Here is a 54468-nt window from a genome sequence, read left to right as displayed (position 1 = left end):
CCTCAGCACCCCAACCCCCCGGAGCCTTGGCCCAGTGAGCTGAAGAGGGTGGCCATGACATGCTCGCGGAGGCGTCCGGGTGGGCCCGGGCGGGGATGCGGCGGAGTGGTCGGCGGCGCACTGCTCTGCCTGGATCTGGTACGTGGCGGCGTAGCGGCCGACGCCCCTTCGGCGTCCGGGGCCCTCGTGTGCCGTCGGGCCGGTCGGCGTGGGAGGCGGTCAGACCTCCCGCAGAGTCTTCTCCGCCTGCTGGAGGGTGCGGCGCGCCATGGCGAGGTTGGCCTTCTGGCGGTCCAGGGCGAGGTAGAAGTAGAGCCCGTCGGCCCCGGGCGCGGTCGTCGGGCGGATCAGGTGGTACTGGCCGGTCAGCGTGATCAGGATGTCGTCGATCTCCCCGTCGAGGCGCAGCATCTCCATCGTGCGCATCTTCGCTCTCACGACGTCGGTGTTGCCCGCGGCGGCGGCCTGCAGATCGAAGTGCGGGCCGCCTCCGGCGACGCCGAGGGCGAGTCCGCTGTGATAGTCGACGAGCGCGGCGCCGATGGCCCCTTCGATGCGGAGGAGGCGGGCAAGGCACTGGTCGGTGGTGGTGGTAGCCATGGACGATGACCCTATGCATCTCGATAATCACAGAGTCGGATTTGGTGATAGACGGATTCGAATCGGCCGCCCGCATGTAAGGTGCCCCGACCGTCAGCCGAGCCAGTCCAGTCGAATATCGCGGATCATCGCACTGAAGTCCTGATTCCGGCCACGGCAGAAGCTGCGCAGGCCGTCCAGCGCATAGGCGTCGCGTTTGCTCGTCCACGCCCATTCCGCGGAAGTCTGCGCCTCCCTCGGCCCCTCCCGCTGCCACTCCACCAGGCCCTGCTCGCTGAGGGCGGACAGATGCCCTTTCAGGTCGAAAGGAGCGACGCCCGTCGCGTCGCACAGTTCGGCGCCGGTCATGCCGTAGGTGGGTGAGCCGAGCCCCAGGCGAAGCGTTTTTCCATGCTGCACCAGCGCCGCGAGCACCGCGCGGTCCGTCTCGGCGACCGCCTGCAGGCCGGAGACCAGGATCGCCAGGAACTCCCTGAAGTCGGCCAGCAGCTCACCGTCCGCAGGCCAGCCGAAGTCCTCCGCGAGGAGCCGCAGGGTGACGATGTCGGCGGGAGCCCGGCCCTCCCCCTGCTCCGGCACGTCCCGGCGCCCGCCCGCGACCAGCCCCGCCAGCCGGTAGGCGAAGACCACGAACTGCAGCGCCGCGTCCACGCCCGCACCGCCCGCGCGGTGCTGCTCGTGCAGCCGCTCCATCCGGGAGACGGTCTCGCCCACGCCTGGCGGAAGCCGGTTCTCCCCCTCGGCCCGGCGGAACGCGTCCACCACGGCGGACGCGGAGACGGGCGGCAACGCTCCCGCCTCGTACGAGAGCTGGGCCGCGCTCAGGCGCACGACCGCCCAGCCGTCCGCCAGGGCGGCGTCCGGATCTCCCGCGGCCAGCGCGGCCGACTTCGCCAGCCCGACGCCGGGGATCAGCGCGGGGACCGCCAGCACCGGGTCGGTCAGCCACTCCGGGAAGACCGGTGTGCCACCGCCGCTTGCCTCGGCCCACCGCTGCCGTGCCTCGGCGACGTCCCCGCCGAGGGCCCGCACCAGTGGCTCGGTCACGTCCCAGGAGGGCAGGCGTCGGCCCTGGAAGGCGTCGGACACCGTGGTCCTGCCGTATCCGATCTGAAGGCCCAGTCTCCGATAGGACGGCTTACCGGATCCCTGCAGCAGGTTCTTCAGGTAGTCGGCGAAGGACGCGGCGTCCAACAGCTCCTCCACTTAAAGTGCGTGGCTGACCTCAAGTCTAGGTAGCCGAGACGCCGCCCGTCCGAACAAATGCAGGATTCGGTGCGGAATTCCTGCGGAACCGTCCGGGGGCCGGCAGCAGCCTCGCGCCGCTGCGCCCGTCGGAAACTGACTGGTTCTGACGCAACGATTTCGAATTCCCTGCCACAGTGTCGAACTTCCGCCCGCAACCGCACGGTGCGCCCCCCACCGGCCGCCGGCCCCGGCCACTAGCCTGTCGCCATGCGCATCCTCGGACTGACCTTCGTGGGCACCTCGACCGCCGCCCGCGCTCCGATGAGCGACTTCCTGCGGACGGCCTTCGGCCTGCACACGGTGGACGTGGACGGCGTCGACGCCGACGTGTTCGACCTCCCCGACGGCACGTCGTTCGCCGTTGCGGACGCCGGTGGCATGGGCACCGAACGCACCGTCGGCTTCCTGGTCGAGGGGCTCGACGAGGCGGTCGAGCGGCTGCGGGCGCTCGGGCTCGACGTCGACCCGGAGATCTCCGCGAACGAGCGGTGGCGCTACACGCACTTCCGCGCGCCGGACGGCCACCTCTACGAGCTCGTGGAGACGAGGTCCGATGCGACGGCACGGCCGTGACGGCGACGCTGGTCTCCGTCAACGTCGGACTTCCCGCCGACGTCGAGTGGCAGGGACGCACCGTCCGCACCGGCGCCTGGAAGGCCCCGGTTGCGGGCCCCAGGCTGGTCCGGCGGCTGAACGTCGACGGCGACGGGCAGGGGGATCTCGCCGGCCACGGGGGCGAGATCAGGGCGGTACTGGTCTACCAGCTCCAGTCCTACGCCTACTGGCGAGAGGAACTGCGCCGCGACGACCTGACGTTCGGAATGTTCGGCGAGAACTTCACCGTCGACGGCCTGCCCGACGACGAGGTGTGCATCGGGGACCGCTACCGCATCGGCGACGCCGAGTTCGAGGTCACCCAGCCCCGCGTCACCTGCTACCGGGTCGGGCTGCGCCTGGGCGAGCCGCGAATGGCCTCGCTGCTGGTCGCGCATCACCGCCCGGGCTTCTACCTGCGCGTCCTCACCGAAGGGCAGGTGCAGGCGGGCGACCCGATCTCCCTGATCAGCAGGGGTCCCGAGGAGTTGAGCGTCGCCGAGACCGACGCCCTGCTCTACCTCCCGGGGCGTGACCCGGCCATGCTGCGCAGGGCGCTGAACATCCCCGCGCTCAGCCCCGGTTGGCGGCGGTCGTTCCTGGACCTGGCCAACCCGCCGCGCCCGTCCGGCGCGGCCGACGACACCCGCACGGGCGACGACACCGGCGCGGCCGAACGGCGCGGCTGGCCGGGCTTCCGGCCGTTGCGGGTCACCGGGATCGACCAGGAGACCCCGGTGATCGCCTCCGTCCGTCTCGCGAGCACCGACGGCAGTACTCTGCCGGCCGCCCTGCCGGGGCAGTTCCTCTCGGTCCGGGTCGCCGCCGACGGCGAGCCCACGGTGCGCAGTTACTCGCTGTCCTCGGCCCCAGGCGCCGACGAGTACCGCATCAGCGTCAAGCGGGAGCCGCACGGCACCGTCAGCGGCTACCTGCACGCGCGCCTGCGGGTCGGCGACGTCCTTGACGTCGCGAGCCCGCGCGGCGCCTTCGTCCTCGAAGCCGGGGTCCGGCCGGTCCTGCTGGTCTCCGCCGGCATCGGCGCCACCCCGGTCCTGGCGATGCTCCATCAGCTGGCCGAGGTGCGCGACCCGCGACCGGTCTGGTGGATCCACACGGCGCGCAACCGGGCCCTGCACGCCTTCGCCGCCGAGGCGCACGTGCTGCTGGCCCGGCTCCCGGACGCCCACGAGCACGTCTTCTACACCGCCGCCGACGACGACCAGGCCACCGACGGCGGGGCCACCGACGCGACCGCCGGCGCCGACGCCCCAGCGGAACCGCAGGTCACCCACGGCCGGCTCACCGCACGCTCCCTGACCGTCCTGGGCCTCCCCGCCGACGCCGACGCCTACCTGTGCGGCCCCGTCTCGTTCATGGACGACGTGAGCGACCACCTGAGGACCATCGGCCTCGCGCCCGAACGCATCCGCACAGAGCAGTTCGGCTCCCTCGCCGCGGTCAACCCCGGCATCACCACCGCGGCGGCGGCCCGGCCGCACCGCCCCCCGGGGCCGCCCGGCACCGGTCCGCTGGTCACCTTCGCCCGCAGCGGGATCACCACCCGCTGGCAGCCGGAGCAGGCGTCCCTGCTCACCCTGGCCGAGGCGTGCGACATCCCCACCCGCTGGTCCTGCCGCACCGGTGTGTGCCACACCTGCGTCACTCCCGTCCTCTCGGGCACCGTCGTCTACACCACCGAGCCGCTGGAGCCCGCCGCCCCCGGGGAGGCCCTGGTGTGCTGCAGCCGTCCCGGTGAGGACGTCGTCCTGGACCTGTGAGGTCCGCGCCCCCGCCGCCCGAAGCACCACGGCCCCGCCGGACGCGCTCGCCGTCGCCGCCGACCTCATCGCGCGGGGAAGGATCAACATTCCGGTCGAGCAGTCGCACACGTGCGCCGCGACCGCTGCGGCGCACATCGACAGCCAGGCGGGCCCCCCGCGCGGAGGCCGGGTCATCGTCGTCCGGGAACCCGGGGCCGAGGAGCGGGGCGGACATCCCCGCGTTCCTCGCCCGTCCTCAACTGCGGTACGCAGCGGTGGCGATCTCGACGAACGACCGGATCAACAGGTTGGCGTCGCCTGCGTTCCACGCCGCCACCACGCGGCTCGGCGGCATGTCGGTCAGCGGTACGACGGCCGTCGGTCTCGCCGTCCTGGCCGCCGTGACCGTCTGGCTCGCCACGATGCTGTGAACGCTCCCGACCCGCTGGGAGGCCGACCGCTGCCGACGGCTCTTCCCGTCATGCGTCGCTGCGGCCGACCACCCGGTAGTCGGCCAGCAGATAGCCGGTCGGCGACATCCGGCTGCGGAGCGGTTCGAGCCGGATCGACGGCAAGCCGTCGAGCAGTCGCCGTCCCGCGCCCACGATGCTCGGCGCGATCACGAGCCTGAGCTCGTCGACGAGGTCGGCGGCGAGCAGGGCCTGCGCGACCGAGATGCTCGCGTGGACGCCGATGTCGCCACCGGGCTGCTGCTTGAGGTCGCGGGCGAAGGCGACCAGGTCGCCGTCGATCGCGCGCGCACCGGCCCAGTCCTGGTCGAGCGGCGTGGAGGTCGCGACATGCTTCGCGACCCCGTTGACGAACGTCGCGAACGGCTCGATCCGGCTCTCCGGCCAGTACCCCGCCCACTCGGCGTAGCTGCGCCGACCGAGGACGACCGCGTCCTGCGTCCCGATCACGTCGGCGAGGTTGGCGTCCATCGCCCCGTCCCAGTCGGGGAAGAAGCGGTGCGGCTGTTCGGCCACCCCGTCGAGGGACAGCAACTCGTACACGACGATCTTTCGCACGCCCGTACCTCCGATCGGTTCCGATGCTAGCGGGAGGCGGCCACGGCTAGGATGCATACATGTCGAAGGTATTGAATAAGCTTCCAGTCGGCGAGCGCGTCGGCATCGCCTTTTCGGGTGGTTTGGACACTTCTGTCGCGGTTGCCTGGATGCGTGAGGGCGGTGCGATCCCTTATGCCTATACAGCGGATGTCGGGCAGTACGACGAGCCCGACCTGGCCGATGTGCCGAAGCGCGGGCTCGACTACGGGGCCGAGCAGGCCCGGCTGATCGACTGCCGGGAAGCCCTCGTCGAGGAGGGCCTGGCCGCGTTGGCCTGCGGCGCCTTCCATATCCGCTCCGGCGCCCAGACGTACTTCAACACCACCCCGCTCGGGCGCGCGGTGGTCGGGACGCTGCTGGTGCGGGCGATGCGCGAGGACGACGTGCTCATCTGGGGCGACGGCTCGACCTACAAGGGCAACGACATCGAGCGGTTCTACCGCTACGGGCTGCTCGCCAACCCCGCTCTCCGGATCTACAAGCCCTGGCTCGACCAGGCCTTCGTCTCCGAGCTCGGCGGCCGGCAGGAGATGTCCACGTGGCTGTCGGAGCACAAGCTGCCGTACCGCGACTCGGCCGAGAAGGCCTACTCCACGGATGCGAACATCTGGGGCGCGACGCACGAGGCCAAGAGCCTGGAGTACCTGAACACCTCCATGGAGACCGTCTCCCCGATCATGGGCGTCCGCTTCTGGGAGCCCGACGTCCAGATCCCCGCCGAGGACGTGACGGTCGAGTTCGAGCAGGGCCGACCGGTGCGAATCAACGGTCAGGCGTTCGCCGGCCCGGTCGATCTGGTCCGCGAGGCGAACCTCATCGGGGGCAGGCACGGCCTGGGAATGTCGGACCAGATCGAGAACCGGATCATCGAGGCCAAGAGCCGCGGGATCTACGAGGCGCCGGGGATGGCGCTGCTCCACATCACCTACGAGCGGCTTCTCAACGCGGTCCACAACGAGGACACCGTCGCCACGTACCACACGGAGGGCCGCCGCCTCGGCCGGCTGCTCTACGAAGGCCGCTGGTTCGACCCGCAGGCGCTGATGCTCCGTGAGGGCCTGCAGCGCTGGGTGGGCTTCCCGGTCACGGGCTCGGTCACGGTGCGGCTCCGGCGTGGACAGGACTACTCCGTCCTCGACACCCAGGGGCCCCACCTCAGCTACCACCCCGAGAAGCTCTCCATGGAGCGGAGCGAGAACGCCGCGTTCGTCCCGGAGGACCGCATCGGCCAGTTGACGATGCGCAACCTGGACATCGCGGACTCGCGCACCAAGCTGGAGCAGTACGCGGCCCAGGGCCACCTGGCGGCCTGGGACGCCCTCATCGGCGAACTGCCGCCCGGCGGCGGCGAGGCCATCGCGGAGAGCAACGACGCGGAGGCCGCCGCACCCGGCTCCGAGGCCCTGGACCAGGCCGCCATCGAAACCGGCACGGACTGACCCCCGCCACGCCACCGCAGACGGCTCCAGCGAGCCGGGAGAACGACGATGGGCGCGACCTTCGACGACGCATCACGCGACGCCCGCGATCAAGAAGGTCGTGCCCACCTCCCCGCCCAGCGGCGGCGATCCAGAGCTCGGCTGATCGTCCCTACCTGATGAGATACCGGGCCGACTCAGTAGCCAGCTCCATGTTCGTGTCTCCGCGATCTGCGTGACCGGTCAGCGCGACTCGATGGTGAGCCTCAGCTCCGAGTCCATCGCCTCCGCAAGACGCGCCACCATGTCCATGGTCGGGTTCAGTCGCCCGGATTCGATCCTGGATACGACGGACTGCGCCGTTGCTGCTGCCTCGGCGAGCTGCGACTGGGACCAGTTCAGCTCCTCGCGACGCCTCCGGATCAAGCGGCCGACGTTCACGACCGGCCCGCGTCGTCGTACAGCGGAAGATCCGTGGTGTCGATGCGGAGCTCCCGCCCGGGCCGGGGATCTTCTTGCTGTTCGTAATGGCGCTCTTTGAAAGTGCGACTCGTACTGCTCGGCTTCCCCATAGCTTGAAGCGGCAGCGGTGTGGGGAGCCTGAGCCATGACCTCGTCGGGTCCTGCTGACCGGTCGCCGCTGACTCACGTGAACGCAGCCAAACAGGGATACTGGACGCTGTGACTGACGTGCGCGAGACGCTGGACTACCAGACATTCGGCCAGGCGGTGCGCGAACTCGCGCAGACGATCGCCGATGACGGGTACGAGCCCGACCTGATCCTGAGCATCGCCCGCGGCGGCGTGTTCGTGGCCGGCGGTCTGGCGTACGCACTGGACTGCAAGAACATCCACCTCGTGAACGTCGAGTTCTACACCGGCGTGGGCACCACGCTCGAAATGCCCGTCATGCTGGCGCCCGTCCCCGATGCGATCGACTTCTCCGGCAAGAAAGTCCTGATCACCGACGACGTCGCCGACACCGGCAAGACGCTCAAGCTGGTCCACGACTTCTGCCTCAATCACGTCGCCGAGGTGCGGTCCGCCGTCATCTACGAGAAGTCGCACTCCCTGGTGAAATGCGAGTATGTATGGAAGAAGACCGACGACTGGATCAACTTCCCATGGTCGACGGAACCGCCGGTCGTCGGGCACGACGGCCAAGTACTCGACGCCTGACAGCGGGCCTCATACGCCCGGCAGCGCGACCCCCTCCCGCGACCTTCGCTCGGCCACTCATTCGGGCACGTACACCCCCGGCCCATGACCCAATCGGGGTCTTCGAAGTCAGCAGACCACTTCGGCAACGGCGGCTGGCGCAGGCTCATCGCGCTGTACTGAGGCTACGTCACGATGATCGACGACCAGATCGGCCGCATCCCGGCCGTGCTGGACGAGTCCGGCCACGCCGACCGACGGCGATCGTGTTCACCGCCGACCACGGGAAGTTCACCGGTGCGCACCAGCTGAACGACAAGGGCCCGGCGATGTACGACATCTACCGCATCCCCGCGCTGGTGAGCGTTTCCGGCGCCGAGCCCCAGGGTCTCGGACCGGTTCAGTACCCTTCTCGACTTCACCGCGACCGTCCGCGATCTCGCCTGGCTGGAGCCGGTGGAGCCGTGCGACGGCCGGAGCTGAGCGTCAGCGAGCTCTACGACCTCGTCGCAGACCCCCACGCGTTGCACAACGTGTACGAGGAGCCCGAATATCGCGCGGCGCGTCGGGGAACTCACCACGCGCCTCTACGAGGAGCTGCGATTACGCGGAGACGCCTTCTACAAGTGGATCCCACCCAGGGCCTTGTCCCAAGCCGTCGCCCCACAGAGAACACAGCGGCCGAGCGGCGGAATCCGACACCGAACACCACCTGATCACAGGAGCGCCGTCACGACCGCCCCTTGGGCTTGCGCTAGCGCCAGCCGTCGCGCGAGGGCAGGGATGGTGTTCGTGCCCAGCACATGCGAATCCCCCGACACCCGAGGCGTGGCAGGCCATCCCCAGATGGGAGTGGCCCCGCGTCGGCGTCGACCACCACCGCTCCCGCACCTTCATCCAGGCAGCCCGCCACGCCACAAGACTGGACCGGGCCACCCAGGATCCCGGCCGACGGCCACATCACGATCGACGCGACCCGGCGACCCGGCGACCATCCGGAACTTCTTCGAGCACTTCGAGAATCCGTCGGCGAGCCGGTCACGATGGTGGTTCGCTGACGTAGTGCCGGCGCCGCAGGTGCTTGGTCCTGACGCCCACGCCGGGCATCGGCGCCAGGACGACAGCCAGGATCCTCCTGGCAGGACAGTCGTCCGCGACGCCGCGGAGGACTCCGCGAGCATTCCTATGCCTGATAAGATATGGCCATGGAGACGGCGCAGACCTACCGGCACCTGCGTGAGCTGGCGGAGCATTTCGAGCCGCCGGCAGGCTTCTCCGGGCGCTTCGAGATCGCCGACGGTCAGGTGATCATGATGATGAGCCCGGCCAAGCGACACGACCTGGCCGCGTTCCGCATCGCCCGGCAACTCAACCGGCAGATCCCCGCGCCTCTCATCGCGTCCAACATCGGGGACGCTGAAAGCGAGGCCCTGGGCTCACTGCGCCGCCCGGACGTCCTCGTGCTGCCCGAGTCCTCCCTCGACTCCGAGGGTGACCGCGTCGACCCCCGCGAGATCCTGCTCGCCGTCGAGGTCGTCTCCCGCTCCAATCCCGAGAACGACTACGAGGCCAAGACCCGCGACTATCCGGCCATGGGCATCGAGCACTACCTGATCGTCGACCCCCGCAACGGCACCTGCGTCCACCTGTGGGACCCGGTCGGCGAGGAGTACGCGAACCGCCTGCACTACAAGTTCGGCGACAAGATCCCCATCGGCGCATGGACCATCGACACCTCCGAGCTGCCCCTGTACGCACCGGAGGAGCAATGACCCCGGGCGAGCTCGTGCGCGAGCGACGCATGGAACTGGGCTGGTCCCAGGCCCGGCTCGCGACAGCCGCAGCAACCACACAGGCCGTCGTGTCCCGCATCGAACGCGGCGAGGCGAGCCCCACGGTGGACATGTTGCTGCGACTCGCACAGGCCATGGGCACCGAGCTGTCGCTGACCCTGGTCCCCCACTGAGCAGGCGGCGGTACGATCGCCGGCCGCGCCCCCTGGATCGCGTCCCAGACCTGCCATCCGGCGATCAACCCGAGCGGCCGTCGGCATGGGCCCGCACGCACGTCGTGCGTCCTCCCTCTACTGCGTCGGAGCAGATCCGGACCCAGTCGGATCTCACTCTCCGTGCATGCTGCGGCTCTCAGTTCGAGGTTGGCGAACGCGGCGTCAGCGACATTTGACGGGAGATGGATAAGGCCCCGCGCTCCTCTGACGCAACATATGCGCAACAGCCGTACTCGCAAGACCCACACAGCAAGGGAGCAGGGCCGGAAAGCCGGATCACGGCAAGCCGCTGACCTGCTACAAGTGTCAGGATCATGCAGAAGCAGTCAGGAGTTGCTCTACCGGGCCCTCGTAGATGTCGTACATCTACGCAGGAAGGCGCCCCTCCGGGCTCGGAAGGACGCCTGCTCTGGTAGCACGATCAGGTCTCCGACCTGCGCTTTAATCCCTACGGCAGGTTGCGCGCCATGACGATGCGCTGGACCTGGTTGGTGCCCTCGTAGATCTGGGTGGCCTTGGAGGTACAGCCGGGCCACCTGGGGCTTTGCCCTGTGCAGCCTAGCTGACCTGCGCGAACTCCCTTCATGAGTTCGCACTGCCTGCCATGGCTTTCGGCCCTCCCACGCAACACTGACGCAACGTCAGGAGGTGGGAGTACGCACAGCCTGCCATCGTTCGCCGCTCCTCGACCGGCTCGCATGTCGCAGTCAGTAACCGGCTCGAACTTGCCCAGCGCGCCCGGCGCCCAACCGGGCCAAGGCTGGCTGACGTCCCGTCCGACCACAGGGTTCCGGCTCGGACGGCCGCGGGTCGACAAGCGGCCCGAGACTGAATCCGAGGATTCGCTCGGCGTTGTCCAGGGCGCGGGTGTCTTCGGGGGTGTGCTCGGTCATAGTGGAACGTGCGGGAGAAAGGGGGTCGGGTCACATCCGGCCTCCCGCCTGCGCCGGCGCAAGGTCCGCCGGTCGTGTTCGAGTTGTGGCTTCCTTGCACATTGATAGCTTCAGGACATGGACAAGGCCGAGGAGTTCCCCAAAGTCGCCATTGTGACGGGTGCCTCGCAGGGCATCGGCGCAGGTCTGGTCGAGGCCTATCGCCGACTCGGGTACGCCGTCGTCGCCGCCTCACGCACCATCGCCTCCTCCGACGAGGCCGATCTGCTGACGGTCCAGGGCGATGTCGCCGATCGGAAGGCCGCCGAACGCGTCGTCGCGGCCGCACTCGACCGCTACGGCCGGATCGACACCCTGGTCAACAACGCCGGCCGCTTCATCGGGAAGCCCTTCAGCAACTACACCGAGGACGACTACGAGGTGGTCACCGCCGTCAACATCGGCGGTTTCTTCCACATCACCCAGCTCTCGGTCCCGCACATGATCGCCCAGGGCGGCGGCCACATCGTCCAGGTCACAACAAGCCTCGTCGACCACGCGCAGTCCGCAGCCCCGGCATTGCTGGCCTCGCTCACCAAGGGCGGTCTGCAAGCCGCCACCAAGGGCCTGGCCATTGAGTACGCGGCGCAAGGCATCCGCGCCAACGCCGTCTCGCTCGGGGTGATCGACACGTTCCCGAACGTCGATGCCGACCGCGAGGCTCTGGCGCGGCTCCATCCGCTCGGCCGCATGGGCGAGATCCGTGATGTGGTCGACGCGGTGATGTTCCTGGAGAACGCGCCGTTCGTCACCGGCGAGATCCTGCACGTGGACGGTGGCCAGAGCGCGGGCCACTGACAGCTCACCACCGCGCGGCGCCCGGCATCCCGGTTGTCTCGGTCTGCTACCGGTTCGGGCAATCTCGCTGTCCGCTCCTGTCGGCACGGTGGCGACGTCCGATCCCCGTCCTCAAGCCCGGCCGCCTCCCCTCGGTCGAAGTTCACAACAGGCTCCGCACCGGACGTTGCGTACAAGCAACACGTCCGAGTCGCACTCATCCCGAGCCGGACGCGGGACGGTGACGGGCGCGAGAAGGCGCAGCGCGCGACGCCTGCGGCGGACCGCGGCGGCCGACAGGACCAGCCGTCCCGACCCGTTGGCGGGGGTGTCGGTTGCGGCGGCCTCCTCGTTTATCGCCTGGCTCGCGGAAGTACGAAACAAACAGTTGTCCCCAAAGTACGAAGATCTCGTCGCTTCGAGTTCTGGGTTCTCGGAATGGACCGGCTCCGTGCCCTCGGGATCGGCGCCCATGGATCGCCGACGGGACAACACGATGACGTCGGATGAGAAGGCTCCCCCCGATCCGCCTCCCGCCCGCCTGAACGTCGGCCGGGATCTTGCTCGATCACCGACGAGCGCCCGTGAAGACGACCACGATATACCGGGCTTCAGATCAGGCAACTCGTCCACGGAAGGCTCTGCGACCACTACGGGACACCGTCCCGATGCGCAGGATTGCGCGCACGCCTACGATGAAATCTGGGCGGTTGCGGTGGAACCTCGGAAGTTCAGGAGAGAGGCGCCTTGATGGATCCGGACGCCCGTACCAGAGCCGCTGTCGAAGAACACTGGCGAGCATCGGAACGTGGGGACACCGAAGCCGAACATGCTGTGTACGCCGCTGACGCGATCCTCGACTACCCGCAGTCGGGCGAGCGATTCCGAGGCCGTCCGGCGATTTCGGCCCAGCGCGGCGGACACCCCGCGAACCGCCATTTCACAGTTCGGCGAATCACCGGCGGCGGGAGTCTGTGGGTGAGTGAGTGCCTGATCACGTACGACGGTGTGCCCAGTTATTCGGTAAGCATCATGGAATTCGACCACGAGCATGTTGTCCACGAGACCCAGTACTTCGCCGACGCCTTCGGCGCGCCCGAATGGCGAACGGAACTCGCGGAGCCGATGCCAGGCAGAACCATCACGAGGGACTGATCGAGCGATACGCGGCCAAGCTGCGGGAAGCCGGGGGCGGTGTCACCACGATGCGGGTCCTCGGCTGCTGCACGAGGTCCTGATGCTCGACAGGCCGAGACCCCAACGTCACCGGGCTCGCGCGCCGGCTGACCACCGACCCACCTCAGAGAGCCCTGCACCGGCCACCTTCCGTTGCCGACCGCGCTCGGTGACGAGGAGCCCATCACCAAGGCATGTTCACGCACAGCAGCGATCCATGAGGAGCGCGAATGACTGGCACGACCCACAGCGCTTCTGCCAGGCACGGACCCGAACTCCTCGGCCAGATCGTCGTCCTGATCGGCGGAAGCTCGGGAATCGGATTCGAGACCGCTCGACGCGCCCGAGCGGAGGGCGCCGAGGTCGTCCTCACCGGCCGTAATCCCGACCGACTCACGCAGGCGGCCAGCGCAGTCGGCGCGCGACAAACGGCAGCCTTCGACGCGACCGACGTCGCCGCCCTGAAGCGGTTCTTCCAGGAATTGCCAGGTTCGATCGACCATGTGATGGTGACAGCCGGGGGTCCACACTACGGCCCACTGCTCGAGGTGGACTCGCCGCACCTGCGCGACGCCCTCGGCGGTCATGTGGAACTGGGGCTCGAGGTCACGCGCAACGCTGTCGGCAAGATGAGGCCCGGGGGCACGCTGATCTTCATGGGTGACGCCGGCTCGCGCCGCGTCGCACCTGGCATCGGCATCGCCTCCGCCGTGAGCGCCGTGATGCCCCTGTTCGTCGCCGCGCTGGCGCTGGAGATCGCACCCGTCCGCGTCAACGCCATCGCGCCTGGATTCGTCGACACTCCGCTGTCGGCGGCGGTGCTCGAAGACCGACTCGAGGGGCGCCGCGCCGAGCTCGCCGAAAGGCTCCCGATCGGCCGCGTCGTCACCCCTGCCGACGTCGCCGCGCTCGCTGTCCATCTCATGGCCAACACGGCACTCACCGGAGCCACCTACGACATCGACGGAGGGCAACAGCTCGTCTTCTGAGAAGACGTCAACCGGTGGAGTGGCAGCCACGCCGGCTGCCGGAAACAGTGGAAAGCACACAGGCTGATGTGATGAACGTCGGCAGCGGATACGGAGGTACGCAATGAGCGACACGACTGCGATACAAGCCCCACTCATCGTGGTCGGCGTCGATGGTTCCGAACCCTCGAAGGCTGCCCTGCGCTGGGCCGTCTGGCAGGCCGAACTGACCGGATACGCCCTTGTGGCCGCGATCGCCTGGGACTTCCCGCACAACTGGACCGGCTGGTCCCCGCCCGGAGAGCCCTCGTTCGACTGGGAGGACAGCGCCCGCGACATCCTCGCCGCAACCATCGATGAGGCTCTCGGGACTGATCAGGTCATCGAGATCCGAACCCGAGTTGTTCAGGGCCATCCGGCCGGCGTACTCCTGGACGAAGCCAACGGCGCCGGGTTGCTGGTCGTGGGGAACCGTGGGCACGGCGGATTTTCCGAAGCCCTGCTCGGCTCCGTCGGGCAGCACCTCACCCACCATGCCACCTGCCCCATCGTCGTCGTCCGCGACCCGCAGACCCGCTGACCCGCTGACCCGCTGACCCGCTGACCCGCTGAAGCGGACACGCACTGTTGCTCGACACCCACGGCCGACATCGTTCCGGACAGGTGAGGCGTCGCCCGGCCGGAACGCGTCCGGATGCGGCAGGTCAGCACCCGTGCCCAGGGTGGCGCCCGACGGAGAGGTCCTCGGGGCGGGAGGCGGTGCGGAGATCGCCGATCGGTCCGCCCCGCGATCGGCGTGTATCGGCGATCAGCTGCCCCATGGCAAGCTGTATTACTGCCGAAGCCTGCGTTTCCGTTCGCCATGTCGGCCTCCCCATCAACGACGCGGGACACAGCCGGATCGGGCCTCGACTCAATCCGAAGAGCGGCCCGCCGAGACGCTCGCGGCCCTACGCTGCCGGCGACGGCCGACCCAAGGCAGATCGCCCGAAACGCCACAGCCGCGCTACCGCATACACCGTCCCTGATGCCTGATATGCCACACTCATCACTAGTTGTGGACGACCTTGTGATTCGTCGTCCGGGACGTTCGGGGTGACCGTCCGCTTGAACGCACGACGGTCCGACGGACACGCATGCCGGTACGGGTGTGCGGCCGATAGTGCGCGTTGCCGCCCAGTGGTGGCGAACCAGGAGGTTCTCGTGGAGCCCGAGACGACTCCGGCTGATTCCGCCGCGCAACCACGGCGCCGCGGGCCTGACGACGTTCACGAAGCGGACGTGCACAGCATGCGGCTTGCGTCAGTCGTCCTGAACGTCTTCCATCTGGATGAGGCGGTGGGTTTCTACCGCCAACTCCTGGATCTGGAGGTATCCGCAGCCACCGACACCGCCGCCCTGCTGGTCGGCGCCGACGGCTCACAGCTATTCCTACGCTCGCTCGGCAGCCAGGCTGCCCACGTCAGCGGAGTGGGCATCCATTCCATGTTCTGGACAGCCCCGAGCCAGGCCGAACTGCAGCGTTGCGAGCAGGTTCTCAAGGATCGGCACGCCTACATCGGCACCCACGAGACCGACGGGTTCGTCTGGGTCGAGGGCCGTGATCCGAGCGGTGTAACGGTGGCGGTGAGCCACCCTGGACCGGATCAAGTCCCACGCAGCCGGATCATTGCACGGGTCTACGCATTGTGACGGTGGTCCACGCCGTCTCGGCAACCGCGCCGAGGGAAGATTGGGGGTCGCGCTGTGCGGGCGCGACGGTCGGCCCATCGGAACGCGGATCGGTGGCCTTCCACCTCCAGTGGCTGGTGGCGCTCTGAATACTCCACCTCGGATCGCCCCCGCGGCGCTCGGCTACTGGGCGTCGGTGACCTGAATGATGGTCTTGCCGCGGGTTCGTGGGCCGGGACCGAATGCTGCGGGAGCCTCATTCAGCGGTCTGACGGCGCCGATGATCGGCTTGAGCCGTCCATCCCGAACGCGTTGTGCCAATTCGATCAGCCGGGCTCGGTCGGATTCCACGACGAAGAACACCACTCGTCCGCCCTGGGGCTGATGTGAGGACGGCGCGGCGATGGTCACCAGCGTGCCTCCGGCCCGAACCAGCTCGACCGACCGCTCCTGAATCTCGTCGCCGATCATGTCGAAGACCAGGTCAACCTCGCCGACGTCCTCCAGTCGGTCGGCCTGCAGTGGTCCGCCCGGCAGGTGCGACGGGCGGGATCACCATGGCTCACTTCGCCAGTGTCTTCGGTTCGGCAGGAGCCCGAAAGTTGCACGGCGGCTCGGGGCGGCTAGCCTGGCATCTGTTACTGCTCCCGCCTGAACGGGGGTGGCCGGATGGCCACCTTGGTGTCGGTGAACGTCAGCAGGCCCCAGGACGTGGGCTGGCAGGGCAAGACCGTGCACACAGGTGTGTGGAAACGTCCCGTGACCGGTCCCAGCCGGGTACGCCGGCTGAACGTCGACGGCGACGGGCAGGGTGATCTCGCCGGGCACGGGGGCGACCCCCGGAAACGTCCTGCTGTGCTGCTCACGACCGCTGACCGACATCGTGCTCGACCTCTAGAACACACGACCGTCAGCCCAGCTTCGGCAGCGAAGCACGGCACAGACAGCAGAACCTTTGTCGACCTCTGGAGCCGCCCCGGAGGCGTCGACGACCCATGCTGATACCTGCCGCCCCCGCCAGATCCCGGCTGGCCAACAGTCACTCTCTGTACATGCCGGGCGCTCAGCTCGCCGCCGGGGAACACGGCATCAGCGGCCCTCGTCGGACCTTCGATTCAGCCTGGGGCATCTTGCCGTTTGGCGTACTCGATCACGCGCCGCCAGTCCTTAATGGCCTCGCCCGTGGCGTCGGGAATTACGATCTGACGCTCCTCGACGAGAGCCTTGGCCTCCCCGAGCCGCACTGTAGAGGACTTGAGGAAGGTCACTTTCCGTAGTCACTTCCCGCCCGACATCCGACCCGCAGCAGCAAGCCCCTAGGACCTTCGGTGGTTGTCCCCGACCTGTGCTCCACCTCCCACGCAACATACACGCAACACGACGGCTTCAGCCGTGCCCTGATATCGACTCAACCCCCCTTGGCCGCACGTCGGGCAGGCCGCTGACCTGCACTGACACAAGAACGCCAACCCACATGAAACAAGGGACCAGGCTGGTGCCCTCGTAGATCTCACGGATCTACGCAGGCAGGCGCCCTTCCGGGGTCGGAAGGGCGCCTGTCCTGGTGGTGCAATCTGGCGCTATAAGGCCGCTGACCTGCGCTTTCACCCTACGGCAGGTTGCGCGCCATCACGATCCGCTGCACCTGGTTGGTGCCCTCGTAGATCTGGGTGATCTTGGCGTCGCGCATCATGCGCTCCAGCGGGTAGTCGCGGGTGTAGCCGTAGCCGCCGAGGAGCTGGACGGCGTCGGTGGTGACCTCCATGGCGACGTCGGAGGCGAAGCACTTGGCCGCGGCGCCGAAGAAGGTGAGGTCGGAGTCGACGCGCTGGGACTTGGCCGCGGCGGCGTAGGTGAGCTGGCGGGCGGCCTCGAGCTTCATGGCCATGTCGGCGAGCATGAACTGGATGCCCTGGAACTCGGCGATCGCCTTGCCGAACTGCTTGCGCTCGTTGACGTAGCCCTTGGCGTAGTCGAGCGCGCCCTGGGCGACGCCGAGGGCCTGGGCGGCGATGGTGATGCGGGTGTGGTCGAGGGTCTTCATCGCGGTGGCGAAGCCGGTGCCCTCGGCACCGATCATGCGGGACGCCGGGATGCGGACGTTGTCGAAGTAGACCTCGCGGGTCGGCGAGCCCTTGATGCCGAGCTTCTTCTCCGGCGCGCCGAAGGAGACGCCCTCGTCGCCCTTCTCGACGACGAACGCGGAGATGCCCTTGGAGCGCTTCTCGGGGTCGGTCACGGCCATGACCGTGTAGTACTCGGAGACGCCCGCGTTGGTGATCCAGCGCTTGACGCCGTTGAGGACGTAGTCGTCGCCGTCGCGCACCGCGCGGGTCTTCATGCCGGCCGCGTCGGAGCCGGCGTCCGGCTCGGAGAGGCAGTAGGAGAACATCGCGTCGCCCTTGGCCAGCGGGGCGAGGTACTGCTTCTTGAGCTCCTCGGAGCCGGAGAGGATCACCGGGAGGGAGCCGAGCTTGTTCACCGCCGGGATCAGCGAGGAGGAGACGCAGACGCGCGCGACCTCCTCGATCACGATCACGGTGGCGAGCGCGTCGGCGCCCGCGCCGCCGTACTCCTCCGGGACGTGGACGGCGTGCAGGTCGGAAGCGACGAGCGCGTCGAGCGCCTCCTGGGGGAAGCGAGCCTGCTCGTCCACCTCGGTGGCGAACGGGGCGATCTTCGCCTCGGCCAGGCCCCGGACCGTCTCCCGGAGCATCTGGTGCTCCTCGGAGATCTGGAACAGGTCGAAATCTGCGCTCACGTTCGCTCCCGAGATCTGTCGGCGCCCCTCGGCACCCGTATGGCACTCAGTACCCTCGATTATGCACACTCAGTGCCATCCTGGGGGAGCTCCGGACCCCTGTCTGGTGTTACGTTCTGCACATGGCAGCAGCTGTGAGCACCGGGGACGACGCCAAGCCGACCATGCGGGAGTCGCTGGTCCACGCCGCGTTCCAGCTCTTTCTCGACCGCGGCTTCGAGCAGACCACGATCGACGACATCGTCTCGCTGGCCGGGGTCGGACGCCGCTCGTTCTTCCGCTACTTCCCCTCCAAGGAGGACGTGGTCTTCCCCGACCACGAGGGCTGCCTGGTCGACATGACCGAGTTCCTGCGCACCGCACCCCTCGACGGCGACCCGGTCGCCCAGGTCTGCGACGCGTCCCGGCTGGTGCTGCGGATGTACGCGGCCGATCCGCTCTTCTCCGTGCAGCGCTACCGGCTGACCCGCGAGGTCCCGGGGCTGCGCGCGCACGAGCTGTCGGTGGTGTGGCGCTACGAGCGCGCCCTCGCGGAGCACCTGCGCAGGCGCGGCGCGGAACAGGCCGACGGGGCGCTGCGCGCGGACGTGGTGGCGGCCGCGGTGGTCGCCGCGCACAACCACGCGCTGCGGACCTGGCTGCGCGCGGGCGGCGAGGGCGACGTGCAGGCGGCGATGGACGAGGCGCTCGGCTACGTCGCCCGCGCCTTCTCCCCGGCCGGCCCGTCCGCAGGTCCGTCTACAGGCGTCCCGGCGGACGGGAGCGCGGGCGCCGCCACCGCAACGGCGCGGGCGGACGGCGACAACGGGCGAAGCGACCAGGACGAGCAGGTCGTGGTACTGCTCGCACGCAAGGGCACTCCGCTGTGGCAGGTCGTCAAGGACGTCGAGGGCGCACTCGGGCAGTAGACCGGACCGGGACCCGAACGGGACCGGAGGGGCGCCGGAGAGGGGCCCGAAGGGGAGCCGGCGGGGAGGGCCCGAAAGGGGAGGGCACTGAGTGCCTTTACGTGGGGCACTGAGTGCCATACAGTCGAACCGGCACTGCGCCGCTGAACGACCCCACCACCCCGTTCACTGGAGCCCTCATGCCCTCTTCCACCCTTGCTCCGTCCTCGTCGCTCACCCTGCTGTCGACGCAGCCCCTCGCCGCCGCCCCCACGGGCGACGAGGAGTCCGCGCCCGTCCTGCGCTACCACCGGTGCGGCTGGTGCGGCTCGGCCACCGGACGCGCCACCCTGCTCTGCCCGATCTGCGGTTCGTCGGAGCTGCAGGAGCAGGCCAGCGCCGGTTCCGGCATCGTGCACCGGCTGCTGACGCCGCGCCACCGCCAGTACACCGACGGTGAGACGATCTGCCTGGTCGTGATGGAGGAGGGCTTCACCGTGCAGGCGTCCCTCGACGACGCGCTGCCGGGCACCGTGCCCGAGGGCACCCGGGTGCGCCTGGCTCCCCCGGCCCCGCACACCCACCTGCCGGTCTTCCGCGCCTGCGCCTGACCGCAGCCCCGCTCGGACTGCCCCCGACCCCCGGCGCGGGCCGACCCTGGCCCCGCTCGGTCTGACCCCGACCCCCGGCGCGGGCCGACCCCGGCGGGGCCTGCGGCGCATTACGCTTCCCCGGGCGGAGCAGCGGTGAAGGGTGACGGCGCGTGGACTTCTCGACCCTGGCGGTCATCATGGTGGCCGGGATGCTCGGCCCGCTGATCGCGCTGCGCGCGAGCTGGCGGGTCCCGGTCGTCATCGGCGAGTTGGCGGCCGGCGTACTGCTCGGTCCGACCTTCGCGGGGTACCTGCACTCCGGGGACAAGACCTTCGCCTTCCTCGCCGACATGGGCTTCGCGCTGATCATGTTCGTCGCGGGCGCGCACGTCCCCGTCCGGGACAGGGCGCTGCGGAGCGGACTGCTCAAGGGCCTGCTGCGAGCGGTCGCCGTCGCGGCGGTCGGCGTGGTGCCCGCCTTCGCGCTCTCGCGGGGGTTCGACACCGGGCACACCGCCCTGTACGCGGTGCTGATCGCGTCGTCCTCTGCCGCGCTGATCCTGCCGATCATCGACGCGCTGCACCTCGGCGGGCCGTCCGTGCTGGCCCTGCTGCCGCAGATCGCGGTCGCGGACACCGCGTGCATCGTCGCGCTGCCCCTGGCCGTCGACCCGGCCCATGCGGCGCGTTCCGCGCTCGGCGCGGCGGCGGTGCTCGGCTGCGCGGTGCTGCTGTTCCTGGCGCTGCGTGAGGCGGAGCGGCGAGGGTGGCATCGACGCCTCCACCGGCTCTCGAAAGAGCGCAAGTTCGCGATCGAGCTGCGGATCAGTCTGGCGATCGTGTTCGCGCTCGCCGCGCTGGCGACGCACACCCACGTCTCCATCATGCTCGCGGGGTTCTCGTTCGGGCTGGTCGTCGCCGCGATCGGCGAGCCGCGCCGGCTCGCCCGGCAGCTGTTCGCGCTCACCGAGGGATTCCTGGGACCGCTCTTCTTCGTCTGGCTCGGCGCCTCCCTGGACCTGCGTCAGCTCGGCAGCCACCCGTCCGCGATCGTGCTGGGCCTGCTCCTGGGCGCGGCCACGATCCTCGCCCACGCCTCGATGCGCCTGACCGGCCAGCCGCTCAGCCACGGCGTCCTCGCCTCGGCGCAATTGGGCGTTCCGGTCGCGGCCGCGACGCTGGGCACCCAGCTCCACCTGCTGCGTCCGGGCGAGTCGGCGGCGCTGCTGCTCGGCGCCCTCGTCTCCGTCGCCGCCGCGACGGCCGCCGGGGCCATCGCCGCCCGCAACGCGCCCACGACTCCCCCACCGCCACCGACCCCGCCGTCGGCCCAGGCCGCGACCGCGCGGCCAGGGCCAGGCTGAGCGATCTCGGCATCAGCCGGACGGGCCACCACGAGCACGCCTCACCCGAGCAGCGCCGCCGCCTCGTCGAGTTGCTTCAGCAGCTCGCCCTCGTCGTCCGCACGGACCGGGAAGAGACAGCGGTCAACCTCCGCCTCCGCGAACCGCTTGACCAGCACCGGGTCGTTCGGGACGCCGAACAGCGTAACCGACGGCCGCTCCCGTCCGGCCTGCGCCGCCCGCAGGCGCAGTCGCGTCGCGCGGCCGGCCAGCTCCTCCACCGAGGCGAGCGGCGCGCACTGGGGCATCCACCCGTCCCCGAAGGCGAGCACCCGGTCCTCCACCCCCGGCCCGTTGCCGCCGACGAGCACCGGCGGGTGCGGGCGCCGCACGGGCTTGGGCCAGGACCACAGCGGGTCGAAGTCGACGTGCTCACCGTGGTACTCGGCCTCGTCCTCGGCCCAGGCGACCCGCATCGCGTGGACCCGGTCGGCCAGGAGCGCCATCCGGGTGCGCGGGTCGGTGCCGTGGTTGGCCAGCTCCAGCCCGGTTCCACCCGGCGCCGACGCCGAAGACGAACCGGCCGTCGGCGAGCTGGTCCAGGCTGGCGACGGCCTTGGCCGTCGTGATCGGGTCCCGCTGGGTGACGAGGCACACCGCGGTGCCGATCGTCAGCGTCGCGCTCACCGCCGCGGCCGCCGCGAGCGCGACGAACGGGTCGTAGGAGTGGGCGTAGCCCTCGGCCGAACGCCCGTCCGGCCGACGGCTGGCGACCGGGACGTGCGTGTGCTCGGGGAAGAACAGCGACTCGAAGCCGCGTTCGGCGACCTCCCGCGCGATCCGGACGGGGCTCACGCCGCACCCGTTGAAGACGACGATGCCGTGATCCATGCGGGCCAGCCAAACAGAACCGGGTCGTCGGCGCACGGGAATTGAGGGCACAGGGACGACAGATCGACGTCACCCGCCGTCGGACGGCTCACGGAGCGGCCGCACGTCCCCGTAGGCCCCGCGCGTCGGCGAGGATCGGCACGGCGGCGGCCGACCAGCGGTGCAGGGCCAGCCAGCCGAGGTAGGAGGAGTGCCAGAGGTCGGGGCAGGACTCGTCGAGGCGGGCCTGGAGGTCGGGGTCGGGCACGGCCGCGGGCTCCGGAGGCTCCTCCTCCCCGAACCGACGCGACCCGAGCATCAGATCAGCAACTCCTCTGCCCCCAGCAGGCTTTCCCGCAGCCTGCGCAGCCCCCGCAGCACCGGCGGCGCGCAGACGAGGGCGTCGGCGCCGCCGTCCGCCGATTGGCCCACCAGCTCGGCGTAGGCGGCCGCGTGCCACGCGGGCAGGGACCGCGGCTGCCGGACGAGGTGAGGGCCGAGCCGGGCGGCGTGGGCGTTCAGCGCGCTCACAGACAGCACGGTCAACTCGGTTTATGCGGACCCCAGTTGCTCGGGATTGTCGTGCGTGACCGCCGCATCCAATCGGCGAAGGGCGGCGTCGACTGCGAGGGCGCTGTCGGAGGTCGTCACCTGGGCAGCGTAGGCGGGCATGTCACGGAGCGTCATGCCATGTGCACGTCCGGTGTACTGCGCGCGAGGGTTGCGAGGGTCGCGAGGGTCTCCGCGAGGACGGGGAGCGGCGGCGAGGCGAGGCCGAGTCTGACGGCCGCGCGCGGGATGCGCGGGCCGACGGCGTAGGCCGCGGCTGGGGTGAGGCCGATGCCCTCGCGGGCCGCGGCCGCGACGAAGGTCTCGGCGTGCCACCCGGGCGGCAGCTCCCACCAGCAGTAGTACGACCCGGGATCGCCGCGCAGGAGCGCGTCAGGAAGCTGTTCGCGTGCCACGAGTTGCCGCTCCGTGGCATCGGCGCGCTTGGCCGCGCCGATGCGCGCCACCGTGCCGTCGCCGATCCAGCGGAACGCCGCCTCCAGGGCGAAGCCGCTCGGCAGCCAACTCCCCGCCCGCAGCGACGCGGTGACCTGCTCCCGGAAGGCGCGCGGCACCACCGCGCACCCGGTGCTCAGGCCGGGCGCGACGCGCTTGGACAGGCTGTCGACCAGCACGATCCGTTCGGGCGCGAGCGCGGCGAGCGGCGGCACGTCCGGCCGGAGGAACGCCCAGACGGCGTCCTCGACGGCGGTCAGGTCGAGCCGCCGCAGCACCTCGACCAGCCGCTCCCGGCGCTGCGGCGGCATGGTGACGCCGAGCGGGTTGTGGACGCGGGGCTGGAGGTAGACCGCGCGCAGCGGCGCCGCTCGGTGGGCGGCGGCGAGCGCGTCCGGATCGAGGCCGTCGCCGTCCAGCGCGATCGGCACCAGCACGATGCCGAGGCGCTGAGCGGTGGCCTTGACCACCGGATACGTCAACTCCTCGACGCCCAGCCGCTGTCCGGGCGCGACCAGCGCCGCGAGGACGGCGGCGAGCGCCTGGCGGCCGCTGCCCGCGAACCGCAGCGCCTCCGGCTCGGGCAGCCAACCACCCTCCGGCAGCCCGGGGTCGTCCGCAGCGAGCAGGGCGGCGAAGGCCGAGCGTGCGGCGGGCGTGCCCTCGGCTCGGCTCGGCCGCAGGGCGGCGTCGAGCGCGTCCGGGCGCACCATCGGGGTCAGGGCGGTGGCGAGCAGCGCCGACTGCCCGGGCACGACGGGGTAGTTGAGCTCCAGATCGACCCTGGCGCGGGAGGGCTCGCTCAGCGGCAGCCCCGCGCCGGGCAGCCCGGCGGCGGCGCGGACGAAGGTGCCGCGGCCGACCTCGCCCACGACCAGGCCCCGCCGCACCAGCTCCGCGTAGACGCGCCCGGCCGTGGACGCGGCGATGCCGCGTCGGCGCGCGAAGGCGCGCTGGGTCGGCAGGCGCTCGCCGGGCTGCAGCCGGCCCGCCGCGATGGCGTTCGCGATCTCGTCCGCGAACAGGCGGTAGTCGTCCACCAGGGCCACGCTCCGTTCCAGGCGCCGCATGCCTCGGCCCAACTCCCCGGCCGCGCTCCCCGGCTGCATGCCTAGGCCGCATTCCGAAGCCGCCTCCCCGCGATTGCACCGAGGGTAATACCAGTATTGCACCGACCTGCCGCCCACCCTAGCCTCGGTGCCATGGATCTGATCAGCCTGCACGCGGAACTCGGCCTCGCCGCCGTCGCCCTGGGGATGGTGCTCACCCCCGGACCGAACATGATCTACCTGGTCTCGCGGTCGATCGTGCAGGGCCGGCGCGCGGGGCTGATCTCGCTCATGGGCGTCGGCACCGGCTTCCTGGTCTACCTCGTGGCCGTGACGGCGGGCATCGTCACCGTCTTCACGCTCGTGCCCGTGCTCTACACCGTGATCAAGCTGGCCGGCGCCGCCTATCTGCTCTGGCTGGCGTGGAAGGCGGTCAAGCCGGGCGGGACCGCGGTCTTCGCGCCGCAGCCGCTGCCGCCCGACTCCCCCCGCCGCCTCTACGCCATGGGTTTCCTGACCTGCCTGCTCAACCCGAAGCTGGCCGTCCTCTACGTCTCCCTGCTCCCCCAGTTCGTGGACCCGTCGCGCGGCCACGTCGCGGAGCAGTCGCTGCTGCTCGGCCTGACGCAGATCGCGATCGCCCTGACCGGCAACGCGCTGATCGCGATGGGCGCGGGAAGCATCGCGTCGTTCTTCTCGCGACGTCCGGTCTGGGTGAAGGTCCAGCGCTACGCCATGGGCACCGTCCTGGCCGGCCTCGCCGTCCACATCGCCGCCGACCGCGCCAAGGCCGTCGCAGCCTAGCCGCCCGCTCCCCGGGAGCCGACTGCCACGGCGCGCACCGCGCACCGCGTAGCGATCTTCCTGCTCCGGCCCTCTGGACTATTACCTCTCATTGAGAGGTAATGGAGGGGTGAACACCGACAACCCCGATCCCTCCGCCGAGCTCGCGGAGCTGCTGCCCGCGATCCAGCGGCTGGTGCGGCGGCGACTGCGCTCCGGGCTCGAGCTGCCACGGCTGCGCGGGGCGCAGATCGAGCTGCTGCGTCTGGTCGCGGCCCAGCCCGGCCTGCGGGTCTCCGAGGCGGCGCAGGAGCTGTTCCTCGCCGACAACTCCGTCTCCACGCTGGTCAACCAACTGACCAAGGCCGGCCTGCTGCGCCGGGAGACGGACCCCAAGGACGGCCGCGCCGCCCGCCTGCACGCCGAGCCCGAAGCGGTCGCCCGCCTCGCCGACTGGGACGCGCGACGCAGCGCGCTCCTCGCCGACCAGCTGGGACGACTGGACGACGCCGACCACCAGGCGCTCGCCGCCGCGCTCCCCGCGCTGCGCCGCCTGGCCGAAGGACTGCGCGAGGAGGCCACGCCATGACCGACGCACCCGCCGCAGGCCCGGCCGCCGCGGACGCCGCCACCGCCGACGCGGCCGCCGAGCCCGCCCTGCACTGCACCGACCTCACCTACTCCTTCGGCGACACGCGCGCGGTCGACGGCCTGAACCTGGAGGTCGCCCAGGGCGAGGTGTTCGGGCTGCTCGGCCCGAACGGCGCAGGCAAGACCACGGCGATACGCGCGATCACCACGCTGCTGCCCGTCCCCGCCGGGAAGATCAGCGTCTTCGGCCTCGACTGCGCGCGCAAGCGCATGCAGGTGCGCCGACTGCTCGGCTACGTCCCGCAGCAGCTGTCCGCCGACAGCGGCCTGACCGGCCGTGAGAACGTCGAGCTCTTCGCCCGGGTCTTCGACGTGCCGCGGTCCGAACGCCGCGACCGCGTGGACGAGGCGCTGACGGCCGTGGACCTCACCGAGGCGGCCGGGCGGCTCGCCGGTACCTACTCCGGCGGCATGGTCCGCCGACTGGAGCTGGCCCAGGCCCTGGTCAGCGCGCCGCGCCTGCTGATCCTCGACGAGCCGACCATCGGCCTCGACCCGCTGGCCCGCGCGAGCGTCTGGGACTGCATCGCCCAGGTCCGCGCCGGGACCGGGATGACCGTCCTGGTGACCACGCACTACATGGACGAGGCCGACGAGCACTGCCACCGGCTCGCGCTGATGCACCGCGGCCGGATCCAGGCCATGGGCGCGCCGGGTGAGCTCCGTGCCGAACTGGCCGCACAACTCGGGGTCGACCCGGACCGGGTCAGCCTGGAGGACGTCTTCCGCCACCATGCCGGCGCCGGCCTGACCGGTGCCGACCGACCCGACGAGGGAGGGGATTTCCGCGATGTCCGCCGCACCCGTTCCGCCGCCCGTCTCCGCTGAGGCCGACCCCGCCGAGACCGGCGCGTCCGGCCCGACGACCGGCACCACGACTGTGACCGCGACCGGCGGCCACTCTGGCCGCCGGTCCGCAACCGGTCCAGCTGCGGCTGCTGCTCAAGCCGCCGCCCGCGCGCACGGCCTGGCGGCTGGTGCTCGCGCGCGTCGGGGCGATGTGCACGGTCGAGCTGCAGAAGCTGCGCCACGACCGGACCGAGCTCTACACCCGGGCCATCCAGCCGGCGCTGTGGCTGCTGATCTTCGGTGAGACCTTCACCCGGATCCACGCGATACCCACGGGCGGGATCCCGTACCTCGACTACCTGGCCCCCGGGATCATCGCCCAGTCCGCGATGTTCATCGCCATCTTCTACGGCATCATGATCATCTGGGAGCGGGACTCCGGCGTCCTGACCAAACTGCTGGTCACCCCGACACCCAGGGCCGCGCTCGTCACCGGCAAGGCCTTCGCGGCCGGCGTGAAGTCGGTGATCCAGGCGCTGGTCGTGGTGGTCATCGCGGCGGTGCTGGGCGTCTCGCTCACCTGGAACCCGCTCCGGCTGCTCGGCGTCGCCGTGATCGTCGTGCTCGGGTCCGCGTTCTTCTCCTGCCTGTCCATGACGATCGCCGGCATCGTGCTGACCCGCGACCGGCTGATGGGCATCGGCCAGGCCATCACCATGCCGCTCTTCTTCGGCTCCAACGCGCTCTACCCCGTCGCGGTGATGCCGGGCTGGCTGCAGGCGATCAGCAAGGCCAATCCGCTCAGCTACGAGGTCGACGCGCTGCGCGGCCTGCTGCTGGGCATCCACGCCCATCTGGGCCTGGACTTCGGCGTCCTCGCCTTCTCGGCGGCGCTCGGGGTGACGGCCGCCTCGCTGCTGCTCGGCCGCCTGGCGAAGTAGCCCCCCGCACCACACCGACCACCTCCCTTCCCCGCGCATGGCGCGTGTCAGGATTCCTTGACACGCGCCATGGCTGTCAGGCTAACCTGACAGCCATGGGAGTTCCTGAGGAGTCCGCTGCCCGGTCCGCCGAGGGCGCGGGAGCTGCCGCCGACCTGCTGGGACAGGTCACGGCCAGGGATCCGGCCGTCGGGCTGAGCGCCGTCGTCGCGCTGCGCCGACTGCTGGAGGAGCTGGAGCGTCTGCACGTCGACAACGCGCGCGACCAGGGCTGGACCTGGCAGAGCATCGCGTCGGCGCTGCAGGTGAGCCGGCAGTCCGTGCACGAGAAGCATGCGAGCAGGCGCAAGGCCACGGGCAAGGAGAGCTGAGAGTGTTCGAGTACTTCACCGGCCGCGCCAAGCGCGCCATCGTCGTCGGCCAGGACGAGGCGATCGCCCTCGGCCACGACTTCATGGGGACCGAGCACCTGCTGCTCGGCCTCGCCGCCGATCCGGAGAGCGCCGCGGGCTCGGTCCTCGCCGCCCACGGCGTCGACGCCGACCGCACCCGCGAGGTGACCGTCCGTCTCCTCACCGAGGCCGGCGTCGACGCGACCGGCGGCCGCCCCGCGAGCGACGCGCTCGCGTCGATCGGCATCGACGTCGCGGAGATCCGGCGCCGCGCGGACGAGAGCTTCGGCGAGGGGAAGTTCCAGTTCCCGCGCCCGGCCTACACCCCGCATGCCAAGGCCGCGCTGGAGCAGACGCTGCGCGAGGCGAAGGCACTCGGGCACGAGCGCTTCGGCACCGAGCACATGCTGCTGGGCATCCTCGCCGTCGGCGGGGACGACGCGGAGCGCACGACCGCTCTGGCGGTCCTGACCGCACTGGACGTTAACACGGCGGCGCTGCGGCCCGCGCTGCTGTCCCGGATCACCGAGGGCTGAGGCGTCCGCCGGGCGGCGCGGGCCACGTAGGCTCTACGGCACAGCCGCCGCACCCGGCACAGCCGCCGAACCGAGGGAGCCCGCACCGTGTCGCTGATCTGGCGTCACCACCCCGTGCCGCCGACCGTCGGGGTCGTGCTCGTGATGCACGGCGGGGAGGAGCACGGGCTCGAGCCGCCGTCGTGGCTGAACCCGCCTCTCCAGCGGATGCGCCCGTTCGAGCGGGCGTTGCTGCGGTCTCCGCTCGGAGAGGCGCTGGGCGTGGCCGAGGTCGGGTACCGCTGCCGGGGCTGGAACGGCCAGCGGGCGGACGCGGCGATGGACGCGGAGGAGGCGCTCGCGGAGCTGGTCGGGCTGGTCGGTCCGGGTGTGCCGGTGGTCCTGCTGGGCCACTCCATGGGCGGGCGCGCCGCCCTGCGCGTCGGCGGGCACGCGTCCGTCGCCGGGGTCGTCGCGCTCGCGCCCTGGTGCCCGCCGGGCGAGCCCGTCGAGCACCTCGCCGACCGCCGCGTGCTGGTCATCCACTCCGACCACGACCGGGTGACGTCCCCGGCGGAGTCCCTCGACCTCGCCGCGCGCGCCCGGATGGCCGGCGCGCAGGCGGCTCGCTGCGTCATCCCGGGCAGCGACCACGCGATGGTCCGCCGCGCGCCGACCTGGCACCGCCTCACCACGCTGCTGACCGGTGCCCTCCTCGGCGCGTGGCCGTTCCCGGACCCGGTGGCCAAGTCGCTCGCACGCACGGGCTCCGACATCGACGGCCTCGACTTGCGCCTCCCCCTCTGGTCGGGCCGCCGCTGACAGTGGTCTCTGGCAGCATGCAGAACCTGCAACTGCGCATCGACGCCTACACGCTCCCGGGCCGCGACTGCGCTCCGGGGCCGGTCTTCCCCGGGGTGAGCGGGATCGAGGTCGCCGTCCAGCGCAAAGACCGGCCTGCCGAGCTGCTCGACCCCCAGCCCGGCGACGCCGAGGCCGCCCGCTGGGCCTTCGACTGAACCTTCACCCCGGACGGCGAACTCCGCGGCCCCTACGTCCAGAACCGCCTCGGCGGCCGAGCCGGCCTGAGAGCGGAGCCAGCCGAACCTCGGCGGGTCGGCCGAGGGCCGCTCCTGCTGCAAGGGCCGCGCTGGTGGTCAGATGTCGCGGAAGGTCTCGATCCGGGCGCCGATGGAGTTGAGGCGTTCGGCGAGGTCCTCGTAGCCGCGGTTGATCACGTAGACGTTGCGGAGCACGGAGGTGCCCTCGGAGGCGAGCATCGCGAGGAGGACGACCACGGCGGGGCGCAGGGCGGGCGGGCACATCATCTCCGAGGCGCGCCAGCGCGTCGTCGGGCCCTGGACGAGGACGCGGTGGGGGTCGAGGAGCTTGACGTTGGCACCGAGGCGGTTGAGCTCGGTGAGGTAGATCGCGCGGTTGTCGTAGACCCAGTCGTGGATGAGCGTGTCGCCGTGCGCGGCCGCCGCGATCGCGGCGAAGAAGGGCACGTTGTCGATGTTGATGCCGGGGAACGGCATCGGGTGGATCTTGTCCGCGGGCGCGGTCAGCTTGGAAGGGCGGATCGTCAGGTCGGTGAGGCGGGTGCGGCCGTTGCGGGCGAGGTACTCCTCGCTGCGGTCGTAGTCGAGGCCCATCTCCTCCAGCACGGAGAGCTCGATCTCAAGGAACTCGATCGGCACCCGGCGGATCGTCAGCTCCGAGGAGGTGACCACGGCCGCGGCCAGCAGGCTCATCGCCTCGACCGGGTCCTCGGCGGGGGCGTAATCGACGTCGCTGTCGATCTTCTCCACGCCGTGGACGGTCAGCGTCGTGGTGCCGATGCCCTCGACCTTGACGCCGAGCCGCTCCAGGTAGAAGCAGAGGTCCTGGACCATGTAGTTCGGGCTGGCGTTGCGGATGACCGTGACGCCCGGGTGGCGGGCGGCCGCGAGCAGCACGTTCTCGGTGACGGTGTCCCCGCGCTCGGTCAGCACGATGGCGCGGCCGGGTGCGACGCCGGGCTCGACGTCGGCGTGGTAGTGGCCGTCGGTCGCGTTGACGCGCAGGCCGAACTGGCGCAGCGCGGCCAGGTGCGGGCCGACGGTCCGGGTGCCGAGGTCGCAGCCGCCCGCGTAGGGGAGCTTGAAGTGCGGCTCCAGGTGCATCAGCGGGCCGAGCAGCATCAGCACGCTGCGGGTGCGACGCGCGGCGTCGGCGTCCATGGCGTCGAGGTCGAGCCTGGCCGGCGGGGTGAGCTCGAGGTCGTTGCCGTTGTTGATCCAGCGTGCCTTGACGCCGATGCTGGTCAGGACCTCGAGGATGCGGTAGATCTCCTCGATCCGCGCGACCTGGCGCAGCGTCGTGCGGCCGGTGGTGAGCAGCGACGCGCACAGCAGGGCGACGCCGGCGTTCTTGCTGCTGCGCACGTCGATCGCGCCGGTGAGGCGCCGCCCGCCGGTGACCCGCAGGTGCATCGGCCCGGCGTACCCGAGGGAGACGATCTCGCTGTCGAGCGCCTCACCGATTCGGGCGATCATCTCAAGGCTGAGATTCTGCTGACCGCGCTCCATCCGGTTCACGGCGCTCTGACTGGTGGTCAGCGCCTCCGCCAGTTCGGCCTGAGTCAGGCCCTTGTGCTGTCGGGCGGTACGGATGAGCTTGCCGATGCGTACGAGGTAGTCGTCAGTCACACGGCTCACACTATCTCAGATCTGAGATGCGAAGCACGGCCGGTTGCGCCATCAGAGGGACGTGGCCGGGCGTACACGAACCCCGGACGGTACGTACTCTGACGATCTCTCATCGCACGACGGCCCGCCCGCTCCCCCGAGTGGGCTAAGATCACGCGGCCTGCACGCGGTGCAGACAGCTGTGTCCAGGGGGGAACAACGACATGGTCGACGAATCGATCGAGGGCGGAGAGAGATCCGCCAAGGGCGTCAACGTGGCGCTCCAGGTGGTGGCGGCGTTCGGTCTGGGCGCGGTCGCGCTCGGGGCGATGTGGGGTCTGGGGGTGTTCCGCAAGCCGACGGACGCGGCGGGGGCGGGGAGGCCGGCGGGCTGCCAGGCGCGCAAGCCCTCCGACGCGGCCGAGTACCCGGCCCTGTGCGCGGCCCTCAACCAGCCGGACCTGCCGGTGCTGCTCGGCGCGCCGGGCGAGCACGTGATACTCGCGCAGTCCGCGGGGAGCACCTTCACCTATCCCAACGGGTCCACGGAGAGCGACGCCGCCGCCGAGGTGCAGCTCGGGACCTACAACGTGCGGCTGACCGACAACCAGAACATCTCGGTCAAGGCGCTGGCGGCCGTCACGGACTCGGTCCAGCCGACCACGGTGCTCGGCCATGCGGCCCTGACCTACGCGGACCGCACGATGGAGATCACCTTCGGCGGCGACCAGGCAGGCGGCACTCGTGCCGGGGGCATCGCCCGGCACCTGGTCGTGGCGAAATCGGCCAAGGACGGCGGCGGCAGCTTCGAGCTCGCCGTCTGGCGCCAGGACGGCACGACGCCGGACGCCGCGTCCCTGCTACGGATCGCCCAGGAGGTGCTGCCTGCCGCGCCGGGCTGGGTCGGGGGAACGTGAGACAGCGGGGCGCATGAGGAAGGGGGCGGTGACCGGCCCGAAGGCCGGTCGCCGCTTCCGGACGAGCAGGATCAGCTGCCGAACGTCATGCCCAGGTCGTCGACGTAGCCGTCGTCGTCGGTTCCGGCCGACCGGGTGAAGGAGACGGTGAGCTTGACCGACGTGGTGCCCTGCGGGACGGTGCCGGTGGCCTGCTCCAGGAGCAGCTCCGTCTGGTTGTTGCGCTGCGCGGCCGTCACCGGCGCCAGGCTGGCGGTGCCGAGCGAGGCGCCGGAGGCGTTCAGGAACGTCGCCACGACGCCGGCCTTGTCACCCTGCGTGCTGTAGCCGCCGATCCAGCCGGAGAGGCTGTAGGGCAGCGTGCCGGTCGCGATCTGTGCGGCCCGGCTGCTGACGTCGACCGTCTGCGTCATCTGCGAGGACGCGTACGGACCGCCGTCGAAGAACGCGTTGCCCGGCGTGGCCGGCGCCTTCGGGCCCTGGGACGTGGTCGGGTAGGAGGGCGCGCCGTAGCAGACCTGCTGCGGCAGGTTGGAGGTGGCGGTCCAGCCCTGCGCCGGGTAGCCGCCGGTCCCGCTGCCGCAGGAGCCGGTCTCCGCGCCGGGGTTGGCGATCGGCAGCTGGAACGCGGTGCCGGAGGCGCCGACCGTCCAGGTGAAATTCGCCGAGCCGGACGCGCCGGTGCCGTCCGTGGCGGAGGCGGTCACCTGGTAGACGCCGGCCGTGGTGGGCGTGCCGGTGATCGCGCCGGAACCGCTGACGGACAGTCCGGCGGGCAGGCCGATGGCCGACCAGCTGAGCGTCTGCCCGGACGCCGAGTCGCTCCCGGCGAGCTGGAGCGAGGAGATCGCCGTGCCCGCGGTCGCGGCCTGGCTGCCGGGGTTGGTGACCGTCACCGTGTCGCCGCCCGACTGGGCACCGGTGAACACCTCGTTGTACGGGGTGGCCCACTTGTCGTTGTTGGTCATGCTCGGCAGGCCGAGCGCGCCCTCGATGACGCGGGCGGTGCTGTAGTGGTCGTAGCGGGTGGCGTCCTGGTAGCCCGCCTTCACCGTGCCCTGCGAGCCGATCACGATCGTGGCGACCTGGTTGCTCTGGCCGGGGCCGAAGCCGCCGGGGCCGCCGCTGCCGTCCTCGTCCCAGGTGAGGACCAGCAGGGACTTCTGCTGGGTCCAGGCCGGGGAGGCGAACAGGGTCGGCAGCGTCTGGCTGAGCCAGGTGTCACCGGCCGCGATGCCGCAACCCTCCATGTCGTTGCAGGAGTCGGCGTCGGCCCAGACGAACGCCGGGGTGGTGGCGGTCGACTTCAGGTCGGTGTTCAGCAGCTGCGGCAGCGGCTGCCAGTGCGCCTGGCAGTAGGCGTTGTCGCTCTGCATCTTGGGGTCGTAGTAGAACGGCACGTCGTCGGACTCGTAGTTGCCGCTGTTGCTGGTCTGGCAGTTGCTGGTCTGGCTCTGGACGTACTGCTTCCAGCTCTTGCCGGCCGCGTCGAGGTTGTCGTTCAGGCCGTTGTTGGTGGCGGCGCAGGCCGCGTTGGTGATGCAGTCGGCGCCGGGGTTGCTGTTGTTGCTGCGCCCGTAGGAGTTGCCGAACGCGATGGCCTCGTAGTTCGGGTCGGAACTGTGCGTGTTGGCGTGGTAGTTGGTCAGCAGCGAGCCCATCGGCACCAGCGTGTTGTTGATGTAGGGCGCGCTGGAGTCGCCGATGATGCCCGCGCCGCCGTCGGCGGTGTTGGAGGACGCGGAGTAGTTGTTGTTCTCCATCATCACGACGAAGACGTGGTCGTATCCGGGCACCGTCGACGCGGGCACGCTCAGCGTCGGGGCGGTGATCGGCGTGTCCAGGGTGAGCGACAGGTCGTCGGCCATGCCGTCGTTCTGGGTCCCGGTCATGGTGAAGTCGACCGTGGTGAGGATGGACCGGGTGCCGGCGGGCACGGCCGCGGTGGTGCTGCGCTGCAGGAACTCGGTGGTGCTGCTGCGGTCGGCGGCGAGCACCGGGCCGATCGAGGCGGTGCCGAGGGAAGCGCCGGAGGCGTTGCGGTAGGTGACGGTGACGGCGGCGGCGTCGTTGTAGCCGCTGACGCCGCCGAGCCAGGCGGAGAGGGTCGCGTGCACACCGCCGGCGTCGATCGCGGGGGCGGCCGAGGAGACGTCGGTGACCTGCGTCATCTCGGAGGAGCCGCGCGAGCCCCCCTGGAAGTAGGCGGTGCCCTTGGTCGGCGAGCCGGGCGTGGTGGTGCTCGCGCCGTTGGTGGAGTTGTAGCAGTTGATGACCGGGTCGCCGGAGGTGATCTGCCAGCCCGGAACGGTGGTCTCCTCCCACCCGCCCGGACTGCACTGCGAGGTCTCGGCGTTGCCGTTCAGCAGCAGGTTGGCGCTCTCGGTGGCGGCCGAAGCGGACTGGGCGGGCGCGGCGAGCACGGGGGCGACCGCGGCGGCCAGTGCGGTCAGCGCGGCGGCGGCGAGGGTCGCGGTGCGGGGCCGGACAGTGCGTCGTGCGGGGCTGGGCGACGGCGGGGCGGATCGACTCATCGCGGGCGTCCTTCTGCGGGAGGGGTGCGCATGACGGGACCTGCTATTGGGCTAGCCCAATGCTCGGGCACTCGATTCTGACCCTCGTGGGTGAGCCGGAACAGGTCCGCCGGTTGCACAGTCGGCGTCCGGCAGGGAAACGCGCGGGACGCGGACCCGTACGCGCGCCGGTCCGCACGGGCACGTGGGTGGCGCGGCCCAACACCCCTTCGCCGGGAGGCGTGGATGCGCATGCACGTTGGCCGAACCCCCACCCTGCTCGCCGTCGGAACCGTCGCCCTCGCCGCCGCCGCCCCGTCCGCGGCGGCGGCGGCGGCGGCCCAGGCTGCCGCCGCCCAGGCCACCGCGGCCACCAGCCCGATCCAGGTGTACGGCGCCTGGCACTGCTCCGACGACGCGTGCACCTGGGCGACCGTCCGCGACATGACGGACTTCGACCAGAAGAACCACTGGCTGATCGACCGGGGCGACGGCCACCCCTCCGTCAACCTCGTGGTGCTGAGCTTCGTCAACCCGCTGCGGCTGCTCGACGGCACAACGGACGCCGGCGACACGAACGGCGTCCCCAACGGGATGACCCAGGCGATCGTCGACTACTTCACCAGCCACGGCGTCCGCGTGATGCTCTCGATCGGCGGCATCACCTACGCGGGCGACTGGGACACCGCCCTCGCGCAGAACCCCACCCTGCTCGGACAGAAGGCGGCCGCGCTCGCGACACAGCTGGGCGTCGGCATCGAGATCGACTACGAGAACTCCTCCAGCCCGAACCTGACGGGCCTTCAGTCGTTCGTCTCCGCCTACCGCGCGGTCCACCCCTACGACGCCACCGGCGCGGACCCGACCGCGCGCCTCACCATCGACCTCGCCGCGGGCGACCGCTGGCTGGTCGGCCTCACCCAGTACGTACCCGCTTACTGGCTGACCACCGGCAACCCGGTGCCCGACTACGCCAACGCGATGGTGCCCAGCAAACAGCCGAACGCGGCGGGGGCCGAGTCCAACTGGCAGGAGCACCTCTCCGGCAAGCCCACCTACAGCCCGCCGATCCCGCCGTTGGCCCCGGCGAAGTTCACCGGCAGCCTCTACATCGCCGAGGGCTCCTCCGTCCGGCCGGAGTGCACGAACTTCTCGACCTCGGTGGAGAACACCACCGGCTCGTGGGTCCAGAGCGCGGCCCCTGCCGGGGCGGGCACCACGCCCGGCATGCTCGGCTACATGTTCTGGGCGGCGGAGACGCCCTCCATGAAGGGCGTCACCACTGATCCGCCCAACAGCTGCCAGGGCGGCGTCGGCGTCGGGTCCGCCACCTACGGCGTCCCGGTGCCGATGCCGCCGCTGCGCCAGAACTGACCCACGACCGACCTACGGCCGACCCGTTGTCAGGACAGCGCGGACGCGGCGAGTTCGCGGACGCGGTCCGGGTCCCCGTAGATGTCGAGGGCCGTGATCAGGCCGTCCACGACGGTGAACGCCATGATGTTGGTGGGCCGTCCGTCGCGCACGACCAGCGCGGCGGCGGCGCCGTTGACCAGCACCGGCCGGAGCTCGGCCGCCGGGACGTAGCCGATCTTCGCGTTCTGGGCGACCGTCCGCGCGCCGCGCACCAGCGCGGGCCGCGGCAGCTTGATCGCGCCGAAGTCGGCGCGGGCCACGACGTCCGGGTGCAGCACCGACACCAGCGCGTCGAGGTCCCCCTCGCGCGCGGCGGCGAAGAAGGCGTCGACGACCTCGCGCTGCCGGGCGACGTCCCGCTGCTGCTCGGGGATCCGGGCCGTCGACACGCGCTTGCGTGCCCGGCTCGCGAGTTGCCGCGTCGCCGCGTCCTCGCGCTCCAGCACGGCGGCGATCTCCGGGAACGGCACCTCGAACATGTCGTGCAGCACGAAGGCCAGGCGCTCGTCCGGTGAGAGCGTGTCGAGCACGATCTGCAGGGCCAGGCCGAGGTCGTCGGCGAGCAGCACGGCGTCCTCCGGCGTGGACGGCCCGTCCTCGGCGACGACGGGGTCGGGCAGACGCCCGTCCCACGGCTCCTCGGCCCGGGTGCGGCGGCTGCGCAGCGCGTTCAGGCAGACCCGGCCGACGATCGTCGTCAGCCAGCCTGCGGGGTTCTCGATCTCGGCGGCGCGCACCTCCGCCCGGCTGATCCGCAGCCACGCGTCCTGCAGCGCGTCCTCCGCGTCGGCGAAGGAGCCGAGCATCCGGTAGGCCACGGCCCGCAGCCGGGGCCGGTGCTCCTCGAAACGCTCCGCGAACCACTTCTCGTCGTCCATCGCGCCCAGTCTCGCACGGGATCGAACGTGTTCCGGCAAAGTCCCCACGCAGCTCACAGTGTTCAGCGCGCGAATGCCGTTCGCCTTCCTCGGCTTCTCCACGAAGATCGGCCGGCTGGACCGCAAGCTCACGCTCCCGGCGGAGACCGTGGTGCTGGTGCGCGAGACGGTCGCGGCGCCAACGGCTGCCTGTCCTGCCAGGACGTGACCCGCTGGTACGCGCCGCGCAGGGCGTGGTCGGCGCGGAGCGCCTGGACGCGCTGCCGCGGTACCGCACCAGCAAGCTGTTCGACGAGTCCGAGCGCGCCGCGCTGGACCACGTGCGCGAGGTGGCCGAGGAGCGGCACGTCCGTCCGGAGACCTTCGCCCGGCTGCCCCGGCACTACGGCGAGCGCCGGATCTGCGACCTGGTCTGGCTGGTCGCCCGCCCAGTGATGACCCGCCAAACCCGGTCGACTCCGTTGGTGAGGGTCACCGCGGGGGCGGACACCGCCTCGGTCAGTCGTCCGGCCCGGCCAGGACACGGACGGCGAAGGGGCGCAGGCTGTCGTCACCGTGCTCGGCGGCGTAGCCGAGGGCGGTGAGCGTGCGAACCAGCGCCTCGGCCATCACCACCCGGACGGAGAGGGAGTCCGGACCGTCGGGGCCCACCGACGGGTGGGTTCTCCAGTGGAGCCACACGCCGCCCACGGCGTCGTCGAAGGCGTCGGCCTCCACCTCGACCCCGGCCAGCGAGGACGGGGTCACCTCGTAGGGCTTGGCGTTCAGGCCCGCCGCCAGCAGGTCGCGCTCCACACGGGCGGCCAGCCGCAGCAGCGCCGCGGCGGCGGGCGGCTCCAGCCGCCGCGGTCCGAGCGCGGGGTCCGAAGGATCCATGGGAGTCAGCGTAGAGAAGCCTCATGCGTCTCCGGGGCCACTCGGGGCATGATCGGAGAAGGTCGCATATGCCCGCGCCCGGGCCGAGCCCGGGACCGAGCCCGAGGAGAGCCGTGGAGATCCGCTACACCTGCGAGCCGAGCCCGGACACGGCGGCGAACGAGGACTTCGTCCTCACCGGCGCGAACTTCGCGCTGGTGCTCGACGGCGCGACCCCGAGCGGCCTGCCCACCGGCTGCGTCCACGACGTCCCCTGGTTCGTCACGCGCCTGGCGGGCCAGCTCGGCGCGTTCCTGCTCGCGCACCCGGACGAGCCCCTGCAGGAGGTGCTGCGGCAGGCGATCCTCCGCACCCGCGACCTGCACCCCCAGTGCGACCACGGCAGCCCAGAGAGCCCCTCCAGCACGGTCGCGCTGCTGCGCGCGGACCCCGTCGCCGACCGCCTCGACTGCCTGGTCCTCGCCGACTCCCCCGTGGTCGTGCGCACCCTCGACGGCCACGTGGACCTCGTCTCCGACGACCGCATCGACCATCTCCCGGCCTACGACCGCGACTCAGTCAGCGCCCTGCGCAACACCCCCGGCGGCTTCTGGGTCGCCTCCGCCCGCCCCGACGCCGCGGAACACGCCGTCCTGGCCTCGTTCCCGCTCACCCACGTCCGCGACGCCGCCGCACTCTCCGACGGAGTCACCCGGCTCGTCGACCGCTTCGGCTGGACCTGGACGGAGCTCCTCGACTCCCTCGCCGGCGACGGCCCCTCCCACCTCGTGGGGGCCGTCCGCAAGTCCGAACTCGCCCTCCCCGAAGGCAGCTTCCGCGGCAAACGCCACGACGACGCCTCCGCCGTCCACTGGAGTCAGGCGACGCGGTAGGCGGCGGCGCCGTTGTGCAGGAAGCGGGCACGACCGTGCTGGTCGGAGCCGATCAGGGACAGCACGCGATGGCCGTCGAAGGCCGGTCTGGCGGTGATGACGGCGCTGTCGCCCAGGCGGACCACCTCGACGCGGTCCCCGGGTCTGCCGAACAAGGACGTCGCGCGTGCGGTGCGGGAGTGACGGATCAGGAACGCGCGGCCGTCCTCGACGGTGAGCGTGAGGTCGTACCGCGTGGTGCGATAGGTGCCGCACATCTTCCGGTGAGCCTGAGACAGGTATGCGAAGGCCCCTGGGGCGGCAGAGGATCCGCCGCCCCAGGGGCCGTGTCGGCGCGCGACGGCTCAGATGTGGCGCATCGCGTAGATCGAGCCGATGGTCGAGATGGACTCGAAGCGGACCACCGCGCCCGTGTGCGGGGCGTGCAGGACGACGCCGTTGCCGGCGTACATGCCGACGTGCTCGCCGCCGTTGAAGAAGACCAGGTCGCCCACGCGCAGGTCGGCGACGGAGGTGACCGGGGTGCCGTCGGTCATCTGGGCGTAGGTGTCGCGGCCGAGCTGGTAGCCCGCCTGCTCGTAGGACCACATCATGAAGCCCGAGCAGTCGAACTCGTTCGGGCCGGTCGAGCCCCAGTTGTAGGGCGAGCCGATCTTGGTCTTCGCGGCGGCGAAGGCCGCGGCCTCGATGGAGTCGCCGGCCGCGCCGCCGTAGTTCAGGTTGGAGCCGGTGCCGCCGACCAGGACGGTGCGCTGACTGGCCGTCGCGGAGTCGAGCAGCTTCTGGGTGGCCTTGACCTTCGCCGCCGCCGCGTTCTTCAGCGCCTGGGCCTTCTGCGTGATCGCCTGCAGGGACTGCAGCTCCTGCTCCGCCTCGGCCTTCTCGCGGGCGAGGGTGCTCTCCTCGGCCTGGAGCAGGGTCAGCTGGGAGGCCTCGTTGCTCGTCAGCTGGTTCATCGAGGAGGCCTTCTGCAGGAACTCGCCCGGGTCGCTGGTGAGCATCAGCTGCACGGTGGGGTCCACCGCGCCGGAGGCGTACTGGCTCTGCGCGATCGCGCCGACGCTGTCCAGCAGGTCGTTCGCCTTGGCCTGGTTCCGCGCGATCTCGTCCTGAAGGATCGAGACCTTCTGCTGGATCTGCTGCTGCTGCGCCTGAGCCTGGTTGTACGCCTCGACCGCCTGGTCCGCCTGACTGTTGAGCTGGTCGAGCTGGGACTTCAGCTGGGAGGTGCTCGGCTGCGGGGCCGCCTGCGCCGTCTGCGTGGCCAGGCCGACACTCGTGGCCGCCACGACGGTGAGCGCGGATATTCGGGTACGGGTGCGACTGGGCGCGGCGGGACGGCGGTGGGACGCCACCTGGACGGGCTCCTTCTTCCTGGCCGTCTACCGGGTGAGCTGACGGGTTCGGGCCGGAAGTCTGCCCTACGACATCTCACGGTCGCCTCGCGTGCACGCACGCGCCGCAACCGCCCTGATGCCGATTCACCCCGGGGAAGTGGGTCCCCGGCTCCGTCTCGTCCTCCGGGCGTCCCCGCGCGACCTGCGCGGATCGGTCCGAAGTCCTCGACAGACTCGACGGGAACCGTCGTGGATGTCCCTCGGACGATCGACTGCACAACGGTTCGAAGGTGAACCATAGTTGCCGGATCGTGACCGGATCAACTGCGGCGTCGAAAACCTCTCGAAGACGATCCACCCAAACCATCCCCAAAGTCCCCAACCTCCCCCTCCGCACCTCCACCCGGATCTCCACCCCAGGGTGGTGCCCCGGCGTCGCGCGCGGGGGAACGCTTACGCCATGAGCGGAGTGCAGACGGCCGTGCAGGGCGTCGTGAGCGGCTGCATCGTGGTCTTCGGAGTCACCTGGCTGCTGGGCGCCCTCTACTTCGGGCTTCTCGCGCACGGTTCCCGGGAGCGGGCGCGTGGCTGGCTGCGCGGTCTGCGCGCCTCGTTGCCGGCGCGGATCGCGCTGGTGCTCGGCATCGCCGCGATGATCGTGCTGACCGGTCCGGCGCACAGTCCGTTCTGGCGCCACCTGCGCTACTGGAACCCGGTGCTCGGGATCACGGGCGCGGCGCTGGCCGTCGCGTCGACGGCGCTGCTGGTCTGGGCGCGCCTGGTGCTCGGCGCGATGTGGGCGAGCGTCCCGCTGGTCCAGGAGGGCCACGAGCTGCGCACGAACGGGCCGTACGCCCGTGTGCGGCACCCCATCTACACGGGGTTCCTCGGGGTCGTCGTCGGCGCGACCCTCGCCGAGGGCTTCGGCGTCTGGCTGGCGGCCACCGCAGTCACCGTGCCCTGGCTGCTGCGCCGCGTCCGTGTCGAAGACGGCCTGATGGCAGCCGAGTTCGGCGACCAGTACCGCGACTACCGCCGACGCGTCCCGGCCCTGCTGCCGTTCCGCCGCCCGTGGCGCCGGACCTGACGTCGGACGGGACGTCGGACGGGACGCCGGACGGGACGTCGGACGGGACGTCGGACGGGAAGGCCCCCGGCGCGCGGCCGGGGGCGTGGCGGAACGTGGTCACTCGCGGTCAGACGGTCAACGAGACCGGGTGGATCTCGTCGGCGGCATGACCGGCGCGCTCGTGGATGCGCTTGACGGCGTCCATGGAGGGCGCCTCGGACAGGCAGTAGACCGTGCCCGACTCGGGGTCGGCCCAGGCCTGCTTGAAGTGGACGTGTTCCTCAGCCTCGATCGCGAGGTCGGCCTGGTGCGCCGCCGCCAGCTGGTCGGCGGTGATCCCGGTCATCCCGTGGTGGACGTCCATGAAGAGCGTCATGACGTACGGCACCTCCTCGGTCCGGATGCTTCCAGGATGCGCCCTCGCCGCCGATGCGGCCCTCCGGACGCAGGGGCTCCGGACGCAGGGCTCCGGACGCAGGGGCTCCGGGACGCCCGGGCCCCCCGGAGCCCCGAAGCCTGCGGACCTCAGCCGACCGCGCCGTCGACGACGTCCAGCACGTCGACCATGCGCAGCAGCTTGGCGCGGACCCGGGCCCGGTGGGACTCCGCGACGGTGATCTCGACGACCGCCGGACCGGCCGAGTCGGTCCGGACGGCCAGGGCCTGGACCGGGTGGACGCTCAGCACCGCCGCGAGGCGGCCGAGCAGACGGCCGCCGGGGACGGCGGTCGCGATCAGGGTCGGCCCGGTCGCGACGCGAGCCGGGCGCGGGACGGGGGTTTCAAGGACCGTGCTCACGCGCTCAGGATGGCAGGACATCCACGCCACGGGACGAAGCGTCTCAAAAAGTGAGCAGATCGGGCATCGCGAGCACGGTCCCCGGCCTGACCGGCAGCTCAGTGCTGCACGGACCGGGAGAGCGAGAAGTCGGCGAAGTAGGTGTGCGAGGTCGTCTTCGGACCCCACGTGGTGTCGTGCCCGCCGTAGAAGGTGGAGAAGAGCACGCCGCTGAAGGGGATCGAGCCGATGCCGGACGCGGCGCCGGTGAAGGTCGCGACCTTGCGGGCGTCGAACCAGACGGTGACGTCGCCGGTGCCGCGGTCCACCAACTGCTCGACGGTGTGCCACCTGCCGTCGGCGGGCCAGGTCCAGTCGCCGACGCCCAGGTCCACGCCGTAGCCGGTGGGGCCGGAGTCGGTCGGGGTGTAGAGGTAGACCTCGCCGTTGTTCGACACGCCCTTCGCGCCGCGCCACATGTAGCGGGTGGACCAGCCGTCGCCGTGGTTGCCGCCGGACTCCTGGCCGATCTGGCCGCCGTACAGGCCGGGGAGCTTGCCCGCCTTGCCGAAGTCGTGGCCGATGGGGAACTTGACGGCGTACCGGAGATCGAGCGTCGTGGATGAGGCGAGGGCCGAGCCGCCGCTCAGCGAGGCGAGCCGGGTGTAGAACTGCGCGCCGCCGGGGTTCGGGCAGTCGGTGCAGGAGGGGGCGGAGGAGCCGGCGCCGTAGGTGACCTCCAGGGCGCTGTGGTCGCCGGGCGCGGTGGGATCGGTGACCTGCCTGACGTCGGCCGCGCCCCAGGAGCCGGTGGAGGTCCAGCCCCAGGCGGACTTCCAGGCGCCGGAGCCGTAGCCGGTGAACTGGCCGGTCCAGGCGGCGGATCCGCGCGGGGCGCGGACGGCGGCGGCCGTGGCGCTCGGGCCGGCCAGCGCTAAGCCGACGGCAGTGGCGGCCATGAGCGCGCCGGCGGTCGCGAGCGCGACCGGCGCCTTCGCGCGACGGCCGTGTCGGCCCTGGCGGCGTTCGACGGTGGGGGACATCTGACTCCCTCGGTTGTGGGGATGGGGGCGACCCGGTCAACTCGTGCTGCCGGAGTGGGGGTTCGTCGGTTCGTGACGCCCCGGCGCTCAGCCGTCCACCGTGCCGCCCAGGCGGTCGGCGTCGAGGGCGTGGAAGGTGAAGCAGCCGCCGAGGTGGGCGAAGACCGGATCGTCCGGGCTCGGTTCGCCCTGGCGCGCGAGGACCGCGTCCGCGTAATCCTCGGCGTCGTCCTCGGGGGTGTAGCCGAGTTCCGCGGCCTCCTGGAGGGAGACCCAGCCGCCGCGGGTGTTGCCGGAGACGCCGTGCACGATCCGGTAGCCGGGGCTCGGAGCGGTCAGGCATGCCTCCATCAGCCGCGCGCAGTCGTCGGGCGACAGCCAGGTGGCGAGGGCGCGCGCGTCGGGCGGCTCCGGGGCGCAGGTGAGGATGCGGACGCAGACGACGTCGAGCCCGTAGCGGTGGTGGTAGAGCGCGCCGAGGGCCTCGCCCGCGACCTTGGAGACGCCGTAGTAGGTGTCGGGCAACGGCGGGGCGTCGACGGTGAGCGGGTACTCGTCCGGGGTGTGGAAGCCGACGGCGTGGTTGGAGGAGGCGAAGACCACGCGCGGCACACCGGCCCGCCGGGCGGCCTCGAACACCGTCCAGGTGCCGTTGATGTTGACGTCGAGGATGTCCGCCCAGGGCGCCTCGCCCGAGATGCCGCCGAGGTGGACGACGGCGTCCACCTCCTCGCAGGCCCGCGTCATCGCGTCCAGATCGGTGACGGAGACCTGGACCGCTTCCTCGCCCTCGCGGGGCGTCAGTGCGGCGACGTCGAGAAGGCGCAGGGTCCGCCCGGGGCGGGCCAGCCGGGGCCTCAGCAGAGTTCCGACGCCGCCCGCCGCGCCGGTGATCAGAATCCGGGACACGGAGTCTCCTCGTGATGTCGGCTCGTGATGTCGACTCGTGTGCGGCTCATGCTCACAGAAGCCGAGGCCGTTCACAAGAGAGGCTCTCGTTCACATACAGGAACGCCCATCCTTGACCGACCCTGCGGCGCGACCTACGCTCGACCGTGTTCACATCCATGCACACGATCCACGTACCTGGATGCACGGTGGAGGCATGGTTGCCGAGAAAGGGATCGCGCCCGTGACCGAGCACCCCGCCCCGCCGCTCGCCCGTCGCCTCGACGGCCTGCTCTTCTTCCCAGTGACGGCGTTCGACGCGGCGGGCCGCTTCGACGCGGGCGGCTACCGGGTCCACCTCGAGTCCCGGCTGGCGGACGGCCCCGGCGCCGTCTTCGCGGCCTGCGGCACCGGCGAGTTCCCCGCGCTGGCTCCGGACGAGTACGCCGCGGTCCTCGGCACCGCCGTGGACACCGTCGCGGGCCGGGTCCCCGTCGTCGGCGGCACCGGCTACGGCACCGCGCTCGCCCGCGAGTACGCCCGCGCCGCCGAGTCCTGCGGCGCCGACGCGCTGCTCGTGCTGCCGCCCGCTGGCGTCGACGCCGACCAGGCAGGGCTGCTGCGGCACTACACGGCGCTGGCCGAGTCCACCTCCCTCGATCTGATCCTCTACCAGCGCGACCAGTTGGCCTTCACCCCGGAGACGGTGGCCCGGCTCGCCCAGACGCCCAACATCGTCGGGTTCAAGGACGGCCGGGGCGACCTCGACCTGATGCTGCGCATCGTCAGCGCGGTGCGCACGTCAGGCGTGGCGGCGGAGGACTTCCTCTTCTTCAACGGCATGCCCACCGCCGAGTCCACCCAGCAGGCCTACCGCGCGATCGGCGTCCCGCTCTACTCCTCCGCCGTCTTCTGCTTCGCGCCCGACCTGGCCCTCGCCTTCCACCGGGCGCTGGAGGAGGGCGACACGGGCAGGCTCGCCCTGCTCACCGACACCTTCCTGCGCCCCTACGTCGAACTGCGCCGCCTGCGGCCCGGCTACGCCGTCTCGCTGGTCAAGGCCGCGACGCGGGCGGCCGGCCACCCTGTCGGCGAGGTTCGCGCGCCGCTGTCGGAGCCTGACCCGGCGCACGTCGCCACGCTGTTCGCGCTGCTGGAGCGCACACGCGAGGCACTGGCGTGACGCGGGCGACGCCCGTCGGCGCGTACGTCTACCCCTGGGACGTGGACGGGGACCCGGCGGCGGCCGATCGGCTCGCCTCCCTCGGCGTCCGCCGCGCCTCGGTCGCGGCGGCCTACCACGCCGTACGGGCTCTGACGCCGCGCCATCCGCACCGCAGGGTCGTGACGGCGGACCACTCCGCGCTCACCTACCCCCTCGATCCCGCCCGCTGGACCGGTGCGGACCGGCTCCGCCCCGTGGAGGCCGCCTGGTCCCCCCGCTCCTTCGGTCCGGCCGTGGCGGCGCTGAACGACGCCGGGCTCGAGGTCTACGCCTGGACGATCCTCGCGCACAACGACGGCCTCGGCCTGCGCCACCCCGAGGCGACCGTCGTCAACGCCTACGGCGACCGGTACCCGTGGGCGCTGTGCGTCGCCCAGGAGCGGGTGCAGCACCACTGCGCCACCCTGGCCGCCGAGGCGGCGAGCCAACCCTGTCTGGCGGGTGTGGAGTTGGAGTCGTGCGGCTGGTACGGCTTCGACCACCTCCACGCCCACGACAAGACCGCGGGCGTCCCGCTGCCGCCGAGCGCGAAGCTGCTGTTCTCGCTCTGCTTCTGCCCCGCCTGCCAAGACGCCTACCGGGAGGCGGGCACGGACCCCGCGCGCCTGCGCGCGGACGTCCGGGCCGCGCTGGACCCGGTCTTCGCCGGCACGGCGAGCGACGCACGGCTCGGCGACGAGCAGGCCGAGGCGGTCGCGCGCATGCGGACCGGCGTCGCGACCCGCCTGCGCGAGCGCGCCGTCGAGGCGGTCCGGGCCGAGCGCCCGGACCTTCCCGTCCTGCTGCACGCCCACCCCGACCCCCTGGCCTGCGGCGCCTCCCCCGGCCTCTCCCCGGACGCCGCCCACGACCCGGTGCTGCTCTGCGGCGTCCGCGGCGGCGCCGCGCTCGACGCGGTCCGCGCGTACGCGGGGCGCGGCCGCAGGGTGGTCGCGACGGTGACGGCGGTCCAGGGCCTGGGCGCGGACCCGGCGGATCTGCCCGCCTGGTGCACCGACCTGGTCGCGGCCGGCGCTACCGAACTGCGCTTCTACCACCCTGGGCTGGCCTCCGCCGCCGACCTGGACGCCATGCGGAAGGCGGTCGCGGCGCTCGGCTGAGTCCTGAATCGCTACAGGTGCCGGGTCGCCAGGGCCAGCCGGTCCCGGGCGGCGAGGAGCGCGTCGCGGATCATCTGCTCGCGGCCCGGTGTCAGCCGGGCCGCCGGGACGCTGCAGCTGACCGCGTCCCGGGAGGGCGTCCGGTAGGGGATGTCCACGGCGAAGCAGCACAGGCCGACCGTGTTCTCCTCCCGGTCCGTGGCGTAACCGCGCTCACGGATCGCGTGCAGCTCCTCCAGCAGCGCCGCACGCGTCGTCAGCGTGTGCTCGGTCAGCGGCTCCAGCCGCTCCGGGAGGAGCTGCTCCAGCTCCTCGTCGGTGTGCGTGGCCAGCAGCGCCTTGCCCAGGGAGGTCGCGTACGCGGGCAGCCGCCGACCGACACGGGTGAACGGCCGCAGGTAGTGCTGGGAGGCGCGGGTGGCGAGGTAGACGACGTCGGCGCCGTCGAGACGCGCGAGGTGGATGGTCTCGGTGGTCTCGTCGGCGAGGCGGTCGAGGACGGGGCGCGTCGCCGCGACCACCTCGTCGCCGTCGATGTAGGCGGTGCCGACCAACAGCGCCCGCATCCCGATGCCGTAGCGGGTGCCGGTGACGTCCGTCTCGACCCAGCCGAGCTCGACCAGGGTGCGCAGCAGCATGTAGAGGCTGCTCTTGGGGTAGCCCAGCGCCTCCTGCACCTCCGCGAGGCTGTGCAGCCCCGGTCGGCCCGCGAAGAACTCCAGGAGTTCGACGGTCCGCACGGCCGACTTGACGTTGCCGCCGGCGGCTGCGGCGGTGCTCGGCGGCTGCGCCATCGGGCGATCCCTCGTCCTACGCGTTCACAGATCTGGACAGCGTTCAATATAGCCCGCGACCGACCGTGCGACATCCGGTCCGACGTCATGGGCCCGACCCCCCGTCGGGCCCATGCTCAGCGGGTGACGGCGAGTAGCCGCCGGTACGCGAGAGCGACCAGCCCGACTGTCAGCACGGCGAGGACGCCCGTCTCGACCCAGAGCATCGGCCCGAACTGGGAGAGCGAGTGGTAGACCGTCCAGTTCGACAGGTTCTCGCAGGCCAGGTGGTCGCACGCGCTGTAGGGGAGGTCCTTTCCGTGGACCACGGGGCCGAAGTCGTACGCCCAGGCGTCGCCCGGCATGGCTCCCGGGGCGAACACCGTCCTGCGGAACGGGAGCAGGTACGGGCGCACCTTCTCGATCCCGTACAGCAGGGCGCCGTACAGGGCGAGCGTGGTCCCGAGCGCCGGGATCACCCGGCGCCACAGCAGGCCGACGAGGGCTCCCAGGGCGATGGCGGTCAGCGTCAGGAGCGGGTAGACGGGGACCATCGCGTCGGAGGGAAAGGCGAAGGCCAGGTCGTTCATCGACGACGCGGGGTGCGACCAGAAGGCGGCCCAGCGCATCGCGGCCGACAGCGCCGTGCTCAGCACGACCAGGACCGCGGCCGGCAGCACCAGGCGCTGGGTGAACCAGCGGCGCGGGGAGACTGACTGGCTCCACAGCAGTAGATGGCGGCCGTGCTCGAAGTCCGCGGCGAGCGGCTGTGCCGCGAGCGCCGCACCCAGCAGCCCCGGCACGACGGCGGCGTAACTCGCGAACTCGTGCAGGCTGTTGGCGGTGGCCGCCAGGGCCATCCCGGTCCGGCCGCACTCCCCGACGATTTCGCTGACGGTACCGCGCGTGGTCGAGTCGCACTGGAGGCCGCTGTACCGCGCCTGCATCACGTCGAGTTGGTGGCGCTGATACAGCAGGTAGGCCAGCGCGGCGAGGTAGCCGAGCGTCACGACCAGCAGTGCGAGCCGCGTCTGACGCCAGGTCAGCCAGGTGACGCCGCGCGGGCGGAGGCCGCGACGGACGGCGGGACCTGAGCGGGCGGGAAGGGCGGCGGTGGTCACGCGGCGACCTCCATCGGGGACGAGGGGACGGTGGTGTTGAGCGAGGCGGCCCCCGGCGAGCGCAGGTAGGCGAGGAGCAGTTGCTCCAGGTCGGGCGGCTCGGCCCGCCAGCCCTCCGCGACGGGCCCGTCCGGGCGGACGAGCGCGGAGACGCCGCGCCCTGTGCGGCGGAGCTCCAGCACCGTGTGCGGTTCGAGCGGGAGGCTCTCCGGGCCGTCCAGCAGGAGGTGCGCGCCGAGGATCTCCTCGACGGGGCCGGCCAGCCGCACCTGCCCGTCGTCGACGAGGAGCAGGTGGTCGATCACGCCGTCGAGCTCGCTGAGGATGTGCGTGGAGATCACCACCGTCGTGCCGTGCTCGGCAGCCTGACCCATCAGGGTGCCCATGAGCTGGTGGCGGGAGAGCGGGTCCAGGTCGGACATCGGCTCGTCGAGCAGCAGCACGTCCGGCCGCTTGCCCAGGGCGAGCGCGAGCGCGACCCGGGAGCGCTGGCCGCCGGAGAGCTCGCCGACGCGGCCGGTGAGCGAGAGCCCTCCCTGCTGCACGACCTCCAGGGCCAGGTCCTGGTCCCAGCGCGGGTTGAGCTCGCGACCGAGACGCAGCGTCTCGGCGACGGTCAGGCGCGGGTAGAGCGGCTTGTCCTGGGCGACGAAGGCGATCCGCTCGCGCAGAACGGCGTCCAGCCCGGGGCGCAGTCCGTGGACGCGCACCTCCCCGGCCGTCGGCTGCTGCAGGCCCGCGCCGAGCGTGAGCAGCGTGCTCTTGCCGGAGCCGTTCGGCCCGACCAGGCCGCAGACGGCTCCGGCGGGTATCGCGAAGTCGCAGTCGCGCAGCGCCCAGCGGCGCCGGTAGCGCCTGCTGAGCCCGGTCGCGGCGAAGGCCGCCTCCGGCGTCGTCCGCGCGTCCCCCGCGCGTGGTTGCCCGGTCACCTGGTCCCCTCCCTGCCGCCGCCGGCCCGGTCGGCCGGGGCGGACGTCCGTTGTTCGCGTGCGTCCAGGACGGCGCTCACCAGCGCCGTCACGTCCTCGCGGTCCAGCCCCGTGGCGAAGGCACGGTCCACCCAGGTGGAGAGCTCGGCCCGCAGCGCGGCGTCGCCCGTCGCGTCCGCATTGCCGAGCGAGCGCTGAACGAAGGTGCCGAGACCCGGTCGCGGCTCGACCAGGCCCTCCCGTTCAAGTTCGCGGTAGGCCTTGAGGACGGTGTTCGGGTTGATGGCGGTCGCCTCCACCACCTCCCGCGCCGTCGGGAGCTTGTCCCCCGGCTGCAGGAGGCCGAGCCGCAGCGCCTGTTTGGTCTGCTGCACGATCTGCTGGTAGGTGGCGACGCCGGAACGCCGGTCGATCCGGTACTCGATCACCTCGGCACCACTCTTTCACTAATGTGTTAGTGGAATGGTGATGCAAACCCGACGGTTCGTCAAATTCCCATGTCAGGAGCTGTGTCACAGGGGCAGGTCGTCGGGCGCGTAGACCGGCAGGGCCCAGTGCGGCGGCGGGGGCGGTGACCTGTCGCCGCGTTCCTCGAGCCGTTCCTCGATCTGCTCCTTGATGCCCGAACCATGGCGGCGCGGGGCGGTGACCACCTGCGTGGGCGCGTGGCCCTCCTGCGGGGCGCGGGCGGCGGCGCCCGTGGTGGCGGCGCGCAGCGCGGCGACGAAGTCCAGGCAGCTGTCGTAGCGCTCCGGCGGCGTCTTGGCGAGGGCACGGGCCAGCACCGCGTCCACGGCTCCCGGCAGTTGCGGGCGCAGCGCGGTGGCCAGCGGCGGCTCGTCGTACTGATGCGCCCAGAGCAGCGCCAGGTCGTCGTCGCGGCGAAACGGCGGCGCGCCGGTGAGCATCTCGAAGGCGACGCAGGCCAGGCTGTAGACGTCGCAGCGTCCGTCCACCGGCTTGCCGGTGATCTGCTCGGGCGCCACGTAGTCGAGAGTGCCGACGAACTGCCCCACGGTGGTGAAGCCGCTCAGCGAGAGCGACTTCTTGGTCAGACCGAAGTCGGTGAGGTAGACGTGCTCGGGGTGGTCGGGGTCGGTGCCCTCGGCCAGCAGGATGTTGCCCGGCTTGACGTCGCGGTGGACCAGCTCGTGGGCGTGCGCGGCGTCGAGCGCCGAGGCGACCTGGGTGGTGATCCGGATCGCCTGTGCGGGCGGCAGCATCCGGACCCGGTCCAGCAGCGCGGCGAGGTCGCGGCCCTGCACGTAGCGCATCGCGATGTAGAGCACCCCGTCCGCCTCCCCCGCCTCGAAGACGGGGACGATGTGCGGATGGTCGATCGCGGCCGCGACCCGCGACTCGTGCTCGAAGCGGCGGCGGAAGGTGTCGTCCGTCGCGAGTTGCGGGGCGAGCAGCTTGATCGCGACGGTCCGTTCGAGGCGCAGGTCGCGTGCCCGGTAGACGACGGCCATGCCGCCGCGTCCCAGCTCGTGTTCGAGCAGGTACCCGGCGATGCGGCGACCGGTCAGGCCCGAGGGGGTGCCGGGGAGGGGATTGCCGGGAAAGGTCGACATCACGGCGTCCCACGGCGCGGCGGCTCGGCCACGCGCTCACGCGGCGAGAACGTCGTCGGAGCGGACGACGGATCCGAGGCGGAGGCGTCGGGGCCCGAACGCGGATCGGATCCGGACCGCGGATCGGCCCAGGGCCGCGGGCCGGAGTCCTCCGGCGGCTCGGTGGCGGCGAGCGCCCGCAGCCGCAGGCCGTCGCAGTAGTACCAGCAGCCCTCGTCGAGGTCGAGCAGCCAGCCCGCCTCGCCGTCCAGCACCGCGCCGAGCCGCAGGCCGTGGGTGACGTGCCGGAAGGTCTCCAGGTCTATGGTGCCCTCGGCGAGGTCCTCGGCCGCCTCGCGGTACTGCGTGAGCGCGTGCTCCAGCCGTTGCAGCAGCGGCCGCGGATCGGTCGCGAAGCTCAGGGGCTGCCGGGCCGCCGACGGCGGGCGCTGCGGGAGGGAGACCAGCAGCCGTCCGTCGGCCCAGGCGGTCCAGCCATTGGAGCAGACGACGCGGGCCCAGTCGCCGCGGACGTCGGCGACGCGGACCGGCAGCAGCGGGTCCAGCCGGGCGCTCGGCTCGGAGAAGTCGGGATGCGCCCAGGTGGCCAGGCCGTCCGTCGGCGCCACGTGGGTGGGATGGAAGTCGGCCAGTTCGTCCATAGGGCCCCGCCCTAACCCCGCATCACCACGGGCTCGTGCCGCCGCAGCAGCCGGGAGACGACGAACGCGAAGACCAGGGAGAGGACCACCAGCATGCCGACGTCCAGCAGCCAGGTGCCGGTGCGGTGCCGGAACAGCGGATCGGCGGTCAGCGTGCCGGGCACGATGCTGTGCAGGTCGATCGTGCCGGCCATGGCTCCGAGCGCCCAGCGCGAGGGGACGAGCCAGGAGAGCTGGTTGAGCACCGGCACGCCGTTCAGCTTCAGCAGCGCGCCGCAGAAGACGACCTGGACGATCGCGACGAGCACCAGCAGCGGCATGGTGACCTCCTCCTTGCGCACCAACGCGGAGATGACCAGGCCCAGCATCATCGCGGTGAATGAGAGCAGCGCGACCGTGATCGTGATCTCCAGCAGCGGTGGCATCAGCACCCCGCCACCGCCGTTAGGGCGCAGCCGGACACCGAAGAGGCCGACCAGGGTGAGCACCACCGCCTGCACCACGGTCACGGTGCCCAGCACCACGATCTTCGAGCACAGATAGGCCGACCGGGACAGGCCGACGGCTCTTTCGCGCTGGTAGATCGTCCGTTCCTTGACCAGCTCGCGCACGGAGTTGGCGGCGCCGGTCAGCACGCCGCCGACGCAGAGGATCAGCAGCGCGTTCAGGGCGCTGTTCTGGTCCAGCTTGCTGCCCGCCAGCGCGTGGGCCATCGCGCCCATGACGAAGGGCAGCGCGATCATGATGATCAGGAAGGTCCGGTCGGCGGCCAGCGCTGCGCTGTAACGGCGGATGAGCGTGCCGAGTTGGGCGCCCCAGCTCTGCGCGGGCGGGGGCGGGGGCGCGAGCTCGGCCTCCGCGCCGGCACCCGTCGCTCCGGTCGTGCCGGTCGCTCCGGTCGTGCCCGTGGCGAGGACGGGGCGGCTCATGGCCTGCGTGATGTAGCGGCTGTGGGCCGCCGAGCCGCGGTACTCCCCGGCCCAGTCCCGCGTCCGGTCCTCCTCGAACGCCTCGAAGGCGTCCGGCCAGGCCGGGAAGCCGAAGAAGGGCAGCGCGTCGTCGGGCGGCCCGTAGAAGGCGATCCGGCCGCCGGGGGCGAGCAGCAGCAGCCGGTCGCACACGTCCAGGCTGAGCACGCTGTGCGTGACCACGACGACGGTCCGGCCGTCGTCGGCGAGACGACGCAGCATGTGCATCACCGACCGGTCCATGCCGGGGTCGAGCCCGGAGGTCGGCTCGTCGAGGAAGAGCAGCGACGGCTTGGTCAGCAGCTCCAGGGCGACCGAGACGCGCTTGCGCTGGCCGCCGGAGAGGGAGGAGATGACCTGGTCGGCGCGCTGCTCCAGGCCGAGTTCGGAGATGACCTCGGTGACCCGGGCGCGGCGCTCGGCCTTGCTGGTGTCACCGGGGAAGCGCAGTTCGGCGGCGTACCCGAGCGCGCGGCGGACGGTCAGCTGGGTGTGCAGGATGTCGTCCTGCGGCACCAGCCCGATGCGCTGCCGCAGCTCCGCGTAGTCGCGGTAGAGGTCGCGGCCGTCGTAGCGGACGCTGCCCTCCTCGGCCGGGCGCAGCCCGGTGAGGGCGTTCAGCAACGTGGACTTGCCCGCGCCGCTGGGCCCGGCGACGGCCAGCAGGCACTTCTCCGCGACCGGGAAGGTGACGCCGTCCAGCAGCGTCCGCCCGTCCCTGCCGCCGCCGACGCGGACGGTCAGGTCGGTGACGTCGAGGCCGACGGCGCCGGTGTCGACGTACTCCTGCAGCTGGTCGCCGACGAGGCAGAACAGCGAGTGCCCGACCCCGATCAGGTCGGTCGGCCCGACCGGCGCGCGGCCCACGGGCTGCCCGTTGACGAACGTGCCGTTGTGGCTGCCCAGGTCGACGATCTCGTAGCTGCCGGCGGTCGGGTCGGCGAGCAGCTCGGCGTGGTGGCGCGAGACCACGAGGTCGTCCACGACCAGGTCGTTGTCGCTCGCGCGCCCGATCCGCAGCACGCGCTGCGGCAGCGGCGCGATCCGGGTCGGCTGCCGGTAGGAGCCGGTGAGGACCGTCAGCGCGGAAGGTCGCCGGTTCACCGTCGTCGGCTCGGGCACCACCGCGACCCTGGCCCATACGCCGTCGACCGCGTCGCCGAAGCGCATCAGCGTCCCGGGGCTCACGTCGAGATGCCGGACGCGGTGACCGTCGGCGTAGGTGCCGTTGGTGCTTCCCTCGTCGTCGAGCATCCAGTGGCCGTCGGGTGCGGTGTGCAGCACCGCGTGGTGCCAGGAGACCCGCGGATCGGCCAGCACCACGTCGCTGTCCGGATCTCGCCCGAGGCGGTAGCTGTGGTCCGGGCTGATGAGCTGCGCTTCGCCGTCGATCTCCAGCAGGAGCTGCGGCGCTGCCGTGCGCTCTGCCATGGTTGGGATTTTAGACCTCCGCGACCGATGCCGCCCGGGGCGCGGTGACCGTCGCCGGCCGCTCGGCCGAACCGGTGACCGGCCCCGGACGCCCGCGCGCGGCGGTCCGGTGCACCGCCGGAACGGGTGTGAGCACGGGTGCATGGAGACGCGCGTCGACGAGATCGCCGAGGGGATCTACCGATCTCGACCTACGTGCCCGAGCCCGCGCCGCGTGATGCCGGTCGAGCGGCTGCGCTGGATCGCCTTGGGCCACATCGAGGCCGACGAGTGCGGCGCGATGAACGAGTTCCTGGCCGCGGCCCCCCACGCGTCCGCCGTGCTGAGCCGATGGACCTGCGGTTCCGCGACCGGGTCGCCGAACTGCGGGAAGTCCGGTGCGAGCGCTATGACGTCCGCGGCCCCGTCGGCTTCCCCGACGTGCAGCGGTTCGCGGGCGCCTGCTTCGGGGCGTCCACCGCGCCGACCTCGCGGCCTTCGTCACCACCTCGACGTTCACCGCCGCGGCGGCTTCCTTGTTCACCGCCGCGGCGGCTTCCTTCGCCGGGGAGGTCGGCATCACCCTGGTCGACGGCGAGAGGCTGCGAGCCTGGTCGGCGGGCGGGTACAACCCGGTCGAGGGGATCTGAGCCCGACGCCCCCGGCCCGCGGCCTGGAGCCGCGTCAGGCGGTGGGACGGTTCGGCTTCAGCGTCCAGGTGATGGTCATCTCGCCGGTGACCTCGCCGTCGGGGCGACGGATCGTCACCTCGACCGGGAACTCCGGGCGACGGCCGGCGTCGAGCTCGGCGACGACCTCGGCGGCCGGGCGGCCGAGCTCGGCGGTGGCGGTGACCTCGCCCATGGCCAGCTTCTTGTAGGCGATCCGGGCGTCGACAGCGAGCGGCACGGCGCGCGAGAGCTGGTCGCCGAAGGCGGCGAGCACGATCGCGCCGCTGGCGGACTCGGCGAGCGTGAACATCGCACCGGCGTGCGGACCGCCGACGTGGTTGTGGAACTCGGCCTGGTCGGGCATCCGCAGCACCGCGCGGTCGGCGGTGCACTCGTCGAAGGCGAGGTTGAGCGTGCGGACCATCGGCACGGTGGCGGGCAGCAGCTCGGCGATCGAGGGCATGGCTTGCGTCATGCGAGGGATATTACCCACCAGTAGCTAAATCCGCACGACCGGTCCCCCGCGGATTCGATCACGGCCCGACCCACCGAGCCGGCGTCACGGCCGGGCGACGCTCCGCGACGGTCGGGCCTGGCCGGTGCGGCAGCCGAGCGGAGCGGGGAGCCCGGCCGGTGCGGCGGCGAGGTGGTCTTGCCGTGCCGTTGGCCCGAGCTTCGCAGTAGCCCCGTGCCGGGCGGCAGCCGGGCGGGGCCTGCGGGAAGCCACGGGCGGCCGCTCGGCGCGGCCCGGTCCAGACACCCGGGGCATGGGGGGCGCTCTCTGGCCTCGACCGCGGGGAGGCGCGCCGCAGGAGGCAGCCGCAGCCCCCGTCGGCGTG

General features: G+C 71.5%; 59 protein-coding genes, 2 pseudogenes and 1 riboswitch. Of the genes and pseudogenes, 30 read left to right on the top strand and 31 right to left on the bottom strand.

What is annotated here, in order from left to right:
• Positions 1–219 precede the first annotated feature (219 nt).
• Positions 220–600: a hypothetical protein gene (locus TR48_RS26860; RefSeq protein ID WP_042371920.1), complete on the bottom strand. Its 381-nt coding sequence runs from the start codon at positions 598–600 to the stop codon at positions 220–222.
• Between the two features lie 93 nt (positions 601–693).
• Entirely contained in the window at positions 694–1806 is a 1113-nt protein-coding gene (locus TR48_RS39310; RefSeq protein ID WP_052443065.1) for a helix-turn-helix domain-containing protein, read from the bottom strand.
• A 249-nt stretch (positions 1807–2055) separates the two neighbouring features.
• On the opposite strand from TR48_RS39310, the gene TR48_RS26850 reads away from it, so the two are divergent.
• A complete protein-coding gene (locus TR48_RS26850) occupies positions 2056–2421 on the top strand; it encodes a VOC family protein (RefSeq protein ID WP_042371917.1) in 366 nt (121 codons plus the stop codon).
• The gene (locus tag TR48_RS26845) at positions 2418–4223 is read left to right on the top strand and encodes an MOSC and FAD-binding oxidoreductase domain-containing protein (protein ID WP_042371915.1); all 1806 of its coding nucleotides are present in this window, start codon (positions 2418–2420) and stop codon (positions 4221–4223) included. The genes TR48_RS26850 and TR48_RS26845 overlap by 4 nt, the downstream gene beginning before the upstream one ends.
• A 238-nt stretch (positions 4224–4461) precedes the next feature.
• Here TR48_RS26845 and TR48_RS45800 read toward each other — a convergent pair.
• Both TR48_RS45800 and TR48_RS26840 read right to left on the bottom strand, forming a co-directional pair.
• A pseudogene (locus TR48_RS45800) lies at positions 4462–4581 on the bottom strand (LysR family transcriptional regulator); the annotation flags it as partial.
• A 103-nt stretch (positions 4582–4684) separates the two neighbouring features.
• Complete coding sequence (locus TR48_RS26840; RefSeq protein ID WP_042371913.1) at positions 4685–5233, bottom strand: dihydrofolate reductase family protein; 549 nt, start codon at positions 5231–5233, stop codon at positions 4685–4687.
• A 59-nt stretch (positions 5234–5292) separates the two neighbouring features.
• On the opposite strand from TR48_RS26840, the gene argG reads away from it, so the two are divergent.
• Entirely contained in the window at positions 5293–6714 is a 1422-nt protein-coding gene (argG, locus tag TR48_RS26835) for an argininosuccinate synthase (protein ID WP_042371911.1), read from the top strand.
• A 222-nt stretch (positions 6715–6936) separates the two neighbouring features.
• On the opposite strand, the gene TR48_RS43630 is transcribed toward argG, so the two are convergent.
• Positions 6937–7119, bottom strand: a complete 183-nt coding sequence (locus tag TR48_RS43630) for a helix-turn-helix domain-containing protein (protein ID WP_161789913.1) — start codon at positions 7117–7119, stop codon at positions 6937–6939.
• 255 nt (positions 7120–7374) lie between these two features.
• On the opposite strand from TR48_RS43630, the gene TR48_RS26825 reads away from it, so the two are divergent.
• The 8 genes from TR48_RS26825 to TR48_RS26790 all read left to right on the top strand — a co-directional run bounded on the left by TR48_RS26825 (position 7375) and on the right by TR48_RS26790 (position 15404).
• Complete coding sequence (locus TR48_RS26825) at positions 7375–7872, top strand: phosphoribosyltransferase (RefSeq protein ID WP_042371907.1); 498 nt, start codon at positions 7375–7377, stop codon at positions 7870–7872.
• A gap of 1184 nt (positions 7873–9056) precedes the next feature.
• On the top strand, positions 9057–9623 hold the full coding sequence (locus tag TR48_RS26815) for a Uma2 family endonuclease (protein WP_052443070.1): 567 nt from the start codon (positions 9057–9059) through the stop codon (positions 9621–9623).
• Positions 9620–9817 (top strand): helix-turn-helix domain-containing protein, encoded by a 198-nt coding sequence (locus tag TR48_RS26810; RefSeq protein WP_052443063.1) that lies wholly within the window; start codon positions 9620–9622, stop codon positions 9815–9817. The genes TR48_RS26815 and TR48_RS26810 overlap by 4 nt, the downstream gene beginning before the upstream one ends.
• 1052 nt (positions 9818–10869) lie before the next feature.
• A complete protein-coding gene (locus TR48_RS26805; RefSeq protein WP_042371899.1) occupies positions 10870–11589 on the top strand; it encodes an SDR family NAD(P)-dependent oxidoreductase in 720 nt (239 codons plus the stop codon).
• A gap of 729 nt (positions 11590–12318) precedes the next feature.
• Positions 12319–12723 carry a nuclear transport factor 2-like protein gene (locus TR48_RS40925; protein WP_084729791.1) on the top strand — a complete coding sequence of 135 codons (405 nt, stop codon included), beginning with the start codon at positions 12319–12321 and terminating at the stop codon, positions 12721–12723.
• 251 nt (positions 12724–12974) lie between these two features.
• On the top strand, positions 12975–13733 hold the full coding sequence (locus TR48_RS26800) for an SDR family oxidoreductase (protein ID WP_042371897.1): 759 nt from the start codon (positions 12975–12977) through the stop codon (positions 13731–13733).
• A gap of 103 nt (positions 13734–13836) precedes the next feature.
• Positions 13837–14292: a universal stress protein gene (locus TR48_RS26795; RefSeq protein ID WP_042371895.1), complete on the top strand. Its 456-nt coding sequence runs from the start codon at positions 13837–13839 to the stop codon at positions 14290–14292.
• A 623-nt stretch (positions 14293–14915) separates the two neighbouring features.
• Positions 14916–15404: a VOC family protein gene (locus TR48_RS26790; protein WP_052443061.1), complete on the top strand. Its 489-nt coding sequence runs from the start codon at positions 14916–14918 to the stop codon at positions 15402–15404.
• 162 nt (positions 15405–15566) lie between these two features.
• Here the strand turns inward: TR48_RS26790 and TR48_RS26785 are convergent.
• The 3 genes and pseudogenes from TR48_RS26785 to TR48_RS26780 all read right to left on the bottom strand — a co-directional run.
• Positions 15567–15905, bottom strand: a pseudogene (locus TR48_RS26785) (zinc-binding dehydrogenase); the annotation flags it as partial.
• Between the two features lie 593 nt (positions 15906–16498).
• On the bottom strand, positions 16499–16651 hold the full coding sequence (locus tag TR48_RS43625; protein ID WP_161789912.1) for a hypothetical protein: 153 nt from the start codon (positions 16649–16651) through the stop codon (positions 16499–16501).
• Between the two features lie 341 nt (positions 16652–16992).
• A complete protein-coding gene (locus tag TR48_RS26780) occupies positions 16993–18144 on the bottom strand; it encodes an acyl-CoA dehydrogenase (RefSeq protein ID WP_439654496.1) in 1152 nt (383 codons plus the stop codon).
• Between the two features lie 122 nt (positions 18145–18266).
• On the opposite strand from TR48_RS26780, the gene TR48_RS26775 reads away from it, so the two are divergent.
• The 3 genes from TR48_RS26775 (at position 18267) to TR48_RS26765 (ending at position 20988) form a co-directional block, all read left to right on the top strand.
• Positions 18267–19052, top strand: coding sequence for a TetR family transcriptional regulator (locus TR48_RS26775; RefSeq protein ID WP_042371893.1), 786 nt, complete (start codon positions 18267–18269; stop codon positions 19050–19052).
• Between the two features lie 179 nt (positions 19053–19231).
• Complete coding sequence (locus tag TR48_RS26770) at positions 19232–19642, top strand: Zn-ribbon domain-containing OB-fold protein (RefSeq protein WP_052443060.1); 411 nt, start codon at positions 19232–19234, stop codon at positions 19640–19642.
• A gap of 152 nt (positions 19643–19794) precedes the next feature.
• On the top strand, positions 19795–20988 hold the full coding sequence (locus tag TR48_RS26765; protein WP_063771072.1) for a cation:proton antiporter: 1194 nt from the start codon (positions 19795–19797) through the stop codon (positions 20986–20988).
• A gap of 41 nt (positions 20989–21029) precedes the next feature.
• Here TR48_RS26765 and TR48_RS46425 read toward each other — a convergent pair whose 3' ends face one another.
• The 5 genes from TR48_RS46425 to TR48_RS26745 form a co-directional block, all read right to left on the bottom strand.
• Positions 21030–21473, bottom strand: a complete 444-nt coding sequence (locus TR48_RS46425) for an LLM class flavin-dependent oxidoreductase (protein WP_268873604.1) — start codon at positions 21471–21473, stop codon at positions 21030–21032.
• Positions 21400–21858, bottom strand: a complete 459-nt coding sequence (locus TR48_RS46420; RefSeq protein WP_268873603.1) for an LLM class flavin-dependent oxidoreductase — start codon at positions 21856–21858, stop codon at positions 21400–21402. The genes TR48_RS46425 and TR48_RS46420 overlap by 74 nt, the downstream gene beginning before the upstream one ends.
• 88 nt (positions 21859–21946) lie before the next feature.
• Positions 21947–22156 carry a hypothetical protein gene (locus TR48_RS26755; RefSeq protein WP_042371891.1) on the bottom strand — a complete coding sequence of 70 codons (210 nt, stop codon included), beginning with the start codon at positions 22154–22156 and terminating at the stop codon, positions 21947–21949.
• Positions 22156–22368 (bottom strand): hypothetical protein, encoded by a 213-nt coding sequence (locus TR48_RS26750; RefSeq protein ID WP_042371889.1) that lies wholly within the window; start codon positions 22366–22368, stop codon positions 22156–22158. Before TR48_RS26750 ends, TR48_RS26755 begins: the two co-directional genes overlap by 1 nt.
• A 152-nt stretch (positions 22369–22520) precedes the next feature.
• Entirely contained in the window at positions 22521–23882 is a 1362-nt protein-coding gene (locus TR48_RS26745) for an aminotransferase-like domain-containing protein (RefSeq protein ID WP_042371936.1), read from the bottom strand.
• A gap of 168 nt (positions 23883–24050) precedes the next feature.
• Here TR48_RS26745 and TR48_RS26740 point away from each other — a divergent pair, with 168 nt between their 5' ends.
• From TR48_RS26740 to TR48_RS26705, 8 genes are all read left to right on the top strand, one after another.
• Positions 24051–24695: a LysE family translocator gene (locus TR48_RS26740; protein ID WP_042371934.1), complete on the top strand. Its 645-nt coding sequence runs from the start codon at positions 24051–24053 to the stop codon at positions 24693–24695.
• Positions 24696–24804: 109 nt separating this feature from the next.
• Entirely contained in the window at positions 24805–25263 is a 459-nt protein-coding gene (locus TR48_RS26735) for a MarR family winged helix-turn-helix transcriptional regulator (RefSeq protein ID WP_042371887.1), read from the top strand.
• Positions 25260–26153: an ABC transporter ATP-binding protein gene (locus TR48_RS26730; protein ID WP_042371885.1), complete on the top strand. Its 894-nt coding sequence runs from the start codon at positions 25260–25262 to the stop codon at positions 26151–26153. Before TR48_RS26735 ends, TR48_RS26730 begins: the two co-directional genes overlap by 4 nt.
• 74 nt (positions 26154–26227) lie before the next feature.
• A complete protein-coding gene (locus TR48_RS26725) occupies positions 26228–27055 on the top strand; it encodes an ABC transporter permease (protein WP_042371883.1) in 828 nt (275 codons plus the stop codon).
• A gap of 95 nt (positions 27056–27150) precedes the next feature.
• Positions 27151–27426, top strand: a complete 276-nt coding sequence (locus TR48_RS26720; protein WP_042371882.1) for a hypothetical protein — start codon at positions 27151–27153, stop codon at positions 27424–27426.
• A 2-nt stretch (positions 27427–27428) separates the two neighbouring features.
• Positions 27429–27983: a Clp protease N-terminal domain-containing protein gene (locus TR48_RS26715; protein ID WP_042371881.1), complete on the top strand. Its 555-nt coding sequence runs from the start codon at positions 27429–27431 to the stop codon at positions 27981–27983.
• Between the two features lie 87 nt (positions 27984–28070).
• Positions 28071–28784 carry an alpha/beta hydrolase gene (locus TR48_RS26710; RefSeq protein WP_052443058.1) on the top strand — a complete coding sequence of 238 codons (714 nt, stop codon included), beginning with the start codon at positions 28071–28073 and terminating at the stop codon, positions 28782–28784.
• Positions 28785–28801: 17 nt separating this feature from the next.
• On the top strand, positions 28802–28981 hold the full coding sequence (locus TR48_RS26705) for a DUF5990 family protein (RefSeq protein ID WP_052443057.1): 180 nt from the start codon (positions 28802–28804) through the stop codon (positions 28979–28981).
• A gap of 138 nt (positions 28982–29119) precedes the next feature.
• On the opposite strand, the gene TR48_RS26700 is transcribed toward TR48_RS26705, so the two are convergent.
• Positions 29120–30652, bottom strand: a complete 1533-nt coding sequence (locus TR48_RS26700) for a UDP-N-acetylglucosamine 1-carboxyvinyltransferase (protein WP_042371880.1) — start codon at positions 30650–30652, stop codon at positions 29120–29122.
• A gap of 203 nt (positions 30653–30855) precedes the next feature.
• Here TR48_RS26700 and TR48_RS26695 point away from each other — a divergent pair, with 203 nt between their 5' ends.
• Entirely contained in the window at positions 30856–31548 is a 693-nt protein-coding gene (locus TR48_RS26695; RefSeq protein WP_042371879.1) for a DUF6215 domain-containing protein, read from the top strand.
• A 71-nt stretch (positions 31549–31619) separates the two neighbouring features.
• On the opposite strand, the gene TR48_RS46415 is transcribed toward TR48_RS26695, so the two are convergent.
• Positions 31620–34082 carry an alkaline phosphatase family protein gene (locus TR48_RS46415; RefSeq protein WP_052443055.1) on the bottom strand — a complete coding sequence of 821 codons (2463 nt, stop codon included), beginning with the start codon at positions 34080–34082 and terminating at the stop codon, positions 31620–31622.
• 225 nt (positions 34083–34307) lie between these two features.
• Between TR48_RS46415 and TR48_RS26685 the strand changes: the two genes are divergently transcribed.
• Positions 34308–35435, top strand: a complete 1128-nt coding sequence (locus TR48_RS26685) for a glycoside hydrolase family 18 protein (RefSeq protein ID WP_201777164.1) — start codon at positions 34308–34310, stop codon at positions 35433–35435.
• A gap of 29 nt (positions 35436–35464) precedes the next feature.
• Here TR48_RS26685 and TR48_RS26680 read toward each other — a convergent pair whose 3' ends face one another.
• Positions 35465–36355 (bottom strand): sigma-70 family RNA polymerase sigma factor, encoded by an 891-nt coding sequence (locus tag TR48_RS26680; RefSeq protein ID WP_042371878.1) that lies wholly within the window; start codon positions 36353–36355, stop codon positions 35465–35467.
• A gap of 73 nt (positions 36356–36428) precedes the next feature.
• Here TR48_RS26680 and TR48_RS46410 point away from each other — a divergent pair, with 73 nt between their 5' ends.
• The gene (locus TR48_RS46410; protein WP_268873602.1) at positions 36429–36563 is read left to right on the top strand and encodes a hypothetical protein; all 135 of its coding nucleotides are present in this window, start codon (positions 36429–36431) and stop codon (positions 36561–36563) included.
• Between the two features lie 290 nt (positions 36564–36853).
• Here the strand turns inward: TR48_RS46410 and TR48_RS26675 are convergent, their stop codons facing one another.
• Positions 36854–37231, bottom strand: coding sequence for a hypothetical protein (locus TR48_RS26675; protein ID WP_042371877.1), 378 nt, complete (start codon positions 37229–37231; stop codon positions 36854–36856).
• A 113-nt stretch (positions 37232–37344) separates the two neighbouring features.
• On the opposite strand from TR48_RS26675, the gene TR48_RS26670 reads away from it, so the two are divergent.
• Positions 37345–38103, top strand: coding sequence for a protein phosphatase 2C domain-containing protein (locus tag TR48_RS26670; RefSeq protein ID WP_042371876.1), 759 nt, complete (start codon positions 37345–37347; stop codon positions 38101–38103).
• Here the strand turns inward: TR48_RS26670 and TR48_RS26665 are convergent.
• Entirely contained in the window at positions 38088–38360 is a 273-nt protein-coding gene (locus TR48_RS26665) for a hypothetical protein (RefSeq protein ID WP_042371875.1), read from the bottom strand. The two genes, TR48_RS26670 and TR48_RS26665, sit on opposite strands and share 16 nt — an antisense overlap.
• 87 nt (positions 38361–38447) lie before the next feature.
• Positions 38448–39458 carry a C40 family peptidase gene (locus tag TR48_RS26660; protein WP_042371874.1) on the bottom strand — a complete coding sequence of 337 codons (1011 nt, stop codon included), beginning with the start codon at positions 39456–39458 and terminating at the stop codon, positions 38448–38450.
• A gap of 29 nt (positions 39459–39487) precedes the next feature.
• Positions 39488–39610: riboswitch (cyclic di-AMP (ydaO/yuaA leader) on the bottom strand.
• A gap of 290 nt (positions 39611–39900) precedes the next feature.
• Here TR48_RS26660 and TR48_RS26655 point away from each other — a divergent pair.
• Positions 39901–40527, top strand: a complete 627-nt coding sequence (locus TR48_RS26655; RefSeq protein WP_042371872.1) for a methyltransferase family protein — start codon at positions 39901–39903, stop codon at positions 40525–40527.
• A 109-nt stretch (positions 40528–40636) separates the two neighbouring features.
• Here TR48_RS26655 and TR48_RS26650 read toward each other — a convergent pair whose 3' ends face one another.
• From TR48_RS26650 to TR48_RS26635, 4 genes are all read right to left on the bottom strand, one after another.
• Positions 40637–40885 (bottom strand): SCO4226 family nickel-binding protein, encoded by a 249-nt coding sequence (locus TR48_RS26650; protein WP_042371870.1) that lies wholly within the window; start codon positions 40883–40885, stop codon positions 40637–40639.
• 149 nt (positions 40886–41034) lie between these two features.
• Positions 41035–41307, bottom strand: coding sequence for a hypothetical protein (locus TR48_RS26645; RefSeq protein ID WP_042371868.1), 273 nt, complete (start codon positions 41305–41307; stop codon positions 41035–41037).
• A 98-nt stretch (positions 41308–41405) separates the two neighbouring features.
• Complete coding sequence (locus TR48_RS26640) at positions 41406–42329, bottom strand: polysaccharide lyase (protein ID WP_201777163.1); 924 nt, start codon at positions 42327–42329, stop codon at positions 41406–41408.
• Between the two features lie 87 nt (positions 42330–42416).
• Positions 42417–43238, bottom strand: coding sequence for an NAD-dependent epimerase/dehydratase family protein (locus tag TR48_RS26635; RefSeq protein WP_042371866.1), 822 nt, complete (start codon positions 43236–43238; stop codon positions 42417–42419).
• Between the two features lie 196 nt (positions 43239–43434).
• Between TR48_RS26635 and TR48_RS26630 the strand changes: the two genes are divergently transcribed.
• Complete coding sequence (locus tag TR48_RS26630) at positions 43435–44400, top strand: 5-dehydro-4-deoxyglucarate dehydratase (RefSeq protein ID WP_042371865.1); 966 nt, start codon at positions 43435–43437, stop codon at positions 44398–44400.
• Complete coding sequence (locus TR48_RS26625) at positions 44397–45542, top strand: hypothetical protein (protein WP_042371864.1); 1146 nt, start codon at positions 44397–44399, stop codon at positions 45540–45542. The genes TR48_RS26630 and TR48_RS26625 overlap by 4 nt, the downstream gene beginning before the upstream one ends.
• An 11-nt stretch (positions 45543–45553) precedes the next feature.
• Here TR48_RS26625 and TR48_RS26620 read toward each other — a convergent pair whose 3' ends face one another.
• The 7 genes from TR48_RS26620 to TR48_RS26590 all read right to left on the bottom strand — a co-directional run bounded on the left by TR48_RS26620 (position 45554) and on the right by TR48_RS26590 (position 52979).
• A complete protein-coding gene (locus tag TR48_RS26620; RefSeq protein ID WP_042371862.1) occupies positions 45554–46336 on the bottom strand; it encodes an IclR family transcriptional regulator in 783 nt (260 codons plus the stop codon).
• Between the two features lie 116 nt (positions 46337–46452).
• Positions 46453–47436 (bottom strand): ABC-2 membrane transporter-related protein, encoded by a 984-nt coding sequence (locus tag TR48_RS26615; protein ID WP_042371859.1) that lies wholly within the window; start codon positions 47434–47436, stop codon positions 46453–46455.
• Positions 47433–48365: an ABC transporter ATP-binding protein gene (locus tag TR48_RS26610; protein WP_052443053.1), complete on the bottom strand. Its 933-nt coding sequence runs from the start codon at positions 48363–48365 to the stop codon at positions 47433–47435. The genes TR48_RS26615 and TR48_RS26610 overlap by 4 nt, the downstream gene beginning before the upstream one ends.
• On the bottom strand, positions 48362–48793 hold the full coding sequence (locus TR48_RS26605) for a GntR family transcriptional regulator (protein WP_042371857.1): 432 nt from the start codon (positions 48791–48793) through the stop codon (positions 48362–48364). Before TR48_RS26605 ends, TR48_RS26610 begins: the two co-directional genes overlap by 4 nt.
• An 84-nt stretch (positions 48794–48877) precedes the next feature.
• Complete coding sequence (locus TR48_RS26600) at positions 48878–49939, bottom strand: serine/threonine-protein kinase (protein WP_042371854.1); 1062 nt, start codon at positions 49937–49939, stop codon at positions 48878–48880.
• On the bottom strand, positions 49939–50580 hold the full coding sequence (locus TR48_RS26595; protein ID WP_063771071.1) for a hypothetical protein: 642 nt from the start codon (positions 50578–50580) through the stop codon (positions 49939–49941). Before TR48_RS26595 ends, TR48_RS26600 begins: the two co-directional genes overlap by 1 nt.
• Before the next feature lie 11 nt (positions 50581–50591).
• Positions 50592–52979, bottom strand: a complete 2388-nt coding sequence (locus tag TR48_RS26590; RefSeq protein ID WP_042371851.1) for an ABC transporter ATP-binding protein/permease — start codon at positions 52977–52979, stop codon at positions 50592–50594.
• A gap of 440 nt (positions 52980–53419) precedes the next feature.
• Here TR48_RS26590 and TR48_RS42320 point away from each other — a divergent pair, with 440 nt between their 5' ends.
• Positions 53420–53608, top strand: a complete 189-nt coding sequence (locus TR48_RS42320; RefSeq protein WP_152628198.1) for a restriction endonuclease — start codon at positions 53420–53422, stop codon at positions 53606–53608.
• A 34-nt stretch (positions 53609–53642) separates the two neighbouring features.
• Here the strand turns inward: TR48_RS42320 and TR48_RS26585 are convergent, their stop codons facing one another.
• Positions 53643–54104 carry a DUF4442 domain-containing protein gene (locus TR48_RS26585; RefSeq protein ID WP_042371849.1) on the bottom strand — a complete coding sequence of 154 codons (462 nt, stop codon included), beginning with the start codon at positions 54102–54104 and terminating at the stop codon, positions 53643–53645.
• Between the last annotated feature and the right edge of the window lie 364 nt (positions 54105–54468).

It is taken from the genome of Streptacidiphilus neutrinimicus, from assembly GCF_000787815.1.
Taxonomy (GTDB): Bacteria; Actinomycetota; Actinomycetes; order Streptomycetales; family Streptomycetaceae; genus Streptacidiphilus; species Streptacidiphilus neutrinimicus.
Note: the sequence above shows the minus strand (reverse complement) of the source record. Positions and strands in the feature narration are given on the sequence as shown.

Excerpts from the sequence above, each read along its gene's own strand:
- TR48_RS26860 (WP_042371920.1), bottom strand. The coding sequence starts at position 600 with ATGGCTACCACCACCACCGACCAGTGCCTTGCCCGCCTCCTCCGCATC.
- TR48_RS26850 (WP_042371917.1), top strand. The coding sequence starts at position 2,056 with ATGCGCATCCTCGGACTGACCTTCGTGGGCACCTCGACCGCCGCCCGC.
- argG (WP_042371911.1), top strand. The coding sequence starts at position 5,293 with ATGTCGAAGGTATTGAATAAGCTTCCAGTCGGCGAGCGCGTCGGCATC.
- TR48_RS26815 (WP_052443070.1), top strand. The coding sequence starts at position 9,057 with ATGGAGACGGCGCAGACCTACCGGCACCTGCGTGAGCTGGCGGAGCAT.
- TR48_RS26810 (WP_052443063.1), top strand. The coding sequence starts at position 9,620 with ATGACCCCGGGCGAGCTCGTGCGCGAGCGACGCATGGAACTGGGCTGG.
- TR48_RS26805 (WP_042371899.1), top strand. The coding sequence starts at position 10,870 with ATGGACAAGGCCGAGGAGTTCCCCAAAGTCGCCATTGTGACGGGTGCC.
- TR48_RS40925 (WP_084729791.1), top strand. The coding sequence starts at position 12,319 with ATGGATCCGGACGCCCGTACCAGAGCCGCTGTCGAAGAACACTGGCGA.
- TR48_RS26800 (WP_042371897.1), top strand. The coding sequence starts at position 12,975 with ATGACTGGCACGACCCACAGCGCTTCTGCCAGGCACGGACCCGAACTC.
- TR48_RS26795 (WP_042371895.1), top strand. The coding sequence starts at position 13,837 with ATGAGCGACACGACTGCGATACAAGCCCCACTCATCGTGGTCGGCGTC.
- TR48_RS26775 (WP_042371893.1), top strand. The coding sequence starts at position 18,267 with ATGGCAGCAGCTGTGAGCACCGGGGACGACGCCAAGCCGACCATGCGG.
- TR48_RS26770 (WP_052443060.1), top strand. The coding sequence starts at position 19,232 with ATGCCCTCTTCCACCCTTGCTCCGTCCTCGTCGCTCACCCTGCTGTCG.
- TR48_RS46425 (WP_268873604.1), bottom strand. The coding sequence starts at position 21,473 with ATGGCGCTCCTGGCCGACCGGGTCCACGCGATGCGGGTCGCCTGGGCC.
- TR48_RS46420 (WP_268873603.1), bottom strand. The coding sequence starts at position 21,858 with ATGGATCACGGCATCGTCGTCTTCAACGGGTGCGGCGTGAGCCCCGTC.
- TR48_RS26755 (WP_042371891.1), bottom strand. The coding sequence starts at position 22,156 with ATGCTCGGGTCGCGTCGGTTCGGGGAGGAGGAGCCTCCGGAGCCCGCG.
- TR48_RS26730 (WP_042371885.1), top strand. The coding sequence starts at position 25,260 with ATGACCGACGCACCCGCCGCAGGCCCGGCCGCCGCGGACGCCGCCACC.
- TR48_RS26720 (WP_042371882.1), top strand. The coding sequence starts at position 27,151 with ATGGGAGTTCCTGAGGAGTCCGCTGCCCGGTCCGCCGAGGGCGCGGGA.
- TR48_RS26705 (WP_052443057.1), top strand. The coding sequence starts at position 28,802 with ATGCAGAACCTGCAACTGCGCATCGACGCCTACACGCTCCCGGGCCGC.
- TR48_RS26695 (WP_042371879.1), top strand. The coding sequence starts at position 30,856 with ATGGTCGACGAATCGATCGAGGGCGGAGAGAGATCCGCCAAGGGCGTC.
- TR48_RS46415 (WP_052443055.1), bottom strand. The coding sequence starts at position 34,082 with ATGAGTCGATCCGCCCCGCCGTCGCCCAGCCCCGCACGACGCACTGTC.
- TR48_RS26685 (WP_201777164.1), top strand. The coding sequence starts at position 34,308 with ATGCGCATGCACGTTGGCCGAACCCCCACCCTGCTCGCCGTCGGAACC.
- TR48_RS26680 (WP_042371878.1), bottom strand. The coding sequence starts at position 36,355 with ATGGACGACGAGAAGTGGTTCGCGGAGCGTTTCGAGGAGCACCGGCCC.
- TR48_RS46410 (WP_268873602.1), top strand. The coding sequence starts at position 36,429 with ATGCCGTTCGCCTTCCTCGGCTTCTCCACGAAGATCGGCCGGCTGGAC.
- TR48_RS26675 (WP_042371877.1), bottom strand. The coding sequence starts at position 37,231 with ATGGATCCTTCGGACCCCGCGCTCGGACCGCGGCGGCTGGAGCCGCCC.
- TR48_RS26665 (WP_042371875.1), bottom strand. The coding sequence starts at position 38,360 with ATGTGCGGCACCTATCGCACCACGCGGTACGACCTCACGCTCACCGTC.
- TR48_RS26655 (WP_042371872.1), top strand. The coding sequence starts at position 39,901 with ATGAGCGGAGTGCAGACGGCCGTGCAGGGCGTCGTGAGCGGCTGCATC.
- TR48_RS26650 (WP_042371870.1), bottom strand. The coding sequence starts at position 40,885 with ATGACGCTCTTCATGGACGTCCACCACGGGATGACCGGGATCACCGCC.
- TR48_RS26640 (WP_201777163.1), bottom strand. The coding sequence starts at position 42,329 with ATGTCCCCCACCGTCGAACGCCGCCAGGGCCGACACGGCCGTCGCGCG.
- TR48_RS26630 (WP_042371865.1), top strand. The coding sequence starts at position 43,435 with ATGGTTGCCGAGAAAGGGATCGCGCCCGTGACCGAGCACCCCGCCCCG.
- TR48_RS26620 (WP_042371862.1), bottom strand. The coding sequence starts at position 46,336 with ATGGCGCAGCCGCCGAGCACCGCCGCAGCCGCCGGCGGCAACGTCAAG.
- TR48_RS26600 (WP_042371854.1), bottom strand. The coding sequence starts at position 49,939 with ATGTCGACCTTTCCCGGCAATCCCCTCCCCGGCACCCCCTCGGGCCTG.
- TR48_RS26595 (WP_063771071.1), bottom strand. The coding sequence starts at position 50,580 with ATGGACGAACTGGCCGACTTCCATCCCACCCACGTGGCGCCGACGGAC.
- TR48_RS26590 (WP_042371851.1), bottom strand. The coding sequence starts at position 52,979 with ATGGCAGAGCGCACGGCAGCGCCGCAGCTCCTGCTGGAGATCGACGGC.
- TR48_RS26585 (WP_042371849.1), bottom strand. The coding sequence starts at position 54,104 with ATGACGCAAGCCATGCCCTCGATCGCCGAGCTGCTGCCCGCCACCGTG.